This is a genomic window from Pseudomonas sp. DCB_AW (assembly GCF_026240895.1).
In the GTDB taxonomy this organism is placed as follows: domain Bacteria; phylum Pseudomonadota; class Gammaproteobacteria; order Pseudomonadales; family Pseudomonadaceae; genus Aquipseudomonas; species Aquipseudomonas kermanshahensis.
In genome coordinates, this window is the sequence record NZ_JAPFCE010000003.1 from 170,931 (window position 1) to 227,535 (window position 56,605).

The 56,605-nt window shown below is 59.7% G+C and carries 53 protein-coding genes and 1 pseudogene (2 of these 54 only partly in view); 23 read left to right on the forward strand and 31 right to left on the reverse strand.

The window, feature by feature from the left end; genetic code table 11:
• Window positions 1-251: the final stretch of a helix-turn-helix domain-containing protein gene (locus OO306_RS04025; RefSeq protein ID WP_265967805.1), read on the forward strand. It extends 499 nt beyond the left edge of the window; 251 of the gene's 750 nt are visible here — the last part of the coding sequence; its start codon lies beyond the left edge, outside the window; it ends in the stop codon at window positions 249-251.
• Between the two features lie 39 nt (window positions 252-290).
• Here OO306_RS04025 and OO306_RS04030 read toward each other — a convergent pair whose 3' ends face one another.
• From OO306_RS04030 to OO306_RS04055, 6 genes are read right to left on the reverse strand one after another with little or no spacing between them, the layout of a single operon-like run.
• Window positions 291-1,727 (reverse strand): NAD-dependent succinate-semialdehyde dehydrogenase, encoded by a 1,437-nt coding sequence (locus OO306_RS04030; RefSeq protein ID WP_265967806.1) that lies wholly within the window; start codon window positions 1,725-1,727, stop codon window positions 291-293.
• Window positions 1,728-1,760: 33 nt separating this feature from the next.
• On the reverse strand, window positions 1,761-3,410 hold the full coding sequence (locus tag OO306_RS04035) for a choline dehydrogenase (protein WP_265967807.1): 1,650 nt from the start codon (window positions 3,408-3,410) through the stop codon (window positions 1,761-1,763).
• A 33-nt stretch (window positions 3,411-3,443) separates the two neighbouring features.
• A complete protein-coding gene (locus OO306_RS04040; protein WP_265967808.1) occupies window positions 3,444-4,166 on the reverse strand; it encodes an amino acid ABC transporter ATP-binding protein in 723 nt (240 codons plus the stop codon).
• A complete protein-coding gene (locus tag OO306_RS04045; protein WP_265967809.1) occupies window positions 4,163-4,810 on the reverse strand; it encodes an amino acid ABC transporter permease in 648 nt (215 codons plus the stop codon). The genes OO306_RS04040 and OO306_RS04045 overlap by 4 nt, the downstream gene beginning before the upstream one ends.
• An 18-nt stretch (window positions 4,811-4,828) precedes the next feature.
• On the reverse strand, window positions 4,829-5,494 hold the full coding sequence (locus OO306_RS04050; protein WP_265967810.1) for an amino acid ABC transporter permease: 666 nt from the start codon (window positions 5,492-5,494) through the stop codon (window positions 4,829-4,831).
• A gap of 39 nt (window positions 5,495-5,533) precedes the next feature.
• Complete coding sequence (locus OO306_RS04055) at window positions 5,534-6,349, reverse strand: transporter substrate-binding domain-containing protein (RefSeq protein WP_265967811.1); 816 nt, start codon at window positions 6,347-6,349, stop codon at window positions 5,534-5,536.
• Between the two features lie 1,583 nt (window positions 6,350-7,932).
• Between OO306_RS04055 and OO306_RS04060 the strand changes: the two genes are divergently transcribed.
• The 5 genes and pseudogenes from OO306_RS04060 to OO306_RS04080 all read left to right on the forward strand — a co-directional run bounded on the left by OO306_RS04060 (window position 7,933) and on the right by OO306_RS04080 (window position 13,142).
• Window positions 7,933-8,988, forward strand: coding sequence for a proline racemase family protein (locus OO306_RS04060; protein ID WP_265967812.1), 1,056 nt, complete (start codon window positions 7,933-7,935; stop codon window positions 8,986-8,988).
• A gap of 109 nt (window positions 8,989-9,097) precedes the next feature.
• The gene (locus OO306_RS04065) at window positions 9,098-10,111 is read left to right on the forward strand and encodes an aldo/keto reductase (RefSeq protein WP_265967813.1); all 1,014 of its coding nucleotides are present in this window, start codon (window positions 9,098-9,100) and stop codon (window positions 10,109-10,111) included.
• Window positions 10,112-10,830: 719 nt separating this feature from the next.
• Complete coding sequence (locus OO306_RS04070; protein ID WP_261981966.1) at window positions 10,831-11,163, forward strand: transposase; 333 nt, start codon at window positions 10,831-10,833, stop codon at window positions 11,161-11,163.
• Complete coding sequence (gene tnpB / locus OO306_RS04075) at window positions 11,160-11,495, forward strand: IS66 family insertion sequence element accessory protein TnpB (RefSeq protein WP_148708306.1); 336 nt, start codon at window positions 11,160-11,162, stop codon at window positions 11,493-11,495. The genes OO306_RS04070 and tnpB overlap by 4 nt, the downstream gene beginning before the upstream one ends.
• 80 nt (window positions 11,496-11,575) lie before the next feature.
• A pseudogene (locus tag OO306_RS04080) lies at window positions 11,576-13,142 on the forward strand (IS66 family transposase).
• Window positions 13,143-13,289: 147 nt separating this feature from the next.
• On the opposite strand, the gene OO306_RS04085 reads toward OO306_RS04080, so the two are convergent.
• The 4 genes from OO306_RS04085 to OO306_RS04100 all read right to left on the reverse strand — a co-directional run bounded on the left by OO306_RS04085 (window position 13,290) and on the right by OO306_RS04100 (window position 17,993).
• A complete protein-coding gene (locus OO306_RS04085; RefSeq protein ID WP_265967814.1) occupies window positions 13,290-14,042 on the reverse strand; it encodes an IclR family transcriptional regulator in 753 nt (250 codons plus the stop codon).
• 155 nt (window positions 14,043-14,197) lie between these two features.
• Window positions 14,198-15,346: an MFS transporter gene (locus OO306_RS04090; protein WP_265967815.1), complete on the reverse strand. Its 1,149-nt coding sequence runs from the start codon at window positions 15,344-15,346 to the stop codon at window positions 14,198-14,200.
• A gap of 676 nt (window positions 15,347-16,022) precedes the next feature.
• Window positions 16,023-17,420 (reverse strand): site-specific integrase, encoded by a 1,398-nt coding sequence (locus OO306_RS04095; RefSeq protein WP_265967816.1) that lies wholly within the window; start codon window positions 17,418-17,420, stop codon window positions 16,023-16,025.
• A gap of 324 nt (window positions 17,421-17,744) precedes the next feature.
• Complete coding sequence (locus OO306_RS04100; RefSeq protein ID WP_265967859.1) at window positions 17,745-17,993, reverse strand: hypothetical protein; 249 nt, start codon at window positions 17,991-17,993, stop codon at window positions 17,745-17,747.
• 217 nt (window positions 17,994-18,210) lie between these two features.
• On the opposite strand from OO306_RS04100, the gene OO306_RS04105 reads away from it, so the two are divergent.
• Complete coding sequence (locus tag OO306_RS04105) at window positions 18,211-19,242, forward strand: hypothetical protein (RefSeq protein ID WP_265967817.1); 1,032 nt, start codon at window positions 18,211-18,213, stop codon at window positions 19,240-19,242.
• A gap of 158 nt (window positions 19,243-19,400) precedes the next feature.
• A complete protein-coding gene (trbK, locus tag OO306_RS04110; RefSeq protein WP_265967818.1) occupies window positions 19,401-19,619 on the forward strand; it encodes an entry exclusion lipoprotein TrbK in 219 nt (72 codons plus the stop codon).
• A 415-nt stretch (window positions 19,620-20,034) separates the two neighbouring features.
• Here trbK and OO306_RS04115 read toward each other — a convergent pair whose 3' ends face one another.
• From OO306_RS04115 to OO306_RS04125, 3 genes are read right to left on the reverse strand one after another with little or no spacing between them, the layout of a single operon-like run.
• Complete coding sequence (locus OO306_RS04115; protein WP_265967819.1) at window positions 20,035-20,418, reverse strand: hypothetical protein; 384 nt, start codon at window positions 20,416-20,418, stop codon at window positions 20,035-20,037.
• Window positions 20,419-20,464: 46 nt separating this feature from the next.
• Entirely contained in the window at window positions 20,465-20,734 is a 270-nt protein-coding gene (locus tag OO306_RS04120; protein ID WP_027596157.1) for a DUF3077 domain-containing protein, read from the reverse strand.
• Between the two features lie 14 nt (window positions 20,735-20,748).
• Window positions 20,749-20,991, reverse strand: a complete 243-nt coding sequence (locus tag OO306_RS04125; protein WP_027596158.1) for a hypothetical protein — start codon at window positions 20,989-20,991, stop codon at window positions 20,749-20,751.
• Window positions 20,992-21,466: 475 nt separating this feature from the next.
• Between OO306_RS04125 and OO306_RS04130 the strand changes: the two genes are divergently transcribed.
• The gene (locus OO306_RS04130; protein ID WP_265967820.1) at window positions 21,467-22,195 is read left to right on the forward strand and encodes an HNH endonuclease signature motif containing protein; all 729 of its coding nucleotides are present in this window, start codon (window positions 21,467-21,469) and stop codon (window positions 22,193-22,195) included.
• Between the two features lie 1,050 nt (window positions 22,196-23,245).
• Window positions 23,246-25,411 (forward strand): methyl-accepting chemotaxis protein, encoded by a 2,166-nt coding sequence (locus tag OO306_RS04135; RefSeq protein ID WP_265967821.1) that lies wholly within the window; start codon window positions 23,246-23,248, stop codon window positions 25,409-25,411.
• A 72-nt stretch (window positions 25,412-25,483) separates the two neighbouring features.
• Here OO306_RS04135 and OO306_RS04140 read toward each other — a convergent pair whose 3' ends face one another.
• Together OO306_RS04140 and OO306_RS04145 are read right to left on the reverse strand one after the other, a co-directional pair.
• Window positions 25,484-27,529, reverse strand: coding sequence for a TonB-dependent receptor (locus tag OO306_RS04140; protein WP_265967822.1), 2,046 nt, complete (start codon window positions 27,527-27,529; stop codon window positions 25,484-25,486).
• A 238-nt stretch (window positions 27,530-27,767) separates the two neighbouring features.
• Window positions 27,768-28,931: an AAA family ATPase gene (locus OO306_RS04145; RefSeq protein WP_186679892.1), complete on the reverse strand. Its 1,164-nt coding sequence runs from the start codon at window positions 28,929-28,931 to the stop codon at window positions 27,768-27,770.
• 231 nt (window positions 28,932-29,162) lie between these two features.
• On the opposite strand from OO306_RS04145, the gene OO306_RS04150 reads away from it, so the two are divergent.
• Window positions 29,163-29,672: an N-acetyltransferase gene (locus OO306_RS04150; protein WP_265967823.1), complete on the forward strand. Its 510-nt coding sequence runs from the start codon at window positions 29,163-29,165 to the stop codon at window positions 29,670-29,672.
• A 23-nt stretch (window positions 29,673-29,695) separates the two neighbouring features.
• Here OO306_RS04150 and OO306_RS04155 read toward each other — a convergent pair whose 3' ends face one another.
• The gene (locus OO306_RS04155; protein ID WP_027596163.1) at window positions 29,696-30,070 is read right to left on the reverse strand and encodes a cupin domain-containing protein; all 375 of its coding nucleotides are present in this window, start codon (window positions 30,068-30,070) and stop codon (window positions 29,696-29,698) included.
• 72 nt (window positions 30,071-30,142) lie between these two features.
• The gene (locus OO306_RS04160) at window positions 30,143-30,967 is read right to left on the reverse strand and encodes an AraC family transcriptional regulator (protein WP_265967824.1); all 825 of its coding nucleotides are present in this window, start codon (window positions 30,965-30,967) and stop codon (window positions 30,143-30,145) included.
• 145 nt (window positions 30,968-31,112) lie between these two features.
• Between OO306_RS04160 and OO306_RS04165 the strand changes: the two genes are divergently transcribed.
• From OO306_RS04165 to OO306_RS04180, 4 genes are all read left to right on the forward strand, one after another.
• Window positions 31,113-31,829, forward strand: a complete 717-nt coding sequence (locus OO306_RS04165) for a hypothetical protein (protein ID WP_265967825.1) — start codon at window positions 31,113-31,115, stop codon at window positions 31,827-31,829.
• Between the two features lie 302 nt (window positions 31,830-32,131).
• Entirely contained in the window at window positions 32,132-33,325 is a 1,194-nt protein-coding gene (locus OO306_RS04170; protein ID WP_265967826.1) for an ATP-binding protein, read from the forward strand.
• A gap of 67 nt (window positions 33,326-33,392) precedes the next feature.
• Window positions 33,393-34,175 (forward strand): hypothetical protein, encoded by a 783-nt coding sequence (locus tag OO306_RS04175; RefSeq protein ID WP_265967827.1) that lies wholly within the window; start codon window positions 33,393-33,395, stop codon window positions 34,173-34,175.
• A gap of 363 nt (window positions 34,176-34,538) precedes the next feature.
• Window positions 34,539-34,826 (forward strand): hypothetical protein, encoded by a 288-nt coding sequence (locus OO306_RS04180; RefSeq protein WP_265967828.1) that lies wholly within the window; start codon window positions 34,539-34,541, stop codon window positions 34,824-34,826.
• A gap of 136 nt (window positions 34,827-34,962) precedes the next feature.
• Here the strand turns inward: OO306_RS04180 and OO306_RS04185 are convergent, their stop codons facing one another.
• The 3 genes from OO306_RS04185 to OO306_RS04195 all read right to left on the reverse strand — a co-directional run bounded on the left by OO306_RS04185 (window position 34,963) and on the right by OO306_RS04195 (window position 36,765).
• Complete coding sequence (locus OO306_RS04185; RefSeq protein ID WP_265967829.1) at window positions 34,963-35,448, reverse strand: GNAT family N-acetyltransferase; 486 nt, start codon at window positions 35,446-35,448, stop codon at window positions 34,963-34,965.
• Window positions 35,445-35,705 (reverse strand): helix-hairpin-helix domain-containing protein, encoded by a 261-nt coding sequence (locus OO306_RS04190; RefSeq protein WP_265967830.1) that lies wholly within the window; start codon window positions 35,703-35,705, stop codon window positions 35,445-35,447. Before OO306_RS04190 ends, OO306_RS04185 begins: the two co-directional genes overlap by 4 nt.
• A gap of 64 nt (window positions 35,706-35,769) precedes the next feature.
• Window positions 35,770-36,765, reverse strand: coding sequence for a 5'-nucleotidase (locus OO306_RS04195; RefSeq protein WP_099428903.1), 996 nt, complete (start codon window positions 36,763-36,765; stop codon window positions 35,770-35,772).
• 363 nt (window positions 36,766-37,128) lie between these two features.
• On the opposite strand from OO306_RS04195, the gene OO306_RS04200 reads away from it, so the two are divergent.
• The 3 genes from OO306_RS04200 (at window position 37,129) to adhP (ending at window position 40,503) form a co-directional block, all read left to right on the forward strand.
• Entirely contained in the window at window positions 37,129-38,799 is a 1,671-nt protein-coding gene (locus OO306_RS04200; RefSeq protein ID WP_265967831.1) for a hypothetical protein, read from the forward strand.
• A gap of 35 nt (window positions 38,800-38,834) precedes the next feature.
• Window positions 38,835-39,164, forward strand: coding sequence for a hypothetical protein (locus OO306_RS04205; protein WP_265967832.1), 330 nt, complete (start codon window positions 38,835-38,837; stop codon window positions 39,162-39,164).
• A gap of 328 nt (window positions 39,165-39,492) precedes the next feature.
• A complete protein-coding gene (adhP, locus tag OO306_RS04210; protein WP_085273116.1) occupies window positions 39,493-40,503 on the forward strand; it encodes an alcohol dehydrogenase AdhP in 1,011 nt (336 codons plus the stop codon).
• 59 nt (window positions 40,504-40,562) lie between these two features.
• Here the strand turns inward: adhP and OO306_RS04215 are convergent, their stop codons facing one another.
• From OO306_RS04215 to OO306_RS04235, 5 genes are all read right to left on the reverse strand, one after another.
• On the reverse strand, window positions 40,563-42,077 hold the full coding sequence (locus OO306_RS04215) for a DHA2 family efflux MFS transporter permease subunit (RefSeq protein WP_265967833.1): 1,515 nt from the start codon (window positions 42,075-42,077) through the stop codon (window positions 40,563-40,565).
• A complete protein-coding gene (locus tag OO306_RS04220; protein ID WP_265967834.1) occupies window positions 42,067-43,224 on the reverse strand; it encodes an HlyD family secretion protein in 1,158 nt (385 codons plus the stop codon). Before OO306_RS04220 ends, OO306_RS04215 begins: the two co-directional genes overlap by 11 nt.
• Window positions 43,221-44,711, reverse strand: coding sequence for an efflux transporter outer membrane subunit (locus OO306_RS04225; protein WP_265967835.1), 1,491 nt, complete (start codon window positions 44,709-44,711; stop codon window positions 43,221-43,223). The genes OO306_RS04220 and OO306_RS04225 overlap by 4 nt, the downstream gene beginning before the upstream one ends.
• 112 nt (window positions 44,712-44,823) lie before the next feature.
• On the reverse strand, window positions 44,824-45,555 hold the full coding sequence (locus tag OO306_RS04230; protein ID WP_265967836.1) for a helix-turn-helix transcriptional regulator: 732 nt from the start codon (window positions 45,553-45,555) through the stop codon (window positions 44,824-44,826).
• 124 nt (window positions 45,556-45,679) lie between these two features.
• Window positions 45,680-46,609, reverse strand: coding sequence for a LysR family transcriptional regulator (locus tag OO306_RS04235; protein ID WP_265967837.1), 930 nt, complete (start codon window positions 46,607-46,609; stop codon window positions 45,680-45,682).
• 95 nt (window positions 46,610-46,704) lie between these two features.
• On the opposite strand from OO306_RS04235, the gene OO306_RS04240 reads away from it, so the two are divergent.
• Window positions 46,705-47,880 carry an MFS transporter gene (locus OO306_RS04240; RefSeq protein ID WP_265967838.1) on the forward strand — a complete coding sequence of 392 codons (1,176 nt, stop codon included), beginning with the start codon at window positions 46,705-46,707 and terminating at the stop codon, window positions 47,878-47,880.
• 174 nt (window positions 47,881-48,054) lie between these two features.
• Window positions 48,055-48,219, forward strand: coding sequence for a hypothetical protein (locus OO306_RS04245; protein ID WP_265967839.1), 165 nt, complete (start codon window positions 48,055-48,057; stop codon window positions 48,217-48,219).
• A 115-nt stretch (window positions 48,220-48,334) separates the two neighbouring features.
• On the opposite strand, the gene OO306_RS04250 is transcribed toward OO306_RS04245, so the two are convergent.
• The 6 genes from OO306_RS04250 to purU are packed head-to-tail and all read right to left on the reverse strand — an operon-like array spanning window position 48,335 to window position 55,156.
• The gene (locus OO306_RS04250; protein WP_265967840.1) at window positions 48,335-48,937 is read right to left on the reverse strand and encodes a sarcosine oxidase subunit gamma; all 603 of its coding nucleotides are present in this window, start codon (window positions 48,935-48,937) and stop codon (window positions 48,335-48,337) included.
• 3 nt (window positions 48,938-48,940) lie between these two features.
• The gene (locus OO306_RS04255; RefSeq protein ID WP_265967841.1) at window positions 48,941-51,844 is read right to left on the reverse strand and encodes a 2Fe-2S iron-sulfur cluster-binding protein; all 2,904 of its coding nucleotides are present in this window, start codon (window positions 51,842-51,844) and stop codon (window positions 48,941-48,943) included.
• Entirely contained in the window at window positions 51,841-52,146 is a 306-nt protein-coding gene (locus OO306_RS04260) for a sarcosine oxidase subunit delta (protein ID WP_265967842.1), read from the reverse strand. Before OO306_RS04260 ends, OO306_RS04255 begins: the two co-directional genes overlap by 4 nt.
• Before the next feature lie 12 nt (window positions 52,147-52,158).
• Complete coding sequence (locus tag OO306_RS04265; RefSeq protein WP_019099481.1) at window positions 52,159-53,400, reverse strand: FAD-dependent oxidoreductase; 1,242 nt, start codon at window positions 53,398-53,400, stop codon at window positions 52,159-52,161.
• Entirely contained in the window at window positions 53,382-54,293 is a 912-nt protein-coding gene (gene folD / locus OO306_RS04270) for a bifunctional methylenetetrahydrofolate dehydrogenase/methenyltetrahydrofolate cyclohydrolase FolD (protein WP_265967843.1), read from the reverse strand. Before folD ends, OO306_RS04265 begins: the two co-directional genes overlap by 19 nt.
• Complete coding sequence (purU, locus tag OO306_RS04275) at window positions 54,290-55,156, reverse strand: formyltetrahydrofolate deformylase (RefSeq protein ID WP_265967844.1); 867 nt, start codon at window positions 55,154-55,156, stop codon at window positions 54,290-54,292. Before purU ends, folD begins: the two co-directional genes overlap by 4 nt.
• Before the next feature lie 348 nt (window positions 55,157-55,504).
• On the opposite strand from purU, the gene OO306_RS04280 reads away from it, so the two are divergent.
• From OO306_RS04280 to OO306_RS04290, 3 genes are all read left to right on the forward strand, one after another.
• Window positions 55,505-55,906 carry a hypothetical protein gene (locus OO306_RS04280; RefSeq protein ID WP_027596185.1) on the forward strand — a complete coding sequence of 134 codons (402 nt, stop codon included), beginning with the start codon at window positions 55,505-55,507 and terminating at the stop codon, window positions 55,904-55,906.
• Between the two features lie 206 nt (window positions 55,907-56,112).
• Window positions 56,113-56,334 carry an MbtH family protein gene (locus OO306_RS04285; protein ID WP_003256222.1) on the forward strand — a complete coding sequence of 74 codons (222 nt, stop codon included), beginning with the start codon at window positions 56,113-56,115 and terminating at the stop codon, window positions 56,332-56,334.
• Window positions 56,331-56,605, forward strand: the beginning of a protein-coding gene (locus OO306_RS04290) for a thioesterase II family protein (protein ID WP_099428917.1). The gene runs 445 nt beyond the window's last position; 275 of the gene's 720 nt are visible here — the first part of the coding sequence; its start codon is at window positions 56,331-56,333; the stop codon falls past the right edge of the window. The genes OO306_RS04285 and OO306_RS04290 overlap by 4 nt, the downstream gene beginning before the upstream one ends.

A 56,605-nucleotide genomic window follows, 5' to 3' on the forward strand; every position in this document is an offset into this window, starting at 1 on the left:
AGTTCAGCTTTTCCATGGACTTGCTTGAACGATTGACGCGCGAATTGTTCGGCATCACGCCCAAGCAGATTCTGACTCAACTGCGCATGGAGAAGGCATGTACGCTACTGGAATCCACTGATATGAGTGTTGCCTCGATCGTTAGTGCCTGTGGCTACATCGATCACAGTGCGTTCTCTCGCCAATTCAAGGCCAGCACCCACTACACGCCGCAACAGTACCGTAACGCCACGGCAGGCGTGCGCCGCTGAGGCGCTGCCCTGCACGATCAATGCAGGGCAGCGTCATGATCAAACGAAGGTGTCAGTTACGACCTTGGTGCGCAGGTAGGCATCCAAACCTTCCTGGCCGCTCTCCAGGCCATAGCCGGACTCGTTGAAACCACCGAATGGCGTTTCGGCTTCGTGTACGGAAGTCTGGTTGACGCCAATCACACCAGCCTCCAGGTCGTCGCTTGCCTGCCTGGCAGTCTGTGCATCCTGGGTAAATACATAAGCAGCCAAGGCATAGGGCAGGCTGTTGGCGCGCTGGACGACTTCCTCGTACGAATTGAAGGGGGTGATCGCGACCAACGGGCCGAACGGCTCGTCATTCATGATCAGCGCCTCATCGCTGACGTCACGAAGCACCGTCGGTGCGTAGAAAAAACCTGGGCGCTCGAGACGCTGCCCACCGGTTAGCAGTTTGGCCCCGCGATTGAGCGCATCCGCCACCATTTCCGCCATGTTCCCCAGGCGTCGCTCGGTAATCAGCGGGCCCATGGTCACCCCGTCTTCCAGGCCGTTACCTACTACCAGTTGCTCCGTACGCTTCACGAAACCTTGAATGAACGCCTCATACAGACTGCGATGAACGTAGAAGCGAGTGGGCGAGGTGCAGACTTGGCCTGCGTTGCGGAATTTCGCCGCAACCAAACGATCCAGCGTGCGGTCCAGCTCGGCATCGGCGAACACCAGTACCGGTGCATGGCCACCCAGTTCCATGGTGCAGCGCTTGAGTGAATCGGAAGCCATTTTCTGAAGTTGTTTGCCCACTGGTGTGGAGCCTGTAAGCGACAACTTCTTCGGAATAGGAGAGGCGATCAGTTGCGACGAGATGCTCGCTGGGTCACCGAATACCAATCCGATCACACCTGCAGGTACGCCGGCGTCCTGCAGGCACCGGATGATGCCTACCGCTGTGCCTGGCGTTTCATTGCTTGGCTTGACGATGATCGAACAACCTGCGGCCAGTGCCCCAGCCACTTTCAATGCCACGTTTCCGCCTGGGAAGTTCCATGCCGCGAAGCCCAATGCTGGGCCAACGGGTTCGCGCAAAACGGTGTGACGAACGGTGCGATTGCGTGAGGGGATAATTCGGCCATAAGCGCGCTTACCTTCCTCCGCGTACCAACGAATAGCGTCGGCGCAGAACTGGAGCTCGCCCTTCGCTTCGCGTAATGATTTGCCATTTTCCTGAGTGAGCACGCTAGCAAGCGTTTGTATGCGCTGTTCTAGCAGGTCAGCGGCTCTGTTCAAGTAGTTTGCCCGCTCATGTGCGCTCAGTTCCTTCCAGGTTTCGAAACCTTGTTGGGCCGCCTGCAGCGCCTCCTCGAGATCGCTGGCACTGGCGCAGGGTACCTCGCCGATCACTTCACCAGTGGCTGGGTTTTGCAGTGGCAGCGTGTTGCCTTCACTGCCCTGGCGCCATTGGCCGTTGATCAGCAGTTGCAGGTTTTCTTCATACATTGGCAGGTTCCTTTTTTCGTAAGGTGTGAATCATCAGGCTCTGTAGAACGAGGCGGTGGAGGGCGCCAGTGGTTGCTTGCCTCGGATTCGATCCGCGATCTTTTCCGCCATCATCATGATCGAGGCGCTGAGGTTGGCAGTGACCGAGTGCGGCAGGATCGAGGCATCGACGATCCGCAGTCGGCGCATGTTGCGGACCAGGCCCTCGGTATCCACCACCGAGTTGGCGTCGGCCCCCATCCGGCAGGTGCCGGCTGGATGGAACGAGGTTCCGGTGTTGGCGCGCACGAACTGTTCAAGTTCCGCGTCGCTGCGCGCACCAGCACCAGGTGAAAGCTCTTCGCCCCTGATGCCATCCCAGGCCGGCTGCGAAATGAGTTCGCGGGCCAGGCGGATGCCATCGATCATGTCCTGGCGGTCCTGGCGGGTGCTCATGTGGTTGAACACGATGTGCGGTGCTGCGCCAGGGTCGGCAGAGCGCAACGAGACCTGGCCACGGCTTTGCGGGCGTGACAGGTCGAGCCAGAACTGGAAGCCCGGTATGGCGATGAGCCGGCCATTCTTCAGCTGGCGTGTCAGCGGCAGGAACTCGAACTGCACGTTCGGGTAGTCGACGTCCGGGCGAGTGCGCAGGAACGCGCCAGCTTCAAAGAAGTTGGTGGCGCCCAGGCCTGACTTGAACAACAGCCACTGGGCGCCGAGCTTGGCCTGGCCGACTGGCCCGAGCTGGGACACCAGCGAATCTTCAAGCTTGGCCGAATACTGCACGTTGATGCCGGGATGGTTCTCGAGGTTCTTGCCGACCTCGGGCAGGTGCAGGCGCGGCTCGATGCCGTGGCGGCGCAGCATGTCGCTGTCGCCGATGCCGGACAGCATCAGCAGCTTGGGCGAGTTGAAGGCGCCGGCGCACAAGATTACTTCGCGGCGGCACAGGATGTCGTGGGTAACACCGGCGTGCTCGACCTTGATACCAATGGTGCTGTCGCCGTCGAACAACAGCCGATGGACGAGGGCATGGGTCATGATCTCGAGGTTGGGGCGCTTTTCGGCAGGGTGCAGGTAGCCGCGTGCCGAAGACCAGCGCACGCCATCATGGACCAGCGCCTGGGCAATGTGCAGGCCTTCCTGGCGGTAGCCGTTGTGGTCTTCGGTGACGCTCAGGCCGGCTTGCTCGCCGCCCCGCAGGAAGGTGTCGTAGAGCTTGTGCTCGGCCTTGCAGCGGCTGATGCGCATGGGGCCATCGCCGCCGCGCCAGTCATTGGGGCCGTCGGCGAAGGTTTCCATGCGTTTGAAATAAGGCAGGCAGTGGGCGTAGCTCCAGTCCGTCAGGCCGTGCGCCGCCCAGGCATCGAAGTCGAGCGGGTTGCCGCGGTTGAAGATCATCGCATTGATGGATGAGCTGCCGCCCAGCACCTTGCCGCGCTTCTCGTCGATGACGCGATCGTTCAGGTGCGGTTCGGGGCCGGATTCGTACTGCCAGCCAAGTTTCTTGCTGGAATAGGCGAAGGGAAGGGCGGCCGGCATATCGATGATCAATGAACGATCGCGCCCACCCGCCTCGACCAGCAGCACCTTGGTTTCAGGGTCTTCGGAAAGGCGCGAAGCGATGATGCAGCCTGCCGAACCGGCGCCGATGACGATGTAATCGTATACCACATGAGCCTCACAGGTGATCTCAGCCAAACTGGGGCAGCCGTGTCGGCTGCGCCCGTATGCTCAGTTGATGGATTTCAAGAACGCTGCGGTTTCCGGTTTCGAGGGATTGCGGATCACCTGATCGGGAGTGCCGATCTCATGAATCAATCCCTGCCGGAAAAACGCGACGCGATCTGATACTTCCCTTGCAAATGCGATTTCGTGAGTCACCAGCACCATGGTCATGCCGTCTTCGGCGAGCATGCGCATGGTATCGAGCACCTCGCCGACCAGCTGCGGGTCCAAAGCCGAGGTTGCCTCGTCAAAAAGCATGTAGTCGGGTGACATGGCCAGCGCTCGCGCGATGGCCATACGTTGTTGCTGACCACCAGAGAGCTTGGAGGGAAAGACCTTGAGTTTTTCACCCAGGCCGACATGCTTGAGTTGGCGTACTGCCTCTTCTTCAGCAGCCTCACGAGACTTGCCTAGTACTTTGCGCGGAGCGAGCATCACGTTCTCAAGCACGGTCAGATGGGGAAAAGCGTTCCATTGCTGGAAAACGATGCCGATCTTCTGCCGCAGTAGGTTCAAATTGGTTTTCGGCGAGTGCACATCGATACCGTCGACCTCGATGTTGCCGCTCTGAATACCTTCTAGGCCGTTGATGCACATCAGCAGCGTTGATTTGCCAGAGCCCGAGCCACCGATGATCGAAAGCACTTCACCTTTCTGTACATCCATGGTGACGCCTTTGACGACCTCTAGTTCGCCGAAGGATTTTCGTACTTGTCGAATCTTGATCATTGGGTGTCCCACCTTTTTTCGACGCGGGCGCCGCACCAGGCGATGGCCCAACTCATGACGTAGTAGATAAGCCCGACGATGCACAGCACCAGGAGCGGTTCTTGAATGCGGTTGATGATGTGTTGTGAGGCTCGTAGCAACTCGGCAAGGCCAAGCCACATGACCAGAGCTGTGTCTTTCATCGCCGCCAGGGTCATGTTCAGCCAGGAAGGGAAGGCGACTCGCAGCGCTAGAGGCGCACTGACCAGGCGCATCTCCTGCCAGTAACTCATGCCCAGGGAGCGGCCAGCCCGGCGTAGATTCGGCGCTACGGCATCCAGGCCGCTACGAACGATGTCAGTGCAGTAGGCGGCACAGTAAAGGCCGAGGGTTACGCAGCCGATCGTCATGATCGGCCAGTTCAGGCCAAGGATGCTGTTGAGCGAATTGGCCAGAACGAACTGGATCAGCAACGGGACAGTACGGAACACGTCCAGCAGCCAGCCTAGTGGGATGGTGGCTCGCGGCCAGGCACTGCGTGCCCAGCCCAATATGGCACCGCCCAAGGTGCCGATGAGCACTGCCCAGAAGGTCAGTTGCAAGGTCATCCATGCGCCTTCCAGGAGGATCACCAGGTCTGCTGAAGTAAAACTGGTTTCGAACATAGGTGCGCCCTCGCGATGTCAGTAACGGAACAAACGCCAGCCCAATATGTGAGCTGCGGCGATCACCAGTTTGCACAGCACGTAGTAGAGCACCGCGGCGGCGATGAACAATTCAAAGGTGCGGAAGGTTTTGATGTTGAACTCTTGAGTCACGCCGGTGAGGTCGCTGTTGAGGCCGACGATGACCCCTAGAGACGTCATCAGAATTGCCCAGACCATCTGATTGGTGATTGGGTGGAATACGACGCGCAGAAGTTGAGGCACGACAATGTGTATGTATGCCTGTGTTGCCGACATACCCAGTGACCGCGCTGCGCGTATCTGCGTGTCAGGAACTGCGTTCAAACCACCACGGAAGCTTTCAGCCAGGTAGCCAGCGTTGTTGAAGGTGATACCCGCCAACAATGCGATCATCGACGGCACGTACAGACCGAACGAGCCAAGCCCGAAATACAACATGTAGATCTGGAACAGTGACGGTGTGTTACGTGCGATCGAAACCCAGGTGGTAGCGAAACCGCTTAACACTTTCCAGTCGGAGCGGCGCATGGCTGTGAGCAACAAGGCAATTAAAACGCCCAGTAGCATCGACACCGAAGCTATCTGCAGAGTGACCCACGCCCCTTCCAGCAGATGCGGCAATGCTCGGCGTATCGCGCTCCAGTGAAACGAGTAATTGAACATATTTACACCTGTTACAAATCAATGAATACGCGCCCAAACTCAATGCATGGCTGTCGAGTGCGAGGGGTCTAGCACATCGCCACCAATCCATTTGTCCCACAGCTGTTTGTAGCGGCCCGTACGGTTTTGCTGGTCGATGAACATGTTCAGATAGTTGATAAAACCATATTCTTCACGCTCGACCGCAAGGGAAACGTAATCGACATCCCAAGGAGCGGCAGCTGCGATTTTGAGGCCTTTGAACTTGCCAGATTTAACGGCGTCTTGGGCGACGGTGTTGACGACTACTGTTGCAGCACTGTGGCCTTGACTGACGGACAGAATGTTGTCGTTCATAGACTGATAGGATTTGAGCGAGCCGGCAGGGTCGTTCCATTTCTTTATATCGGCGCTGATGAAGTCATTGCCATAATTGCCTTGCGGAGTGCTGACAACATGACCCTTTAGGTCTTGGTAGGACTTGATGCCTGTGTCGTCGCGGGTCAGCACGACATAGTTGTAGGCAAAATATGGCTTGGTGAAGCCAATTGATTTAGCTCGCTCCAAGGTTGGGGAGGTAGAGGCAACCGCGACATCTGCTCGGCCGGAAATGATGGCGGGAATTCGATCAGGGAACGGCGTCTCCACAATTACTGCTTTCACGCCCATGGCAGTGGCCAGATCATTGCAATAATCAACGTCGAAGCCGGCTGGCTGGTTGTCAGCGTCACGAAAACCTGCCTGCCCGTTGTCCAGGGTTACGGCGCAGCGCAATTCCCCGTTGTCGACGATGTCGTCCAATTTATCTGCCAGCGCGGAAGTCGAAAGCATCGATGTGATAAGCGCCGAAGCGAAAAGGTGGCGAGTATTCTTCATTATTTAGTGGCCTAGCCTATGGCGGTTGAAGAGGTGCTACTGCGATGTTGCACCCTGTTACAGCAGGTAGCGTGCCAAGATGACGCAGGGGTGCTACCGGTAAGTACAACCTTTTAAGCGGGAGCTATATGATTTTCAGCGGACGCCAGCAGTCATGCGGCCTGTACGGGATTTTGGCATAGCGAACTCGAGAGTGATTTTTTTCGTGGAAGGGCAAAAAGCTCTAGTTGGGTGTTCCCTTAGAATGGCATTGTGCAATAATCTGTTTCTTGTTGGTTGAATTTATCTGTTTCCATTACTGGTTGGAACAACCTAGATTTTCGGTTTCGTGCATGGAATTGGTGCGTGCGGAGTTTTGGAACTTGTTCGTGCCTTGCAATTGTGCGTGATTGGATTTTTGTCAGGCTAGGTCGGCTGAGCTTTTTATTGGTTGTGCAATAGTCACGTTAATTTTTTATAATTACGCATAGGGGATTTTGCAATCTTGTACCCCTGCACAGACCCAAGCGGTGCCTTGGAGAAGGGAGGCTTCCGCTATGCCTTAGACGCTTCACGGTTTGGGAGTGAACTTTATTCAAATTCGCCATTGAAACGATAGCAGTGGCAGCATTAGAACTGCGCAAGCCTGACGCTTCAGCCCATTTCCCTTTAAAATCATAGGTCGCTCGGGATGCCTAAGGCGTCAACCTGAGGTGAAATTGCATCATCAACCAAAGCGCAATATCCACTTGACACATACAAAGACGTCCAGGGCGAGCAGTGTGGCAGTCAAAGTTTCGCCGGCGGTTGTGCGTCACCGTTTCAGCCAGAGCATGAGTCGTAGAGGAATTGCCTATACAGCGCGCCGATGAAGCGCTTGTTCCCTAGTCTAAAACGGAGTGAGTGCCAAGCGTAGGTTACATTGGTACCACGCAGGCATAGTAGGTATTGGCAGTGGCCTAGTGCAGCACTTTAACTGGGGCGACTGTATTAGTTAAACAGCGGGCTACCGGCAGCGATTGCTGAGGAGAAACCTAATCCTGTGTCCGGGATTGGTTGACGACTAGAATAATTTCGCGTCGATTCCGCGACTGCGTTCCACCTCATCAATACGTAACGTCCAAAGTTATAGGTGGCGTATATCTTCAGCTAGAATATTTCACAGCCGCAATCCCTTGGTTTTAGGTGTCTCGCCCGACGAGACCTATCGCGTGATAGCCTTTTCACGCGCCGAAAGGAAGCTTGAATCGTCAGTGGTTAGGTGAAGACACAGAAATGTCTCATAATGAAAATTTCCAAGGAATGTGCTGAAGATTTGTATCTATTTAAGACATTAATGGGTGTGTCGTGATCAGGTGCATAATCAGATCACAAATTATGTCTCATTGTGACACGTTAACCATCTTCGAATTAAAGATGGAACGCGCTAAACGTTGCCGGTCAACGGTTCTCTGAGCGTCAATACGCCTTTTTTACGCTGGCACAGATCCTGCCTGCATAATTGGCCTGCGTTGCTGTGAGCGTGAGGTTATCAGCGGACGTATTGAGTGCATGACTACGGATATCTTTAATTTTGATCAGTGCTGACGGCAGGGTAATCGAATATGGGGTTCAAGCGGACGGTGCAGGCGGTAGACACACATTCTGGCATTCCAATGCGTGTGGTGACCGGGGGAGTCCCCAATATTCCGGGTGAGTCGGTGTATGAGAAAATGAAGTGGCTCGAGCGCAATGATGATCCGTTGCGCAAACTGCTATTATCCGAACCTCGTGGTTATCCACCTCATTGCTGCAACATTATTGTCCCCCCGTGTCATCCTGACGCGGATGTCGGCTTCATCATCCTTGAGCAGATCGAATACCCCATGATGTCCGGGGGTAACACGATTTCGGTCGTTACGGTGTTGCTTGAAATGGGAATGCTTCCCATGCAGGAGCCAGTGACAGAATTGACGCTTGAAGCCCCAGCAGGCCTCATTCGCGTAAGGGCTGAATGCCAGAACGGCAAAGTCAAAAGTGTCACCTTCAAAAACGTGCCGGCTTTCGCCGTGCACCTAGACGCAGTGATCGAAGTACCTCACTTGGGAAAAGTGACGGTAGACGTCGCTTGGGGTGGCATGTTTTACGTCATCACCGATATCCGTCAATTCAAGCACATCCAGTTGATCCCTGAGCATGGCCGTGAGATTGCTCGCATTTCGTCGATGATACGGCAGGCTGCGGTGGAACAGCTTCCGGTTGCCCATCCTGACTATCCCGGTGTCGGTATAACGGTTGCGCAGATGTCTGGCCCTGCAGAGGGGCCGAACGCCGACTGGAAGAACGTAGTCACGATGGGGACAGGCCAATTTGACTGGAATGAGCCTGCGACATGGACCGGTGTGTTGGACCGCTGTCCGAGCGGCACTGGGACAAGTGCAAAAATGGCTGCTCTTCATGCTAAGGGGCAGCTTGAGATAAATCAGAAGTTTCGCCATGAAGGCATTCTGGGAATCGTATATACCGGTCGGCTGGTGGATACGGCAGAAATTGCCGGTTACCGCGCAGTTATTCCCGAAATCAGTGGGACGAGCTGGATTTCTGGGATTAACACATTGGTTCTCGACTACGATGATCCCTTCCCCGAAGGCTTCACACTTGGGGATATCTGGGCATCTTAACATATTTCGACATTACGGCCGCCCAGAGAGGTATGTAGTTACGTGCGCTTTGTATTGCCTAGGCGGTATGGGGTGGCTAATAATTTAACGTTTCCATGGGGCTCAACTCATGAACGCGACACATACAAAAACCTGGCCTAGATCAAAGCTGACTACAACAGCGCTTGGATTTGGTGCTGCGCAACTTGGCAACTTTAATCGTGAGATGTCTGACAGTGATGCGCACGCACTCATTCAGGAAGCGTGGGAGGCAGGCTTGAAGTTTTATGACACTGCCCCAAGTTACGGTCACGGCTTAAGTGAAGCCCGGCTTGGGCAGGGCCTGCGCTGGAAACCGCGCGGGGACTTTATCTTATCGACCAAAGTTGGGCGCTTGCTGACCCCGCGGGCTCGACAGCACATTGATTTCAATCCCTGGGTCAACGGGCTGCCTTTCGACTGGCACTTTGACTACAGCTACGATGGCACCATGCGCTCGATTGAAGACAGCCTGCAGCGGACAGGCCTTGAATATATCGACGTTGCGTTGATTCATGAAATAGACGTTGCGACGCATGGCGCTCATCAGCGTGAAATATTCGAGGGGTCGATGAACGGTGCGGCGAAAGCGCTTCTCCGCTTGAGAGACCAAGGGGTTGTTAAGTCGATAGGCGTTGGCGTCAATGAATGTGACGTTGCCGTCAACGCGATCCAACTGGCCGATTTCGACTGTATTCTGTTGGCAGGCCGCTATACGCTATTGGAGCAGCACGCGCTCGATGAGCTTTTTCCGTTGTGCGAAATGCGTGATGTTTCGGTTATCGTCGGTGGTGGGTATAACAGTGGGGTACTTGCGACGGGGGCAGTCCCTGGCGCGATGTATAACTACGCACCGGCAGATGATACGGTTTTAGGGCGCGTTAGGCATATTGAAAATATCTGTAAAGAATTTAACGTCTCGCTGAAGTCTGTCGCGTTACAGTTCATACTTAAGCACCCCGTAGTCAAAACTGTAATTCCCGGAACTCGAAGCATTAGCCAGTTGCATGAAAATGTGAACTTACTGAATTCACCTATCCCTGCAGAGCTCTGGAGTGCCCTGAAAGACGATAAATTAATAAGGGACGATTCACCTGTCCTTTGATGTGTACCTGATTGCCATGCACCGATCACTTGAAATACCCGAGATATCTCAGGCATTTTCATGCCGGCTCGCCAAATCGGTTGCGCGGCTTCCGAGCACCACTGATTATTGTCATTGAGGGGTTGTTAACAAGACTTGGAGTTGGCCCGAGCCGCACTGTCCCAGTTGAGAGAAACGCTGCGGCTTGGAGAGCAAGCTCGTGAGCTTTCGGGGATTGCTACTGCTACAGGTGGCAGCCCATCCAATGTTTCTCGCCCAATTGCCTAGCAGGGTCTTCTCGCCGGAGCTCACTAACCACGGCATTTGGTGGTTCTAACTGAACTTGATGGTGGGGGATTGCGGCTCACCTCGGTACATCGCGATTTGCTCAGCGTTTTCCCGAACCTGAATCATGGCGTAGCTGCGCGAACCACGCCAGGCCGATGGCCGTCTGTATCCACGCGGTACTCGCCACCATCAAGTTTCCGAGGTCCGTTTACCGCTTAGCACGCCCGGTGCCATCAGTAAAAAAGGCAGAAGCGCCATGATCCGACTACTGATCCCGTTTGCAAAATCCACTTGTACAGCCCTTTCACCAGAGACCTTGCGTCCTATGAGCCCAGTACAAGAGTGGCGTGTAAGGGCCCGGCGAACACACCTTCCCGATGCCACCGCCGAAGGCCATGGTGTCCACCTAAATTCAAGTGGACACCATTTCTGGCCCATCAGGCGGATTCTTCATGCACCTTCAGCGCCGTACCTACAGCAAATCCTTCAAAGCCCAGGTCATTCAGGAGTGCTCCGAGCCCGGCGCCTCCATCGCCAACATCGCCCTAGGCCACAGCCTCAACGCCAACCTCGTGCATAAATGGATACGCCTGCACACGCAGAAATCCACCGCGTTGCAGCCCGCGTTCATCCCGCTGCATACCCAGATGCTCCCGACCGGATCACAAGCTCAACCCACCGACATTTGCCTTGAAATCCAACACCCGCGCACGCCCATCAAAATGAGTTGGCCCGTCGACAGTGCCGCCGCCTGCGCAGCCTTTCTTCGAGAGCTGTTGCGGTGATTCGCATCGACACCATCTGGCTCGCTACAGAGCCCATGGACATGCGCGCCGGCACCGACACCGCCATGGCCCGCGTGATTTCGGTATTCGGTGCGGCGCAGCCGCACTGTGCTTATCTGTTCGCCAACCGCCGCGCCACTCGCATGAAAGTCCTGGTACATGACGGGCTGGGTATCTGGCTGGCAGCACGCCGATTACATCAAGGCAAGTTCACCTGGCCAGGCACCCGGCATGGCGCGCAGATCGAGCTAAGTGCTGAACAGCTTCACGTCTTGATACTGGGTTTGCCTTGGCAGAGAGTCGGGCCTGGAAATGCCATCTCCATCCTCTGACACAAACAGTGCTTATCTATCAGCGTAATTGTCCGATAAGCCTGTCGTCGTGTTTAAGCTGATCTGGCAAGATCAGCGCCATGACTTCTCTTCCTGACCTCGACCAACTCAATCCCGAACAACTGCGCGCCTTGGCTGCGCAGCTGCTGCAACGTGTTTCGACGCTCGATGAGCAGGTCGAGACGATGGGCAAGACAGTTCGGATCATGGACAAGAAGATCCATTTCGACAAAACGCTGATCGAGAAACTCAGCCACGAGATCGCCCAGCTCAAGCGCTTCAAGTTCACCAAGCGCAGCGAGCAGATGAGCCCGGAACAGGCCAGCTTGCTCGACGATCTGATCGATACCGATATTGCCGCCATCGAAGCTGAACTTGAGTCACTGCTGCCAACACCAGCACCGCCCCAGGAAAAGCAGAAACCCAAGCGCCGTGCATTGCCGCCTGAGTTTCCCCGCACGCTTATCCACCACGAACCGGACAACACCGAGTGCGCCTGCGGCTGTACGCTCAAGCGCATCGGCGAAGATGTGAGCGAAAAACTTGATTACACGCCGGGCGTGTTTACCGTCGAACGCCATATCCGTGGCAAATGGGTCTGCGATGATTGCGAAACGCTGATCCAGGCCCCGGTGCCGGCCCAGGTCATCGACAAGGGCATTCCGACCGCAGGCCTGTTGGCCCACGTCATGATCGCCAAGTTTGCCGACCACCTACCGCTGTACCGTCAGGAAGCGATGTTTGGCCGGGCCGGCTTGGCGATTCCGCGTTCGACCCTTGCGCAGTGGGTCGGTACTTGCGGTGTGCAGTTGCAGCCGTTGGTGGATGCGCTGCGCGAAGTCGTGCTTGAGCAGCAGGTCGTTCATGTCGATGAAACGCCAGTGCAGATGCTCATGCCAGGCACCAAGAAAACCCACCGCTCTTATGTCTGGGCTTATGCCACCAGTCCATTTTGCGAAACGTCGGCAGTGGTTTATGACTTCAGCCTCAGTCGCGCCGGCGAGCATGCGCGCAACTTCCTGCAAGACTGGAAGGGCAAGCTGGTCTGCGATGATTTTGGCGGCTACAAGGCCAGCTTCGCACTCGGTGTAACAGAGATCGGCTGCATGGCCCACGCACGGCGCAAATTCTTCGAGCTGCATGCGACCAACAAGAGCACCCTGGCTGAGCAAGCCTTGCGTTACATCCAGCCGCTGTACGAAATCGAAAGTGAAATTAAACACCTGGAGCCGGATTCACGTCGCCGAATACGGCAAGAAAGCGGTACCGGTGATGGATGCGCTGCATGCCTGGATGATTGCCCAGCGCGATATCGTGCACAACGGTTCGGCCATCGGCAAAGCCTTGGATTACAGCCTGAAACGCTGGACCGCGCTGTCGCGCTACCTCGATGACGGGGCTGTACCCATTGACAATAATTGGTGTGAGAACCAAATAAGGCCGTGGGCGCTGGGGCGCAAGAACTGGCTCTTCGCCGGGTCGTTGCGCAGTGGTAAACGTGCGGCTGCGATCATGAGTTTGATCCAGTCGGCGCGCAACAACGGGCATGACCCGTATGCCTATCTCAAAGATGTGCTGACGCGTCTGCCGACGCAACGGGCCAGTGAGATTGCGGAGCTGCTGCCGCATCGTTGGCGTCCGGCTTAGTCGTGCAAGACGGTTTGCCCGTACGCTTACAGTGGCGTGGACCTAGGTGAGTCCTTACTGGCTCGTTAGCCAATGCCATAAGGTACGGGGTTTCAAGTCCTCGACGCCTGGAGACCTCGTAGAGTCAACGTTTTCTGTCCGGTTGGGTTATCTACCCAGTATCGACTCTATCTCTACCTGGCATTTACGCAGCGCCGCAACAATCTGGTCTTTGGCACTTAGGAATCTAAGATAGGGGACTGCAACCGAGATGGCGTAATGATCAGCGAAGCCGGTATTCAAGTGTACGCCCACACCGCACACGCCTTCGGCGTGTTCCTGGTTGTCAATCGCGTAACCATGGCGTCTTATCAGGTCTATTTCGCTGAGCAGCGCAGAGGCGTCCAGAATGGTGTGAGCAGTGCGCGCCTCCAAGGGGGCCTCAAGGATCCTATCGCGCTGATCGGTTGGTAACGCGGCGAGGATAGCTTTACCGTGGGCAGTCGAATGAATAGGAAAGGCCGTGCCTACTTGAGACACGACCCTGAGTTCTCGATCAGACGCATATTGGTCAACCAGCACAGAATGAAAACCTCGGTTGACGCACATGTCGACAGTCTCGCCAGTAGCCCGTCCGAGAGCCTCAATGAATGGCCTGGATATCCCGATGATGTCGGTATGCGCCGAAGCGGCCAAACGCATCAGAGCCGGGCCAAGTCTTATGCCCTGAGCTCCGGAGGTCACCATCTGCTGCGCCTCTAGTGCAGCGACTATTCGATGGACAGTCGTGCGTGGCAGGAAGGCTGCTTTTGCAATTTGGGCAAGGCTCAAGCCGCTGCGCTGGTTCTCCAGCGCTTTAAGTACGGATGCGGCTCTGGCAATGACTTGCTTGCCACTTGAATTCTCATTACCGTCGCCCATTTTTCTCCTCGACGCATTGTCGTTGTTCTCGCACTCGATGCGGGTAGGGGCGGCCCACGTCGAAATTTTGTGTCGCCGCAGGATGTAACCTCGGGAGCGCAAATGCAACCATACTCGACATAGCGGCTCAGGCTTGCATGCACAGCACGATAAACTCAGCCAGCGGGCACCTTGTCGTTACGCCGCGGCCGGTGGTTGGACCAGCACCACGTCGCAACAGCTACCGCCAGGATGGCACTGCCTAGGAAAATCAGTGTGGTGTTACCGGGCACAAGTTCGATCGCCGAACACAAGAATTGACCTGAGAATATCGACATTGAAAGGTAAGCGAGGTTGCGGCCCCGTACTACCGCATGGCTTTGTTCGATCGTCATATGGTTGACCAGCGGAACGGAAAAACCAAAGCCGCCCCCCATTGCAATGCCGCCGATGATTATCACCTCAAGGTTAGGCGCGAGCGCGAATATAAAGTGGGCGATTGCATAAAAGCCGAAGGCCAGGCTGAGGGTGCCGTGGTCACGTAATCTCGGAACGACTCTGGGTATAAGTGCTGCTGCACCCACCGCGACCAAAGACACGAAAGCGAGAAAATATCCAGTCTGCGCCTCTGTCAGCGCGAAATCGCGCAGTCTGAGAGGAAGGGCAATGACGCCGGTAAAAAACGCCAGCATCGAAAATACCGCGGCCATGAAAACGTGCTTGAGCGCGCGCGAAATTGGTAAACGCGCCGAATCCTCGGTAGCGGCCTCGACCTGCACGCCGTTGGGAGACACGAACACCAGGAGCATCAAGAGCATGGCCCATGAAGTCAGGTAAAGCATAAACGGCCACCACCAGCCGACGGTTGCCAGAACCCCGCCTATGAACAGGAAGATCACTCCACCCAGTTCTATAGCCATGCCTTGATTGGCAATCATCTTCAGACGCGCCTTGCCTTGATAGAGCGCCGAGATCAGGCCGGTGCCGCCGGCCATGACCAATGCGGTAGCACCTCCGAGCAGCAATCGGTCGGTAAAGACCGGCACTGGACCGTGCAGAAAGACAGCGCCTACACCTAGGACGCCATAAAGGAAAAGGCCAATAGAGACCGCCTTATAGGGGCCGATCCGGTCAATCAGTCGACCTGCTAACGGACCGAACACAACTACCCCCAAGGAGGGGATGGTTACCAGCAAGCCGGCATGTTGGATGCCCAACCGTTCGGCTATCGAGGGCAGGGCGGGGACAATCACGCATCCCACCATGATTGTCAGGCAAGCGATAGCCAATAGCGAAAAGGCTCCAGCTTTTGAAGGGGTCTGCATAGTATTCAGCTCCAACATATCATTGTGACCACTGTTCGGAACACTGGCCCTTTCAACGGAACAATACTGGGTTGAGCGCTGTACCTAAGTCAAGGCCTATTGCGCATTGGCTGTGCTCGCGGGGGGGAGGGCAGCGCTTGTGTTCAAACTCCCAGGTCTGCCAGTCGTCGGCGACTATGAGCAATCAGCGCCTGCCACAATTTGTTGGCGATGGAAATCGCAGGTTGTGGATTGGTGCTGAATCCAGGGACATGGAGGGAATAGGGCAGCAAGCACCGATCGAAGCAGCGCCGTCACTACCCAATAGCCACGTCGACGCCCCGGACCTTTTAATGTTTACGCAGGATCGAAATGCCTGGTGCCTCAGATGGCGGATGGATCTGTTTACCAAGCACAACTACAGGGGGGATACCGCACGCGGTCCCCTTTTTGGGTCGTATGGCGGGATCGGCGTGTAAGGGATGAGCGAACGCTCAGAGGTAACTAGGCGCATTCGATCATCGTCACGGTAAAGCTATTAAGCTGCATGCGTTTTTGAATCGTGCTGCACTTGCTAGACACTGAAAATGAGTCAAAAAATCAAGGCTAATCTTATTTCAGGAATGACGTAGAACGCTTTGGTTCCAACGGTTCGGAAGTCGAATTCGTCTCGTTTCCCGCTCGCATTACTTTCAGATCAGTTTCCAGTCACATGAACGCTAAGGATTTCTCCAAGACGCTCTCCCAGTATGTTCCAAGCCTCAAGTTTTTCCTGAGCATAGTCGTAGTGCAGGTAATGCCGGCGTACCTTTGAGCCTCCCAGCAAGTGATTCTGGCAGCGATCTATGATTTCTAATGTGACGCCGAGTTCCTGCATCATGGTCGCACCAGTACGACGCAAATCATGCGGGGTCCATTCACCTTTGTTCCCTCCGCTTAGCACCAGTGAGTCGTCGTGATGGCGGCCGGATAAAGGCTTGCTCCGATTTTTGAAACAGCATTGCCGGTCCCCGATAAGCTTGCTAACGGTTTTGGTATCCACATGACTGCTTTCATCTTTGCCGGGAAAGCAGAACCGGGTGTGGCCAGTTTCCTCTCGTAGACGTTTAAACTGGTTCAGCGCGAATGCCGATAAAAATACATGGTGATCCTGCCGTTTACCTTTCTGGCCTTTGGTTGCATTTGCTGGGATGAACCAGGTCCCTTTCTCCAAATCAACATGTCGCCACTCGGATTTCAGCAGTTCGCCAATGCGACAGAGCGTGCTAAGGCAGATCCAGACTGCGCATTGGACGCGGGAGTTCACTGGTCGGATGCCGGAGTATTTCTGGCCAGCAGGCAGGGCATCATAATCTTGCTCGAGGCGCGTGAAAATCTGTTGCAGCTCTTGAATTTCGCTTGGGGATAGTAGGCGGTTGCGCTGTTCCTGATAGTCATGATCAAGGAGTTTGTTGACGTCAATAAGGTCGGCGGGGTTTCCGTCGACCATCAAGGTGCGCCACGGTTTGCGTTTCTCGGCCCATCGCATCATTTGACCAATGTCCTTGCTACGAATAACGACGGTGCGGTTCAGGCCGCGGGCTTTGACTGAGCGCAGGACGTTGAGCAGGTCTTTTTCAGTTACCGTGCGGAGTGGTTTGTCGCCAATAGCTGGAAGCACGTCTTTGCAGAAGCTTCGGCGTAGTTCTGCGTTGCCATCCTGGCGAGACACTCCGTCGCGCAGCCACTCTTCAAAAAGTTCGGAGACAGTCCTGTTTTCTGAGGCATGACGCTCGGCTTCAGCAATGGTTGCGGCAATTGCGGCTTGAGCCTCGATCTTAGCTGCCTTTCGGGCGGTGGCGGGCGCTATTCCTTTCCTGACGCTTGCTCTCACTTCGTCTCGTTCAGTGCGAATCTGCGCAAGCGATTTTTTTGGCCAACTGCCCAAGCGTTGATCACGTTTAGCTCCACCCATTTTGAACTCATAACGAAACAGCGCTGTAACGCCGCGCACACCAGCACGAACTTTGGCGGTCAGGCCTCCCTCTTCGCGTAGCGTTTTACCGTCATCGGCAGGGGTGAGTGCTTCGAGTTGCTTCGCTGTGATCTTCGCCAATGTCTACCCCTAGCCAAGGTCGAGTGCCTTGGAATTTTGCCCCACTTTTGCCCCACCGAATCGCATGGGTATGGGTGGAAGCTGATGGACGCCAATAGCGCGTATTCTAGTCTGCGGGCCCAGTGTTTACTAGCATTCAGGCGGTCCGCGAGGGGCCATAACATTCCATCGAAATACACTGAATAAGCGCATGGGGTGCAAGGGGTCGAGTGTTCGAATCACTCCGTCCCGACCAAAAATCCCTAAAAAATCCAGTCACTTCGCGGTGACTGGATTTTTTTATGGGCGGCTCTGCGCAAAATGGGCGCAAAACCATCCGGCGAATTAGCCAATATCCAGCTTCTGGTAGTTCTTGGTCATATCTTCAGTGGTATGCCCCGCGATCTTCTGGCCATCTTTCCCCGCCCGCTTGTTCAGGCCGGCCGCCACCAGCACATCAAAGTTGTTCGAGTCCTCGTAGCCCGGGCTTGTGAGGAAGTGGTTGCGGCTGATGCTGTGTCGGTCTGAGCATTCAGCGCACAAGCCAATGGTGAGCCAGAGCAGGCCGAGCTGCTTCTCGGTGGCTTCAATCATAGCTTTCTCCATGCATGCGCCGCCCTCGCCGGGGTGGCGTTATCGTCGATAGGAAAGGTTGTCTGAACTGCAAAACGCGCTGGCTGCCCAACGGAAGGCAATCCAGAGGTTGCTACGGTAGCAACAAGGGGTTGTGGCACAGTGGCGTGTTACGGATCGCTGAGGTTTCCAGCGCGGGATGCGGCGCTTTTCGATACTCATGAAGGAGAAACAGAACATGGCGACTCTTTCGAGATTGTCACTCATCTGCATCAGCACAATCTTCGTCAGCTCGTTTAGCCATGCTCAGGCTGGCTCGGCTGCGGCAATCGCTGCCCGTTCTCAAATCATGAGCGCGTTCGAGGCGTCGGTGGCGACCCATGCGGAGCCCAATTTTTCAATCTTGAAAACTCTGGACTTCAAGTCCCAAAGCTATCAGGAGACGGTTCAGCGTCTTGGTGTTCGGTTCACGTACCCACAAGGCTTTGAAATCGATGAGCAACGTGACCTGTTGTACGTTCTGCGGTACTCCAATGGCCGGCCTGCTCGCGCCGTGATTGAGAAGTACCGGTGGAGCTCTGGTGAATTGCTCTCGACCTACATCATTCGCGAGCCTCAGGCCTCGGTGTCCGAGGGCCTTGTGGTGACCCAGGAAGAGGAGGGTGATGTAGCCTTCCTGCGATCCGATAGCGCCCTCACGCGCTATCGTCTTGTAGATGATCAATCCGGTTTCGGCACCACGCAAAAGCTTGAGGCGGTTGCAAGCAACGTTGCCCAAAGTTTCTATCACAAAGGTGGCGAGTGGTATGTCGAAAAGTTCAAGACGCCGGAAGACGCGCTTGGGCAGAGCCGCGGCCAGTACTCGGTGCTCGACAGCAGCTTCAAACACGTTCGGGACGTGAGCTTTGCGCCGCAGTACTCCGGCTACCGAAACTCCGAGCAGCTCAATCTACCCAAGCACCAAGGCTTCGCGGTAACAGATGACGGCTATGCAATGACCATGGGCGGCTATTGGTCATCGCGCATGAAGGCAACGCCTTACCACTATTTTGGCGTGAACCTGTTTGACCGGCACGGCAAGATCGTCAAGTCGGAATACATTGCCCCTGAGGCCCTGGTTTCACAGCTATCAGCGATGGGGATTCAGGCTGACACCGTCGAGAACGAGGGCATTCAGGCCTTGAGCAACGGCAAATTGGTGACCCTGCAGGTTGTTCGCACGAAAGGCGAACGGAGCGGGAAACTGCTTTTCCTCACCCTGAGCCCTTAAACCCCATTTTTGGTCGTGATCTGCGGCAAGGAAATTTCGACTGAAGGCGCCGCCCTCGCCGGGGTGGCGCGATTCTGATTGGGCCAGAGATGAGTCACGTTTTGCGGGAGGGGTGGATCTTTGCTATAACGCCCGGCCATTTCACAGGAAGGACCCCCATGAAACTAGCCATTGCTCCGCTCTTCGTTGCCGCACTCGCTATTGGCTTGGCCGGCTGCAAAGAAGACACCGCCGACACTGCCGCCTACGAGCCCACTGCAGAACACTGCCAGCCCGATTACCTGAAAACGCTTCCGGACAACAGGGCTCGCGAAGACTTGGTCGAGAAGTGCATGACCGGTGGCTCGTACAAGAAGTCAGAGCCGAAGACCTGGTAACGTCCGATCTTCGTCAGTCAGCGCCGCCTCATCAGGCGGCGTTTTCGTTAGCGTGGATGGCGCTGGCGAGGAGCGCCGCAATTCGTGGTGGTAAGCTTCGCCGCTTACCAAACAAGGAGCGTGGTAATGGGGTTGCGGGAGAGGCATAAGGCGTTTCAGGAGTGGTTCACGCCTAAGCGTAGGAGGCGAGCGGGCGGAGCGTTGCTAGCTATCTGGGCTGTCGGTATCTGCGTATACCCTGGCAAGCACTGGATCTACGTAATGATGCCGGGAATCATAGGGTTCTTCAGCGCTTGGCCACCAGAGCTGCACGATAAGCGTTGAGGCGCTGGCGGGCCGCGCCGGAGGGGCAGGCGGCTTTGCACTTGATCAGCGACGCCTTGTAGCTGGCCTTTGCAAGCGGGGCGGTCGGGCATTACTCGCCAACCGCGTCCCGGTCATAGGCCGATTCGCGGCCATCGCGCGTGCGGTACATCCGATATTGGCATTGACCTTCATGCTTGCGCTTTCCGCGATGAGGCAGGTTGATACCCAAAAACGCGTGGAAATCGCAGTTCCACTCTTCTTCGTAATAACGGTCAAAGTTAGTGCGGCGCGGTGGCTTTGGCAGCGCTTCAGCCATCTCGGCGTACTCGATGCCGTCGACGGGGTGGTATCGGCCTGGATGGCGCTTCGTGCTCTCGTCGAGGGTGATACCGATGTGATTTCGTCTTTCGGCATTAATGGGGAAGTCTGCGATTGTGCTTGGATCGCTGGGGCCGCTTTGCGGCCCTTTCCGACCGGCCCGGCGCCCCGGCAAGGCCGCTCCTACAGAGGGAGCGTTGGGCCTGTAGAGGGGGTTGTGATCAAGAGGTGGCCATCATTCCAAGTTCAGCATCGTCGAGCAGGGCCTTGGCCAGGGCGCAGAGGTAGTGCGAGGCCCAGAGCAGTTGGGGTTTGTCTTCCATCAGGCCGTCGATTGAGAGGTCGCGGGCATAGCCCATCAGTTCCGAGGCTTGTTCGCGGGCGCTTTGGCAGGGGATGCCGGGTTCGATACGGAACAGTGGGTGGGTCTGGTTTTCACCTTGGTAGAAGGTGGTTTTACCGACAGTGAATTTGGTTTCTTCGGTGGCCATGGTTTGATCTCCCTTCAGTGCTGGCTCGTCGGACCCGTCGGCATTTGCAGCTGTGCCAATGCCACTTCAAGCATTCTGCGCAGGGCTTCGAGTTCGTGCACTGACGCCATGATCAACAAGGAGGAGGGCGACTTGGGTTGCATCATCATCGCCTGCTGGGCGACGGCTTCGGCACAGAGTGCGTAGTCTGCAGCCATCATTAGCGTGTCTTCCAGGGAGTGGAAGTTGTGGGGTGGATCGGGGACTATCTTCAGCATGCTTACGCTCCAACAATGGTTGAGCTGCAGCCCGCCTCGCTGTCAAACAAGAAGGTGGCAGCTGTACGCGGGTTGACAGACCGAGATTGTTGGCACTCGGCGCACACGAGGGTGCCCGCACGTACAGCCGCCATAAGCGTATGCACACGGACAACAATCGACGGCCTGTCAAAACCGGTCGCTGGATTGGCAGCGACAGGCCGAGACTATGACTCACGTTTTGCGTGCGCAACGAAAAACAGGCGTCGCGAGTATCTTTGGGAAATGCCCTACAAGAAAGGGCCTAAATCTGATTTTTCTGCCGTTAGGCGTAACAGCATGTATCCATCTTTCCGCCAATGTTCAATTGAACTTCGGTCACCTATCGCTTGACCCCGTGCTTTTCCCTATCGCGGCCTTTGAGCGTGCCCTTGATCTAGTACTGGGTTTTATTATACGGGTAGTGGCATTATGATATTTTTTGGAAGAGATAGTCTTGGCGAACCTCCTCACGTCTGATCATATCCAGTTAGCCTATGAAGTGGCGGTCCGCGTGCATGACCGCAGCCTTACCCAGAGGCAAGGGGTCGAATGCTTAACCAGGGAAGGGGTTGGTACGACTTACGCAAACGACTTGATTAATGTCTATAGGATCATGCGCCGTGGCAGATGCTACCATCGAGCGATTAATGTGCCGACGACGGTGCTCTATCTGCAGGGCATCTTCAGAGACGCCGGTGAAGAAGCGCTGGGGCAGGCATTGACCGCTGCGAGACTGCACATTCAGTACTATGAGCAACTCAGGGGTGTGACGCTGCACCGAATTCGAGAAGCCGTGGAGCATTCGGAGCTGTTGATTGACCACGCTCAGGGCGCAATCGCTCAGTACCGTAGGGTGCTCGACACTCAAGTCCAAGTGGCGTTGAACGATACAGCGGCGGCGCGCCAAGCCAGGTTGGCGAAGAAAAAAAAGGCGGCGCCCGTCAAGTTCACCACGACTTCTACTTATTTCCTCAGGGATCCAGATGTAGTGGCCGAGGCTCTTCACAGGGCAGACGGTTCATGCGAGGTTTGCCAAAAACCTGCGCCCTTCAAAAGGAAATCAGACGGGACCCCTTATCTTGAAGTACATCATATTGTCAGGCTATCGGATGGCGGCATGGATGATTTGGATAACGTCTCTGTAGTCTGTCCCAACTGCCATCGCCAGGCACATTTCGGCTGAGCGCCATGCTTCTCTCTAGATCTTCCAGATTTTAAGCGGGGCTAAGGTCGACGCCGCGAGTATTACCAAGGTCGCGAAGTAAGTGACGAATAGTCCGAGTGAGGTAATGGCTAGCTTAGAGGCCTTGGCTGTGAGGGTTGAGCCCGCGTGAGGCAGGATGGTGAGTGCACGAATATTCAGAATTAGTTTAAAATTCGCGCCTCTACCATCTCAAAGGACTGAATTTGTGGTAAGTCAAAATGCCATCACCTGCCCACACTGTCAGGGTCAAAACGTACAGCTTCTTTCTGTCATTCATGCCGCCGGAACCTCTCATTTCCAAGCCACTCATGAGGCGCACTCAGGGTTCGGGCCGCGTGTAACTGTTGAAACAACCGGGCGCCAGCAGACTAATCTGAGCGCTAGCGTCGCACCTCCAGGCGCTAAACGTCTGCGGGGCCCGATAGTGCTTACAGTGGTGGGCGGCATCATCCTTTACGATGGGCTCAAATTGTCCTGGGAAGTGGACTGGACCAGGTTCTTCATTGGTGTGACGTTCATCACCATCGGTGTGATCGGATTTGTGCGGCACTGGCGGCACAACGTTGTGCAATATGATCAGTACGAAGAGTGGCGTCGTACCTGGCTGTGCCATGCCTGCAACATGAGATTCCAGCCTTCCTAACGTACACCTCAATAGTCGTTAGAGCCCGCCTAGTGCGTAATGCTGTTCACTTAAGTTATTCATCGCCTGTAGTGGGGCCGCTTTGCGGCCCATCGCGGCACAAGGCCGCTCCCACCCGAACTGTGTAGCCTCAAAGGCTAGCGCCGCACCTGTGGGAGCTGGCTTGCCAGCGATGAGGCCGGCACAAGCACCACAAGACAGTTGCTCCCACAACGATCGCTTCATTCTCCCCGCGCCCCTTCAGGGTGCAAAGTGGCCTGAAATAACAGCCTTTATGCACCATCAGTAAGCGTCCAGTGCTAGCTACTACCCCTCAATACGCTTGGATTACAGTTGGCGTAGAAGTTGCTGGCATTTTGGCATCTGTGTCGCTTATGGTGAACTTAATGTCGCTTTCAAGTAGTTCCATGCAGTTGTCATCGAGCGAGCGGGGCTGGCTGCCCTGGTTCGGCAAAGCCGGCAAGTTCAGCATGGGGTGGGCGTGCCGCCTCAATCGTTCGAACTATGGAGAAATCGAGCAGACGTTCGAAGCCATTGCCCAAACGCGCGTGCAGTTGCTGCACAACTGGGCGCGCGAACAATGGGATCACCTGGCAGAGTTGGCGGAATACCTGGCAGCAGACTTCGCTCATGTGCAGCCCTCGGCATTACTCGACAAGCTGGCACAGGCCGAAGACTTTTCCGAACTGAGTGTGATCGACTGCACTGGCAACGTCAGGGTATCCACTTGGCCAAAGCGTGGCAGCACGCAGATCGAGCAGCTCGCGGCGTTGGCCCATGGTTTGAAAGCGCCGTTTCTTCACGGGCCCTACAGCGACCCGTTGACCTTGCAGATCGGCCCGTCCTCGTCGCGTTTTCACGATGAGGTGACGCTGATGTTCTACCAACCGATCAGGCACGCGGGCAAAGTCCTGGGCTGCCTGTGTGGCCGGGTCCCCAATGATGTGCTGGGCGACCTGATCCAACGCGAGGCCGGGCATATCTATGCCGAGTCGGGCGACAATTATCTGTTCATGGTGCAGTCACGCTTCGACCCGACTGTGCAGCCAGGCACCGCCTTGTCCCGTTCGCGCTTCGAAGACGGGACGTTTACCCATGGTGAAAACCTCAAGAGCGGCGTGCGTACGCCCTGGAGCACTGTGCAGGTGCAGCGCCATACCGAGTTGGAGCTGCGCTTCACAGACCCCGCCACGCGTGAGCTGCACCCCGGCGTGCGCGAAACCATCCGGCGTGGCGCCAACCTGTTCGTGACGTACCCGGGTTATTCGGACTACCGCCATGTGCCGGTGGTCGGCAAGGGCGTGACCTTCCAGTTACCAGGGTCGCCCGACCGCTGGGGCATGATGTGCGAGGCAGACTTGGAGGAGGTCTACCGCCGCCGTTCGCTGAGCTACCGGTTAATGAAACCCTACGTGGCGACCATGGTTGGGCTGTTCGGCTGTAATTACCTGGTGCAGCATTACGCCGGATTGCCACAGGGGGTGAACGACGCCATCCAGGCCCTCAGCATGCTCGGCGCTACGCTGCTGTTCGGCGTGCTCGGGCCCAGGCGCCTGGCGGCCAGGTTGAACGGCATGAGCGGTGTGCTGCGTACCATCGCTGAGGGTGAGGGCAACCTGCGCCAGCGCCTGGACACGGGCGCCCTGGCCAATGACGAGAGTGGCGACATGGCGCGCTGGATCAACAGTTTCATCGACCGCCTGGATGCCGTGGTGGGGCAGGTGGTCAAGGCCAGCCGCACAGTTGGCAGCACCAACCAGATGATGCTCGGGCGCAGCCAGGAAGCGAGCGTGAGCTCTGTCGAGGTGGCCGATGCGGTGCACCAGATGATGATCATCATGGAGGAGCAACTCGGTGAGCTGCAGCAGGCGTCGGTCAGCGCCGAACAGATGAAGCAGGCCATGGACGAGGTGGTCAGCCGCGCCCGCGAGCAGTACCTGGCTGTGCAGGCTGGCACCCAATCGATTCGCGATGTGGTGGCCCGCTCGGCCTCCAGTGTGCAGCTGCTCGACAGCCGCATGGCGCAGATTGGCAATATCACCGGGCTGATCAGCGACATCACCAACCAGACCAACCTACTGGCGTTGAATGCCGCCATTGAGGCGGCACGGGCGGGCGAGCATGGCCGTGGGTTCGCGGTGGTGGCCGATGAAGTGCGCAGCCTGGCGGCCCGCACCGCACGAGCGGCCGACGATATCCGGCACATGGTCGAAGGCCTGCAGAGCGAAACGCAGCAAGCGGTGAGCTTTATGGAGGAGGGCGTGCAGAACGTCGATGATAGTTTGCGCCTGGCAGAGGATGCGTCGTCGGAGAACGTGCAACTTCATCAGGCGGTGGAGGGCATGTTCGCCATCATCCAGCAGCTCAACCGCCGCAGCATCGAGTACGGCAAGACCATCGAGCAGGTTAATCACTCCTCCAGCGAGATGCGCCAAACCGCAGTGGTGCTGCAAAACAGCGCGCAGAAGGTAAAGGTGGATGCCGGCAAGCTGCAGAAGCTGGTGGGGCAGTTCGAGGTCAGCGGTGATGGCGAACGGGTCGCTGCTGCTTGAGCGCCGACGGCGCCTCACACAAGTCACCCAGAATTCGCGTAAAAGTGCGAATTCTGGGTTGTCCGCTGCCAATTAGAAGTAGGTAGTTACCCCGGCAAAGTACGCCCGACCGGGTACGTAAAAGCTGGTCGAGTCATCACGTGGATCTTCATCCAGCAGGTTCTGCACGCCGACGTTCAGGGTCAGCCAGCGGGTGGCTGACCAGTTGGCGGTCAGATCGTACGTGGTGTACGACTTGACGAAGTCGGTGCCCAGGCCGCGTTGCTTGCCCACGTGCTGAGCTGACAATTCTGTGCCGATCCGTTCGGTGATCTGCCAGTCGATAGCGCTGAACAACGACAGTTTCGGCGAGCTGATCAGGTCTTCACCGGTCGACAGGTTGCGGCTTTCGAGCATGTAGGTAGCGTTGGTGCGCCAGCTGGCATTTTCCCACAACGGCACTTTGGTGCTGCCTTCCCAGCCGCGGGTGCGGGCTTCCTCAGCATTTTCAAGCATGGTCCACCAACGGCCCTGGAAATACCCCAGCGGCGCGTACTCGATTTTGTCTTCGAAGTCGGTGTGGAAGTAAGTGAGGCTGGCCTCCCAACCGTCGCGGTCGAAGGAGACACCAATCTCCTTGTTGGTGCTGATTTCTGGGCGCAGGTTCGGGTTGCCGGCCATCCAGCAACTGCCGGTGACGTAACCCAGCGGGCGTAGCGATGTACAACCGCGACCGCCCGAGTTGGTCGCCGCGCCAGCACTGCCTTCTTTCAGGCTGGGGGCACGGAAACCTCGAGACACGCCACCGCGCACCGTCCAGTCAGGGTGAGGGTGATAGACCAGGTAAGCACGTGGGCTGTTATGGTTGCCGTATTCGTCGCTGTGGTCGAAGCGGTTCCCCAACGTCAGCGATAGGTTATCGAGCAGAAACAGCTCGTCCTCGACGAACAGCGCAGAGTAGTCGCCCTCAAGGTCCGCGCCACCCACCGCTGCCCCTTGGTAATCAACGGGTACGGTGCCCAGCGTGTCGGTATTGGTCAGTTGCTCACGCTTCCACTGGCCGCCAACGGTGAGGCGCTGGTTTACCAACAGGTCAAACGGGATGTTAAGGCTACCCTCGACGATTTTTTCTTCCGAGTTAGCCTTGCCCTCGCTGAGGTCGTTGTTGAACTTGTTCAGGTAAGCGTCGATACGCGAGGTGCCAAAGCCCCAGTCGCCGTGGTGGGAGACCACGAAGCTATCACGGGTGAGGCGTCCGGCGCCGAAGGCCTCACCTACCGTGTCACCCCAGTCGCCGTAGGTTTTCTTCGACGACCACGAACGCTCGACGCCTTGGATCGCTTCGAAGGACAACTCATGGTTGTCGTTGATCTGCCAATTAAGCAACGCGTTGACGCTGTGGTCTTTGGCGCCGCCGGCGCCGTCGTTGTAAACGAAGTCACCCAGTGCATCGAGGCGCGGCGCGGCTTCGTCGGCAGCGCGCCGAGTCAGGTTGGCGCCCAGGCGCAGCCCCAGGGAGTCGGTGACAGGGCCAGAAAGGTTAACGCTGGTCTGGTTGGTCTGACCGCGGTCGGAGTCTTCGGGGATCGTGGTGTTGACGTTGAGCGAGCCGCTCCACTCACGGGACACTTTGCGGGTGATGATATTGATCACCCCGCCCATGGCGTCTGACCCATACAGCGACGACATCGGCCCGCGCACGATCTCGATTCGCTCAATCATGTTCGGCGAGATCCAGTTGATGTCCTGGCGACCCAGATCACGGCGGTAATTCGTGTCGGCTGAACTGCCGACGCGTTTACCGTCCACCAGGATCAAGGTGTATTTGTCGTCGAGGCCGCGCAGCTTGATTTTCGACTGCTCGCCCACCGGGCCGTAGCCCCCGGTGACGCCGGGTATGCGGCGTAGCAGGGTGTTCAGGTCGTAGACCGGCTGTCGCTCGATCTCTTCCCGGGTAATGACGCTGACACTGGCCGGCGCGTCGCGCACATCAGTGCCGCCGCCCGTGGCGGTGACGAACGAAGCTTCCAGTTCGGTGGCGGGGAGCGGTTCAAGCTCATGGGCTTCCTCGGCCTGGACGGCTGTCGCGGTGAGCAGCGCGACGGTGAGCAGGGCACGGGAAAAAGGTGGGCATGGCATCGTGAAACAGTCCTTGTCGAGCGGTTGGATTCCAGGGGCAGAATGCAATCGGGGCAGGACACTAACGCAAATGAGAATTGTTTAAAAGAAAATGTTAAAAATAATTTACTGAAAATTTACAAAAAATTGACTCAGCGAAGGGGCATTCCAGGCTTGCAGCCACGGCTACCTGACGGCAGGCCGTTACCGGCCCGCACACCAAGAATCTGACAGTCCCGAAAGAGCGTTCAGGTCGCGATCAATCCACCCAGCGCCACAGCGGTTCATCTAACAGCCCAACACCGCGCAGCTGCGTTTGCCCCTGGATTTTCTCCAGCTCCAGCACATTGCAGCCGTCACAGGCCGACAGCGCCTCGATCAACGGGGCGCTGTGGGATACGACCCAAACTTGGCTACGACGCGAAGCGCGAATGATCAACCGCGCTAGCGCAGGAAGCAGGTCAGCATGCAAGCTGGTTTCCGGCTCGTTCAGCACCATCAAAGACGGCGGCCGTGGCGTCAACAGTGCTGCCATCAACAGCAGATAACGCAGGGTCCCATCCGACAATTCAGCACCCCCCAGCGGGCGCAAAAGCCCGTGCTGATGGAGCTGTACGCTGAACAGCCCACCAGGCGGCGCATCGATCGCCAGGCGACTCCCGGGAAACGCGTCATCCAGTGCCGCTACGAGGTCTTCAACCTCACCAATCTCGATGATGGTCTGCAATGCCGAGGCAAGGTTGCGCCCATCGTGATGCAGAACCGGCGAGCGAGTCCCGAGCTGTGGTTGACGGCAAGGCGCGTCACGGTCGATACGGAAGTGATCGTAGAACCGCCAGCTGTTGATGAACGCCCGCAGCTCCCCGATCTCGGGTGCCTGACGTGGCCGGCCAACGATGTTGAAAAAGCTCTCACAGCTGTCGGCATGTTGATCGAGTACCGTCCAACTGTTTCCCTCCCGGGCACGAACCATCGCGTTTTTACGTTCAACCAGCAAGGACGATGGCCGGTACGCGCCGGCGGCCCAGATGGCTTCGGTTTTGATCTCGGGGTCGAGCATGAATGCGCTGGGATAGGGCAGGGGAATCGGCAGGCCGAGTGAGATGGCAAAGCCGAAATCCTCGGTGGCGAAGCCGAGCCGCAGGCGTTTGGCGTCGCTCGGGTGCTGGCCTTGGATGGGTACTTCACCGCGCTTCATGCGTGCGCTCATCTCAGGCCCCGCCCACCAGGTCGAATCCAGCCCGCCTTCGCGAGCCAGCGCTTCGATCACGCCGCCCTGGGCGGTTTCGGCGAGCAGGCGCAGGGCTTTGTACAGGTTGGATTTGCCGCTGCCGTTGGCACCGGTCACCAAGTTGAGTTGGCCTAATGGCAACACAAGGTGGTTGATCGAGCGGTAGTTGCCGATGGCGAGGGTGGTGAGCATGTGGGGCGTCCCAGCTTGAACTGAGTGGCCGATTGTGGCGGAACTGGAGCGGCCTTACTACCGCGGGCCTTTGCTTGGATCGATCGGGCCGCTACAGGGGGCGGCGTTGGGCCTGTCATTCTGCCGTTACGCGTAACGGTATGGATCGCGCAAAAGCGTACGCACTTCGACAAGCTCGCCGGTCCTCATGTACAAGTCACTCATTGCATATGGAAATCAACCGGAGGGAGCATGGTGTCGATACACCCACTAGCGGCGAATGAATGGCGAGTCTACCGGGACCTGCGTTTACAGGCACTGATCGACTCACCCGATGCCTTCGCAAGCCAATACGAAGATGAGGCTGCCAGAGACGATTCAGCGTGGGCAGCACGTGTCTCTACAGCTGCTGCGTCCGCCAGCGCCCACGTCTTGATTGCCTTTCAGCACACTGAACCCTGTGGCTTGGTGTGGTGTAAATCCTTGGACGCTGACCCCCCTGTCGTTGAGCTTTTCCAGATGTGGGTGAGTCCTTCATCTCGCGGAACAGGCGCCGGCAGAGCATTACTCGATGCCGCCATCGCCTGGGCTGTAACACGCAATGCAGAGCGTGTCTGCTTGGGCGTGACCCGCGCAGACAGCCCGGCAATGCACCTGTACCAATCAAGTGGCTTCTGCCCAGTCGGTGAGCCAGAACCTTTGCGGCCGGGCTCGGCTTTGACATCCCAACCCATGGAGCTGCGCTTGAAGCGCCCTAAATAATGCCGCCCTGAAGCAGCGCCGACTCAGATCCACACGTCGTTCAAGGCTGTGCGCTCACCCCCTTCATGGCCGGTATTCAGCACGCCGCGTGGCTCGATCATCATCAGTTTCGCCTCCCCCTGGGCCGCTGTCCTGTGCTCCACCCCACGTGGCACCACATACAGTTCGCCCGGGTTCACATAGACGCAGCCCTCGGGCAGGTCGATGCGCAACGTGCCTTCAAGCACAAGAAACGCTTCGTCGGTCTCAGGGTGCGAGTGCCAGATGAATTCACCCTCGATTCGCACGACCTTGAACTGGTAGTCGTTCATTTCGGCGACCACCCTCGGGCTCCACTGTCGATCGATCAGCGAAGCCTTTTGGGCCAGGTTTACAGGTTGCAAGTTGGTGTCGGACATGACGGATCCTCTGTAGTTGAGGTAGTCAGCCTATCGAACCCAAAGCGCGCGGCGCTTGTACGATCCTGCAAGTCAGCGCGTAGGCCGCAGCCGTTCCAGCCAGCGCAACGGCGACACGCCATAGCTGCGGGTGAAGTGCCGGGTCATGTGGCTTTGATCGTGAAAGCCTGCAGCCAGGGCTGCATCGACCAGCGTAAAGCCATCCAGCATCAGCCGCCGAACAGTGTCCAGGCGCCGCAGCGTGACAAAGCGGTAGGGGCTGGTGCCGTAAAGGGCGCGGAAGTCCCGTGACAAGCTCCACTGCTCGCGCCCGCTGGCCTGTTCGAGCATTTCCAGGGTGATGCCCAGGTGCAGGTGCTCCATGATGAATGCCCGGGCGCGCTCGGCCGAGCGGTAGTCCAGGCGTTTGCGACCGCGTGGCTTGCCGCCGACTGCACGCAAGGCCATGGCCAGGTCATAGACGGCGTCCTGCTCTTCCAGTGTTTCCAGGGGGTGGTCCAGTGCCTGCACGAAGGCTTCACTGGCGCAGTACAGGCGCGGGTCGCTGGACAGCCCGCCAGCAATGAAGGGTAACGGCTCACCGCTGAGCACGTTTTGGATCAGCGCCGGGTCGATGTAGGCCATGCGGTAGCGAAAGCCCGCATCCGTGCCGGCCATGCCGTCATGCACTTCGTCAGGGTGCAGGATCAGCGTATTACCGGGTACGCCGTGGCACAGTGCCCCCTTGTAGTGAAAGCTCTGCACGCCGGCGAGGGTGCGGCCGATCGAATAGGTGTCGTGACGATGCGGATCGTAGCCATGGCTACCGAACCATGCTTCGATCCGCTCTACGCTGCCGGGTTGAGCGCTGCGTATGACCCAGTCGGAGGTGGCTGCGTGGGCTGTTTTACGTTCCATCGAGGGGCTTTCCTGCCGGGTTCCCTGCATGAGTGTCACTTGATAACGATTGCCTTCTGATTAAAGCTGCGCTCAGGTCAGAGGCCTGAACCCCTAAGCCAGATCGGGGGTCCTAGCGTACAGAAAACGCGAACCAAGGAGGGGTATGTCCAACGTGAAATGCACCCAATCGCTTATGGTATTGCTGGCAGCGGCCACACTCGCCGCCTGCGTCCCCTGGAAGCGCGAGCGCCCCGCCTACGCAGACCTTTGCCAATCCGAATTTCAATTCAAAGTGCCAGGCCCGCAGGGGGAGACCACCCTCTACCTGGAGACCTACCTCTACGACCACGCCGCCCACTGGAGCGACCGGCCAATCGAGCAAGTCCTGCACGTCGAGTACCCCGGCGAGAAGTACGCGCGGCGTGAATTCTATGTGCAACTGATCGCCTACAACAAAAACCGCCAGCGTCCGTCGTCCAGCTCCACCCGCGGCGAGCCGCCGATCCCGATCCTCTACGACAGCCGCCAGGCCTCTATCACCTTCGAAGATGGCTCACGCCTGCAGGCGCGGCCCGAGGTGTACCTAGGCATCGACAAAACCTACGACTATCCGCTCGTTTACCCAACCGCCGCGCGCCCATCGCCCTACGACATCAACAGCGACGAAGTACACCGCAACATCCCCAAGATCACCAACAACAAACGCTACGGCTCCGCCTATGTGATTTTCCAAACGGACAAGTTCGATGCCCATTCCAAGTGGACCATCCACCTGGGCGCGCTGGAGGTTCAAGGCCAGAAACTGCCGATTCCACCGATCAAACTCTGCTACCAACCTGTGAAGAAATGGATCGGTATCGAGCCTTTGATGCGGCCATGAGGTAATGCGTTTATCGGCATTCCACCGCCGTGGTGCTGCGCCCCTTTATTTGAACTGCCCAGTCCTGGGCTGGAAAAGGCCGAATCCAAACTCGAGAAAGGTGTTGGCGAAAATGATCCGAGAAGCGGCGGTTGGATTGCAACCCTCCACCTAGCAATCCAGGCTCGGATCAGGGCGCCGATCTTGAGCCGGGGCAGCTGCACCGCATAGCTAGGATGCTGTCCTTGGAAAGCTATTGCCGAATCAAGCGAAGTTAGCTAAGTTATCGAATTAAGATAACTTCAGTAATCTCGGTATAAATCATGGACCCAGTCGCAAATCCATACTCTCCTGGAGCAGGTGCGCCGCCTTCTGAGCTAGCCGGCCGGGATGCATTGCGAACGCAGGTGAGCGTTGCTATCGCGCGTATTCGTCGTGGACGGGCAGCGAAGAGCATCCTCATGGTGGGTTTGCGTGGTGTAGGAAAGACTGTATTGCTAGAGAAGATGCGTAGTGAAGCGGAGGCTGCTGGGGCTCACGCCATACGTATGGAAGCGCCGGAAAATCGCTCGCTACCCGCGCTGTTGGCGCCTCAGCTGCGTTTGGCGTTGTTGCGTTTAAGCCGAGTTGAAGCGGCTCGGGACTTGGCACAACGTGGGCTTCGCGCGTTAGCCGGCTTTGCAAAGTCTTTGAAGGTTACGCACGCCGACATTGAAGTGGGGCTGGATTTTGAGCCGGAACCCGGTCTGGCTGATAACGGAGATCTTGAAGGCGACTTGGCGACATTGCTTGAGGAGGCCGGCAAGGCTGCTCAACGCGCTGATACTGCCCTGGTGATGTTCATTGATGAGCTTCAATACGTACCCGAGGAGCAGCTGGCCGCGCTGATTTCTGCCTTGCATCGATGCGCGCAATTGCAGTTGCCTGTCACGCTGGTGGGGGCGGGGCTTCCTCAGTTACGTGGACGGTGTGGAAACGCCAAATCCTATGCGGAGCGGCTTTTTGATTTTCCTGAGATCGGCCCGCTTGCTGCGGATGCTGCAGGGCGCGCGGTGGTCAAGCCAGCAGAAAATGAAGGGGTCGCCTTTGAGGCGGACGCTGTTGAGAGTGTACTGGCACACACTCTGGGTTACCCGTACTTTCTTCAGGAATGGGGTAAGCACTCGTGGGATGTGGCCACGAAGAGCCCCATTACCAAGGCCGATGTTGAAGCTGCATCCGCACAGGCCATCGCCACATTGGATGAGAGTTTTTTCCGGGTTCGATTCGATCGCCTCACACCGGCCGAAAAAAAGTATCTGCGAGGCATGGCAGACATGGGGCCAGGCCCGCATCGCTCTGGTGATATCGCGGCCAGGCTGGAACGCAAAGTTTCAACGCTTGCACCGTTGCGTAGCGCGTTGATTGAAAAAGGGATGATATATAGTCCGAGTCATGGTGATACGGCGTTTACGGTGCCGCTGTTTGACGAGTTTATGTGCCGTATCATGCCGGGTGAAGACTGGCTGATCACATAAAGTAGTATGAATGGATTCGCGGTTGGTAAATTGTAGTTGGGATAAACAGTGAAGGGAGTTTCACAAAGTGACGGTGCTGGATGGTGTGTTTGCGGGTGTTTTTGTTGCGGTTGTGGCGTGGTGTGTGTGGTTTTTTATTCGCTTTATAGATGATCTTGAAGATCATTTTAGACGGCTTGGGTTTTGTAAAGACCTGAAAGGTGCCCTTAAAGCGGGTCAGCCAACATGGGCCGAAATTTGCGACATCGCAGAACTCCGTAACGTTGGAAAACAGGTAGCGTTCCAGGAAGTAAAGAAAGTACTTCGCGATGTGATTGTTGGTCGTGAGGAAGGAAATGACGTGAAGCCTCATCGTAAACTACTAGAGGGATATCTAGCTGAATATCGGGTAGAGGAGCCATTTGAAGGGCTTCCTAGCAATACCCGGATATCTCTTGAGAGGCTGCGTCAGGACTTGGGGGGCGAAGCTTCTGCACTCCATTCCTTAACGAGCCACTTCAGAGAGTTGTTGCAGATACACGACGCTATCAACCGGAGGCAACGTTTTTACACATTCGGTGGGTTCTTGGTGGGTGTCGCTGGTTTTTTGTTTGGCGTGGTCATCTGGTTTTTCCCAACTATAGGTCAGACGGCTGAGCCTGCAGCTTTCAAAATTTCGTCGGTTGCTGGCCTACGGGGTGGTGTAGTTTGCATAAATGGTTTTGTTTATTCACAGGGCTCTGACGAAGAGAGTTCACCTTGGTACGGAGTTTATAAACCGATTGAAAGTGAAGCCATAGGGTTGGCGAGTGCCGGTGGAGGCGAGGGTTCACGATCAGGAATTCCTTTACCTTGCAGTACAAAGCCGTAGAACCTGGCCTTGTTTTCGTGGATCATCGTTGTTGACTAAATGCAGCATCTGGGAATGTGGCCTCACTCCCGCGGACTGGCGGGCGAATTCGTTGATTAGGTGCTGGACGCTCATCTCTAGGGACGACAGCCCCAGCGATCTTGATGTGATGTTCTGGGTGGGGGCAATAGTTGTTCGCTGTCGCGGATGTGCCTGACTTGGCTCAAGGACAGGGTCGACCCGTCTCCGGCTTCAGTCATCGAATTGCACCGGGAGGCCATGAATCAGCGACCCAGCCCACTTGCTAGAATGACAAGAGTCGTTGAAGTGGGCAGTTACTGCCTATTCCGGCAAAACCGAACACAACCGAACAGGAGTCGGGTGATGAGGCGTGTGATTCTGGCTTTACTACTGGCAGCATCTGGCGCAGCCCAGGCGGGCATTCCGTTACTGAATGCGACATGCCCGGGTAATATCGAGGTCCATGCCGACAAGGGCGGTCCGATTTATATCAATGGCAAGGAAGGAAAGCTGAAGACGTTCAACGAGAACTACTTCGAAGCTAAAGGCAGTGGGGTGACCATTTCGTTGTCCATCAACCCTGACGGCTCGGCGGATGTCTCGTACACCGGCAAGAACAGAGCCAATGGTGTTTGCCAGGTCAAGGGATAACGGTGGCTGTATGGCCAAGGGGCCCCTGCGATGGGCTGCACAGCAGCCCCAATCACAGCCGCACCAAGACTAACTGAAAGGCAGGGTTAATGACTCGCTTGCGATCGGCAAATACCAGCGCAAGGTCTAGGTGATTTCACACAAAACGCGATCCGCCTGAAGGGTCAAACGCTGGAAGCGTTTTCTGCATGACAACCGTCCGCTCCTCCCCATAAAACGCATCCCGCACTGTGCAAAAGCCCAACCCTGCATAAAACCCTTCCGCCGTTATGGAGGAGGGCACACGCAACACCTTCAGCCCACGCGCAATCGCTTCCTCTTCGATCACTGCCATCATCTGTTTCCCGACCCCAAGCCCTTGATGCTGGGGTTCGACAAACACACTTCTTACCACATCCCCATCAAGACTGGCCGTGGCAATCACCTCATCCTCAATCAATCCCACAAACACCAACCGCCGAGTCAGCATCTCAAGAATGGCCGCCGCACTGAAAGACGCCTCGATGCGCGAGATAGTCTCGGCATCATAGTCAGCCGCGTTCGACCCGCGTAAGGCCGCTATCACGACTCGGCTTAGGCCCTCGGCATCGTCTGCATTCGCCAAGCGAATAGGGCAACTCACTCTCGCGCCCCCGATGCATTCAACTGGGTTTCCTTCGCCAACTGAATAGCCGCATTGATCGCAGCCCGTGCCTGGGGGCTGTTTTTCCAGCATGTGGAGCCAACGGCCGCTGATGCCTGGGCCAAAATGTCATCGACATTCGCTTCGCTAAGCATCGCCAGCGAATCAATCCCCATCTGCTCAAGGCGAGCGACAACGGTTGGCCCTACGCCCTTGAGGGCCAGCAATGCTGTGTGTTCCGTCAGTGGAAATGGCATCCGTAAACTCCTGTTATCGGCAAATACTGCCGCTGGAGTTTACCAACTCGCTGGCCTGCTGGGGCTAATCAAGTTTCTCCAGTGCGTTGCTTTGTGGTGTTTCCACCGGCTGTTTCGAAAATCGCTTCGGCCCACTTCTGTTTGCCACCCCAAACGGCACATGCACCATCGGCAGGTCGCCGGCCGGTGATTGCAGGTGGCTGCGTTGATCATCGAAGAACACGTGGGGTTTGAGAATCGACAACACCCGGGGCTTTTCCATCCCGCCAAGGAAGAAGCACTCATCCGGCGACACGCCCCAATCCTTCAACGTGGTCACCACCCGCTCGTGCGACGGCGCGTTGCGCGCGGTCACGATGGCGATGCGCAAGATGCGTTTGTAGTTCGGGTCTTGTGCCAGCTTCTGGTCTTCGAGCGTGCGAATGTGGGAGAGCTTGCGGTACAGGTCTGCCAGTGGCCCGGGCTGGTGGGGGATGGCCTTGCGGGCCCGCTCGTGGGCCTGGAAGTCGTCCAGGTTGTCGTTCTGCTTGTACACGCTTTCCGCTTCGTCATCGGCGATCACGCCGTCAAAGTCGAAGGCCACGCGCAGCTCGGTGTCGATCTCATCGTCGTAGATGCGCGTCGGCAGCACCAGGCCAGCGGGGTAGCTGGCGTCGATGGCACGCTGCACGTCGTCTTCGTTGGCGCTGAGAAACAACGAGGCGTTGAAGGCCGGGATGTACTCGTGGGGCGAGCGGCCGGACATAAAGGCGGCGCGGGTGATGTCCAGTTGGTAATGGCTGATGGAGCGGAACACGCGCAAGCCCGTTTCGGGCGAGTTGCGCGAGAGCAACACCACTTCCACGGGGAGTTGGTCGGGGAAGGCCTGGTTGATGCTGAGGAAGCGGCGAATGAACGGGAACGCAACGCCCCTCGGGAAGGGCTCATCCAGGTTTTGCTCCTGGTGCTGGCGGTAAGCCTCGACGCCGTCGGCCTTGTAGATGTCGTCAGACACGGTGAGGTCGAAAAGTGCACTGGAGGCCACGCCAATGACCAGCTTGTGTTCGATGGGGTAGGGCATTGAACGTGCTCCTTGAGGGGTGCAGGTGACGAGTATACGGGTATGCAGGCGGGTGATGGTTAATTGGGGCCGCTCCGCGCCCCTTCGCGGGCAAGCCCACAGGGAAGGCGCATGCTGGCAAACGCGGCACAGATCATTAGCGTTGCCATCGTTAGGCTACTATGTATAATCCCGCCGAAACCCGCATTCCAGAGCGGTTAACCATGGAAAGGCAAGTTTCTTGATGCGTTTCTAGCCGATGCCCTCCAGCGGCACTGCCCGCCATTTTGCGCATTGCATTTACTCCGTTGCATCCAGGCCATTGCTGGGCGTTGGCGAAGCCATGCCCCGCAACAGGCTGCACGCATTTCAACAAGGATATTCATGAAAAAGCGTTTCGTTCTCTGTGCCCTGGCCTCCGCCTTGGCAGGTTGCAACTCCGAATACAACTTCGACGAAGTCACCAGCTACACCGGCACTGTCGGGTCGCCGCATGCGCTGTACCTCGAGCGCAAGTCGGGCGAGCGGCTGAACGGCACCGTGGTGCACAAAGTGGGTGACCGGGTGCTGCAGGCGTTCAAGGTCGAAGACGGCAAAGTGGTCGGCGAATGGAAGGAGTTCGACCAGGACGGCAAGCTGCTGGTAGAAGGCCAGTTGCAGGACGGTGCGTTTGTCGGGCCCAAGAAGACCTGGTGCAAGGGCGAGTTCGCCGAGCACCTGGACAACGTCATCACCCTCGAAGGCGGGCGCCGCAGCGAGCAGCACTACGACTGCGCCACAGGCCTGCAGGTCAGTGACAGCACAGAGATCCCGACCGTTGATTTCCGCAAGCGCGCGATCCGTGTCGGCACCCAGCGCGAGTGGAAGGTGATCGATGGCCAGCAGAAGCTCACCCTGCTGGAGACCTTCGCCAGCGATGGCTCCGGCAAGCTCGATGGCCTGGTGGAGCACTATGACTACCAGGGCACACTGAAGGACCGCGCTACCTACAAGGCTGGCGAGCTCGATGGCGTGCGTGAGACCTGGACGTCGTTCACGGATGGCACGTCGGTGCCGGCCACAAAGGTCGAGTACAGCGCAGGCAAAAAAAACGGCCTGTACGAGGTGTACTTCATTCGCGGCTGGCCTGCCGGCACGGTGTCCGAAAAGGGCAGCTACAAGGACGACAAGCAGGCTGGCGTGTGGGTCAACTATCAGCCTGGCTCGGCCCAGGTACGTGATGTCGACAGCCCGCCAGACACCTCGCCCATGGCCATGCGCCTGTGGGACGCCGCCCAGGGCCAAGCGCGTACGTCGGACTGGGCAAAAGAGATCAAAGACCTCGACGCCTTCGCCTACCTGCTGAAAAGCGCCGGCATCAATGTCAATCAACGCCTGCATTACGAGAACAAGCCGCTGATCACCGTGGTCGCCGATAACGCCTACGACTACCTGATCTCGGTTGGCGCCGACCCGATGGGGCGGGATATCAACGGCAACACGCGCCTGATGAACTGCCTGGCGGGCAGCGACTACAGCTCGTGCAGCTTCGCGCACATGATCACCCTGGCGGGCAAGGAAGACCTGAAGGCGCACAACGTCTACGGCGACACCGCGCTGTCGGTGTTCTGCCAGAAAGCCGGCAGCCTGCAACGCCGCCATGGCGCCGGCCAGCAGCCTGAAGCGCTGTTCCAGGCACTGCTCAAGGGCAGCGACGTCAACGCCAAGGCCTACGGCGGCGAGACGGCCTTGCATGCCTGCATGGCCCAGCGTAACCACAGCTACGCCGAAGCGCTGGTCGCGGCGGGCGCTGACCTTAATGCAGCCGATGTCGATGGCACCACGCCGGTGGCCGCGGCCTTCTTCAACAGCTACAACCTGGCGGCAGCCGGGCAGCGGGTGGGCTGGTCCGAGAACGTGATCCGCTTCGCTGCCAGCTACCAGGGCAAGTCCGACTTCACCTTCGACACGCCGCTGGCGGCGTTCGGCAAATCGATTCGCCAGCTGGTGCTGGAAAACGGCGACACGGCCTCGGCGATGTTGATCGACTCCCTGGTGGGCACCGCCAAGGGTTGATTGTTTCTTTCAGGATCTACAGACAAGGATTACCTATGCGTCACTTCAAATACGTGCTGGCAGCACTGCCGTTCTGTGTACTGGCTGGCTGCGGCAACGACGCGCTGGATGGCACCTATGAGGCCACGACCAGCGTGATGGGCTACAGCGCAGGCAAGCAGACGGTCGAGTTCTCCAGCGACTACATCATTGCGGCAGGCAACAAGATCAAGGTCGACGAGTGGGAGCGCAAGGACGACGTGGTAGTGGCCCGTGATGCCAGCGGTGTCGCGCTGATCAACGTCCGCGTGCTGGACGGCGGCAAGCGTCTTGAGTCGATTGGTGGCAACAACATGGCCAAGCAAGTGTTCGTGCGCGTCGACTGACCCTACCGGGCCGCTCTGCGGCCCATCGTCGCTGTTTACAGGCAAACGTTAAGCTTTACCGGCCTTCATTGGGGCTGCTGCGCAGCCCATCGCAGGCAAGCCAGCTCCCACAGGGAAGGCGTAATTCTCGAGAGCCCCGCTCATCCTGTGGGAGCTGGCTTGCCAGCGATGGGCCGCGCAGCGGACCCATTGGGCTTAACTGACTGGCATTAGGGTAAACCCGCTCCCCCGTTCAAAACCTGACCTGAAGCAACGCCTCTTCCTCCATCCGCCACTATGCTGATCCGAGCATTCTCTCAAGCTCACTCAGACAGACACGGAGGTGTTTATGAAAGCTGCTGTCGTTGCCAAAGGGCGTCGCGTGGACGTGGTGGAGAAAACACTGCGGCCGCTGGCGCACGGTGAAGCGTTGCTGAAGATGCAGTGCTGTGGCGTTTGCCATACCGACCTGCATGTCAAGAATGGCGATTTCGGCGACAAGACGGGTGTGATTCTGGGCCACGAAGGGATTGGCGTGGTCGTGGAAGTGGGGCCGGGTGTCACGTCGCTCAAGCCGGGTGACCGGGCCAGTGTGGCGTGGTTCTTCCAGGGCTGCGGGCACTGCGAATATTGCAACAGCGGCAACGAAACGCTGTGCCGTGAGGTGAAAAACTCTGGCTACACGGTCGACGGTGGCATGGCCGAGGCGTGCATCGTGGTGGCCGACTATGCGGTTAAAGTGCCGGATGGCCTGGATTCAGCGGCCGCCAGCAGCATCACCTGCGCCGGCGTGACCACCTACAAGGCGGTGAAATCATCGAATATCCGCCCTGGGCAATGGCTGGCCATCTACGGCCTTGGCGGCCTGGGCAACCTTGCCCTGCAGTACGCCAAAAACGTCTTCAACGCCCGTGTCATTGCCATCGACGTCAACGATGATCAGCTGGCCTTCGCCCGTGAAATGGGCGCCGACCTGGTGGTCAACCCGCGCGACGAAGACGCCGCGAAAGTCATCCAGGCCAAGACCGGGGGCGCCCATGCTGCCGTGGTCACGGCAGTGGCCAAGAGCGCGTTCAACTCTGCAGTGGATGCACTGCGCGCGGGCGGTCGCCTCGTCGCTGTGGGGCTGCCGCCAGAAGCCATGAGCCTGGATATTCCACGCCTGGTACTCGACGGTATCGAGGTTGTCGGTTCGCTGGTCGGCACCCGCCAAGACCTGCACGAAGCCTTCGAGTTTGCCGCCCAAGGCAAGGTGGTGCCGAAGGTGACCCTGCGCCCGATCGAAGACATCAATGACATCTTCGAAGAGATGCAAGCGGGCAAGATCAAAGGCCGCATGGTGATCCACTTCGCCGATTGAAGGCTGCTGCCTGCCCAGGTGAAGCCGGCCCGCGTGTGCGGGCCGTTTTCAGGGTGGGTTCAAGCCGATCGCTGGGTCCGCAACAGTAACGCCGCCACCGCGCAGCCTATCAGCGCCAGGCACGCCAGGTAGAACGCATCGCTGTAAGCCATCAGGTAGGCCTCGCGCCGAATGGTCGCCGCCACCCCCTCCAGCGCCTGCTGCTGGGCCGGCAGCCAGCTCTGCACAGTTTGGCTTATACGCTCCTGAACGCTGGGCGCGAACACCGTCAGATGCTCGTGAATGCGCTCGCTGTGGTAACGCTCGCGCGTGGCCACGATCTGCGTCAGCGCGGCAGTGCCGATGGCGCCCCCGAGGTTGCGCAGCATGGAAAACACCGCCGAAGCGGAGCCCGCTTCTCGCTTTTCCAACCCCGCCACCGCCAGTACCGACAGCGCCACCATGATGAACGGCTGGCCAATGCCGCGTACCACCGTGGATGGGATGATGACGTTGTCGGCGCTGTCGACTGTCAGGCTTGCACCCAGCCAGCAGCCGGCGGCCATGATCAGAAAACCGCTGGCCACCATGAACTTGGCGCTGGTCCAGGCCATCAGCCGTGGCATCAATGGCGCCAGCAGCAGTTGCACCACGCCATAGGCGATCAGCGCCACCCCCACGTCGCGGGCGCTGTAACCCTGCAGTTGGGAGAGGTAGTTGGGCACCAGGAACACCAGGCCAAAGGTAGCCCCGCCAAAGATGAACATGGCAACGCTGGCCACCCCGAAGTTGTACCGCCCCAGCAAGCGCAAGTTGATGAACGCGCGTTGGCCGTACAGCTGCGTGTAGACGAACACCGCCAGCGCCAGGCCGGCGATGATTGACATGCCGACGATGAATGTCGAACCGAACCAGTCCAGCCGGCCGCCTTCTTCCAGCACGATCTGCAGCCCGCCCAGGCCAACGACCATGGCCGTGATGCCCAGCCAGTCGCCACGGCGCAACAGGGTCAGTTGCAGGGGTTTGGCCTCGATCGACCAGGCGATGGCGAGCAGCAAGGCGATACCGGGGAACAGCTGCAGGTAGAAGATCCAGCGCCACGAATAGACATCGGTCAACCAGCCGCCAATGGAAGGTCCGGCCGCCTGGGCCACGCTGTTGGCCAGGCTGAATAGGGCCATGCCCATGGCCATCTTGCTGGCGGGCAGTTCGGTGATGATCAGCTGGAAGGAGAGGGGAATCAGCACGGCGCCGGCAGCGCCCTGAATCACCCTGAGGGTGATCATCGCCTCAAGGTTGGGGGCCCACGAGCAGGCGATCGACGCCAGCAGGAAGATGAACGAACCCGTCCACATCACCCGGCGCATGGAAAACACTTCGACCAGCCAGGCCGTCAGCGGAATCATGACGATTTCCGCCACCAGGTAGGCGGTGGAGATCCACGAGCCTTCCTCGAAGCTCGCGCCCAGCGAGCCGCGGATCTCGGGCAGCGCCGCGCTGGTGACGTGCACGTTCATGCCAGCCATGAAGCAGCCGAGCAGGCCGCCGAACACGGCCACCCAGGCGCGTAACGGTACGCGTTGCTCACTGCTCATCGGCAGGCTCCACGGGGCGTGTGTCGACCGTGGTCACCACCGACATGCCGGGCAGTATCTGCAGGCCGTCTGCCGGCCGGTCGAGGACGATGCGCACCGGAAAGCGCTGGACGATCTTGGTGAAGTTGCCAGTGGCGTTGTCCGATGGCAGCAGTGCGAAGACGTTACCGGACGCCGGCGAGAAGCTGGCCACGTGGCCTTGCACAGGCTGGCTGGAAAAGCTGTCGACACGGACCTGCACCGGTTGCCCTGGGCGCATGTGTGCCAGCTGGGTTTCCTTGTAGTTGGCAACCACGTAGGTCTGCTGCAACGGCACCACCGCCAGCAGCGGCTGTCCAGGCACCACGTACTGCCCGGCGCGCACACGGCGCTGGCCGACCACGCCGTCGATGGGCGCGCGCAGGACGGTGTCCTGTGCGTCCTGGTCGGCCAGCGCCTGCCGGGCCTGGGCACGGCTCAGGCCTGCTGCCCGTTGCTTGATCTCGGCATCGGCCGCCAGCGCCTGTGCCTTGGCCATCGCCAGCTGCGAGCGCTGCTCACGCAAATGTGCCTGCGCGCCTTGCAGCGCGGCGCCGGCTTGCACGGCGTTGGCGTGGGCGGCTTCCAGGCGCTGCACGGTGGCTGCGTCATCGCGCACCAAGCCACGGTAGCGCTGCATGTCCAGCTCGCTGCGCTGGCGCTCGGCGCTGGCACTGTGCACAGCCGCTTCAGCCTGGACGATGGCCTGCTGCTGCTGGTTGATGCGTTCGGCGGCCACTTGCTGGCGTGCCTGTGCGGCGGCCAACGCGGCGTGCGCTTCGGCCACGCCGGCAGTGGCCTGGTCGAGGCGGGCGCGGTAGTCGCGGTGCTGCAGGCGTACCAGCACATCGCCGGCTTTGACGGCCTGGTCGTCCTCTACTTCCACTTTGGCCACATAACCGGCCACGCGCGCGCTCAAGGCCACCCAGTCGGCACGCACGTAAGCGTCATCGGTGGTTTCCAGGTAGCGCCCCGTGGTCAACCAGTACCCGCTGAATGCCAGCGCTGCCAGCACCGTCAGGCCACCACCGGCGTACAGCGCCAGGCGGCGACGGGTAGGCCTGGGGGCGGTGGCAACTGCCTGGGCCTGGTCATCGGGCAGCGGGTTCTTGCTAACGGCAACATTCATGATTGGCTTCCAGTCTCGGGGGTGGAGCGGTGCACCTGGCTTGGGGCCGGTGCTGGTGACGACTGCCAGCGCCCGCCGAGGGCGCGGAACAGGTTGATCTGGGCACGCGCCAGGCGGCCTTGGGCCTCGACGTGGCTGGCCCTGACCTGGATCAGGTCGCGCTCGCTGTCGAGCAACGCCAATGCATCAACGGTGCCTGCCTGATAGTTGCGTTGCGCAAGGGCAAAGCCACGCTCGCCTTGCGCCAGGGCCGCACCCAGGGCCAAGGCCCGTTGGCGCTCACCCTCAAGGCGCGCCAGTGCCTGGCGCACATCCTTGAGTGCCGCCAGCGCTACCCCGCGGTAATGGGCTACCTGCGCGTTTTGCAACGCCTGGGCCTTGTTCACCCGTGCGCGGTTGGCTTTGATATTGGGGAATTCCCAGCTGATCAACGGCCCGATGGCAAACATCACCGCGCGGCTGTCACCCAGGTTGGCAAGGTGGTGGTCCGACGAGGTCAACGAGGCACCGAAGCTGACTTTCGGATACAGGTCGGCCTTGACGATATCGACTTCCAGGGCGGCAGCCTGCAGTTCGCGCTCTGCCTTGCGCACGTCGGGCCGGCGTTCGAGCAGGCGCCAGGCGTCGCCAGCGGGCAACGGCGCGGCGAGGGTCGGGATGCGCTGGCAGGTGTCGGTGTCGTCCGTGAGCGTTGTCGGGTCCTGGCCACTGAGCATGCTCAGTTCGTACAGCGCCATCTGCCGGCGTGCCTCCAGCATCGGCAGCTGCGCCCGTACCTGCTCCCGCAACCCCAGCAGGCGCACGCTATCGAGCTCCGTAGCGACCCCGGCCTGCCGCTGGCGGTCGCTGAGCTGCACACTGCGCTCCAAGGTGCTCAGGGACTGCCTGGCCGCGGCGATGCGGGCACTGTACACGCACTGGTCGATGTAGGCCCGGGTGGTCTGGCTGACCACGTGCAGCTGCACCAGGTCCAGGGCATCGCGGCTGGCCTCGGCCTGCACCCGCGCCCGCTCGATGGCGGCGCGCACCTGGCCCCAGACATCGACCTGGTAAGCCAGCTCGATGGCCGGGTTGAAAGCCCATTGCGACGGCGCATGGCTGTCGGTCGCCTCGGCCAGGGTCTGGTCATCGGCGCTCTTGCCATAGCTCGCGCCCATGCCAATGGAGGTGGACGGCCAGCGCCGGGCATCGAACTCGCCAATGCCGGCGAGCATGGCCTGCACGTTGGCTTCGGCCTGGGCCAAGTCCTGGTTGTGCGCCAAGGCTTGCAGCACCCAGGCATTGAGCTGCGGGTCGTGGTACAGCGCCCACCAGCGCGCGGGCAGCGCCTGGTCGCTGACGCCGGCAGGCAGGTGCAGTGCAGGGGTTGCCTGGAATGCAGTGGGGGGCACGGCGTTTGTGGGGTGCCCGGTGCAAGCCGTCAGCACGCCGAGCAAGCCGAAGGCGGCGGCGCGCCCGGCAGGGCAGGAAAGGGATCGTATTGGCATCACGCAAAGTCGTATGAGGGGTCGTGAAGCCAGCTTATCGAGGGGCAGGGCGGCCCCGCTGCCGCAAGCGGGACAACCGTGCGCGCAACTGGGACAACCTCAGCCTTGGCGGTCAGTGCGTGGGCGCGGTGCCGGTGCCGAGCACGCTGATTTGCCAGGCGCTGGGGTTGTAGCCAAGGATGCGCTTGAACATCGCGGCGAATGCGCTGGCGCTTTGGTAGCCGTGCTCCAGCGCCACGTTCAGGATTGGCTTGCCATCGGCCAGGCACTGCTGGCTGAGGATCATGCGGGTGCGGGCCCGCCACTCGCCATACGACATCCCCACCTCACGCTGAAACAACCGCGCCAGGGTGCGGGCACTCATGTTCAACTGCGCGCCACACTGCTCCAGCGTCAGGTCCTGGGCCGGGTCTTCGAGAAACCCCTCGCACCAGGCGCGCAGCCGCGCATGCTGCGGTACCGGCACATAGGCGTCGATGCGCTCGGCCGTCTCCAGTTCACGCTGGATCAGTGCCCGAGCGTGCTCGCCCAGCGGCTCGTCGCGTTGCAACATCCGTGACCCCGCCAGGATCAACTCGCGCAGCAGGCCGGAGACCGCGATCACATGGCAGCGAGTCACGTGCGACCCCAGCAGCAAGGTGCGCATCGCCACTTCGCCTTGCATGCGCACTTCGTGGCTCATGCCGGCAGGTATCCACAGCGCCTGCCCGCGCGGTATCACCCAGTTGCCGCCATCGCTGCACACGCGCATCACGCCGTTGGCGGCATACATCAGTTGATCTTCGGCATGGCAGTGGCTGGCAACCACTTCGCCGTGTCGGTAGTCCATTCCCAAAGCTTGCATGCCAATCTCCTCGGGCCGTGTGTGGCGAGCAGGGGTAACGATTGGATCCGATGCTATCGCAAGGCGTTCAGGCGGGGTTGCTAAGTGTTCGCGTGCAACGCAGAAATATGCGCATGAATTGCGCTCAGGGTGTGAATCGTGGCGGTTCGTGGCGGGTTGGCCAGCCCTGGTGATGCTGGACCAGGAAGTCCACGAACACCCGCACCCGTGCCGGCATCGCCGGGCCACCGACGAATACGGCGTGTATCGGCTCGCGGTCGCCGGGGTTGTAGGCTTCCAGCACGGGCACCAGTTGCCCGTTGTTGAGGTCATCGGCCACTGTGAAGGTGCCGATGCGCGCGATGCCGGCCCCCAGCCTGGCGAATTGGGCCAGTGCCTCGCCGCTGCTGCACTCCAGGTTACCGGTGACTTTCAGGGCAAAGGCCTGCCCGTCCCGGCGAAACGGCCAGTCGGCTACAGCGCGGCGGAAGTTGAAGCGCAAACAGTTGTGGCGGGCCAGGTCTTCAGGTTCCACCGGGGTACCGCAGCGTTGCAGGTAGTCGGGCGAGGCGACGATCACTTGACCGGTGTCGCCAATGTAGCGGGCGCTCAGCGAGCTGTCCGGCAGGTGGCCGAAACGCAGCGCCACATCGGCCTGGCCGCCGGCGATGTCGACCACTTCGTCGCTTAAGGTAAGGTCGACCAGCACTTGCGGGTACAAGGCGCTGAACTGCGCCAGCAAAGGCACCACCGTCAGCCGCGCATGGCCCAGTGCGGCACTGACCCGCAGCCGGCCCCGCGGTACACCTTGGTCGGTGATGGCATCCTCGACCTCATCCAGGTCGGCCAGGATGCGCCGTGCGCCGCGCAGGTAGGCGTCGCCCTCTGGAGTCAGCGTGATGGCGCGCGTGGTGCGCAACAGCAGGCGAGTGCCCAGGCGCTGCTCGGTACGGGCGATGATCCGGCTGACAGCCGACGGCGTCAGCCCCAGCGCACGTGCCGCCGCAGACAAGCTGCCTTCTTGCGCCACCTTGGCAAAAATCTCCATCTCTCCAGACCTTCCGGTGAAGTCCATTTGTGCCTCGTGCGCAAAGGTGGTTGGCAAAAATGCAGTCTAGTGTCCGCATGAAACGGATCGTAGCATTTCAGGCACAGATAAGGAGCCGTTTCATGCGCATCAATCCACCCCTCGTCGCACTCGCCATCGGTGCCTTTGGCATCGGCGTCACCGAGTTCGCCCCCATGGGCATGTTGCCCAGTATTGCCACCGACCTTGGCGTGTCGATCCCCGCAGCCGGGCTGCTGGTCAGTGCCTACGCCCTCGGCGTGCTGATCGGTGCCCCGCTGATGACTTTGGCCACCGGCAGGGTGCCACGGCGTTACCTGCTGATCGGGCTGATGGCCATTTTCACCCTGGGTAACCTGATGTCGGCCCTGGCGACTGACTACGCCAGCCTGATGGTTGCCCGCGTGGTGACCTCGCTCAACCATGGCGCGTTCTTTGGCATTGGCTCGATCGTCGCGGCCAGCGTGGTGCCGCCTGAAAAACGGGCAGGGGCCGTGGCGGCCATGTTCATGGGGCTGACGCTGGCGACCATCGGCGGTGTGCCGCTGGCCACCTGGTTTGGCGAATTGCTGGGGTGGCGTACGGCCTTCTGGGGCATTGCGGGCCTGGGGCTGATTGCGATGACGACGCTGTGGTACGCACTGCCTAATGTGCCGCTGCCGAAAAGCGATGGGGTGATGGCCGAGATCCGCGTGCTGGGCCGTGGCCCGGTACTGGCGGCGCTGGCACTGACCGTGGTGGGTTCCAGTGCGATGTTTACCGTCTTTACCTACATTGCGCCAATCCTGCACAGTGAAGCCCAGGCCTCCACACCGTTCATCACCGCCATGCTGGTGTTGTTCGGTATTGGCCTGACGCTGGGCAACGTGTGGGGTGGCAAGGCGGCGGACCGTTCGGTTGACCGCACGCTTATCGTCTCGTTGGCGGTGCTGATTGCCGTGTTGCTGGTGTTCCCGCTGTTGATGCCCTGGGCACTGCCTACCGCACTGGCGGTGCTGGTGTGGGGCGCTGCCAGTTTTGCCCTGGTACCGCCGCTGCAGATGCGCGTGATGGAGGCCGCCAAGGAGGCGCCCAACCTGGCGTCTGCGGTGAATATCGGGGCGTTCAACCTGGGCAATGCGATCGGTGCCGCGCTGGGTGGCGCGGTGATCAATGCAGGGCTGGGCTACCCGGCGATTTCCCTGGCGGGTGCGTTGATGGCGGGGTTGGGCCTGGTGATGGTGTTGCTGTTTGCCTGGCGCTCGCGTGCCGTCCAGTCCTCACCGCTGGCCACGCTGTAAGGGTGTAGGAGCAGCCTTGTGCTGCGAAGAGGCCGGTGGCAACACCGTGAATCTTCGCTGCGGGTACGGGCCTCTTCGCAGCACAAGGCTGCTCCTACCTCAATCGCGCCTGGCTTTGGTATTACGCAAGGTGTGCGGGCAAGGCGTTGCCGCTGGTGTGGGGCGCTGCCAGTGATGGAGGCCGCCAAGGAGGCGCCCAATCTAGGCAATGCGATCGGTGCCGCACTGGGTGGCGCGGCCCTGGCGGGTGCGTTGATGGCGTGGTTGGGCCTGGTGATGGTGTTGCTGTTTGCCTGGCGCTCGCGGGCCGTCCAGGCCTCACCGCTGGCCACGCTTTAAGGGTGTAGGAGCAGCCTTGTGCTGCGAAGAGGCCGGTGGCAACACCGTGGATCTTCGCTGCGGGTACGGGCCTCTTCGCAGCACAAGGCTGCTCCTACCTCAATCGCGCCTGCCGCTAGTACGCAGCGTCCAGTGCAATCTCCACCCCTTCAAATTCCGCCATCGCATCCCGCATCGCTTCGCAAAAATACGCCCACGAAGCCCGGTCAAACAGCAGCTGCAAGGCCGGCACCGCTTCACGCCCGACATTCACCACGATCACATTGATCCGCGCCGCCGATGTCTGCGCCACGGCCCCGACCGGGAACGCCTGGGCACGCAGGTCAACCCCGCATAGCTTGGCCATCACCGCGCTGCAATGCTGCCCCGACAGCTGCAGCCAGGCGTGGCTGTCCTGGCGCGGCAGCAGGTAGTTGCGCTGGGCGTCCTGCACCCAGTCGGCCTCTTCGGCGGCAATCCGCGCCCCTTGGTCGGCGAAACTGCCCAGCAGCAGGTATTCGGTGGCCGACAGCCGCGCCACCCAGCTACCGTCGTCCTGGCGCAGCGCCTGGTTGGGCTGTGGCGGCAAACGATAGCCGCGTGCTTGCAGGTAGGGCGCGCTGTCGGCGCCACGAAAACCCACCCGCGCCAGGTCGGTCAGGTCGGTCAGCGCGCAGGTCAGCAGTTGCTCGGCCTGTGGCTGGGGAGAGAAGTACTGTTCTGTCTTCAGGCTAGTCATGGCTCACAGCTCCTGGCGCAGGTTGTCGGGATCATGGAAGGGCAGTTGCACCACCTTGGCATTGACCATCACACCGCCCTCCACGCGGATTGGGATGTGCATGCCGGGGGTGGCCTGGTGGGCGCCGGCGTAAGCCAGGCCGATGATCTGCCCCAGGGTTTGCGAGTACTCGCACGAGGTGACGTTGCCGCTGATGTCCGGGCCGTCCAGCACCAGGTGGCCTTCCAGTGGCTGCGGGCTACCCTTGGGCAGCGTGAACCCGACCAGCTTGCGCTTGAGCGGCTGCGCTTCGAGGATCTCGATCGAGCGCTTGCCGACGAAGAACGGTTTCTTGCGGCCGATCGCCCACTGCATGTCGATTTCAGCGGGGTGGGTCATGCCATCGGTGTCCTGGCTGATGATCACATGGCCTTTTTCCAGCCGCAGCAGGCGCTGGGTCTCGACACCGAACGGGCGAATGCCCAGCCCGGCGCCTGCTTGCATCAAGGCGTCCCACAGGCGTTCGGCATGGCGTGCCGGCACATGGATTTCATAGCCCAGCTCGCCGACGAAACCGACCCGCAGGATGCGCGCCGAAATGCCCGCCACCTTGCCCAGGCGTACGCCCAGGTAAGGGAAGGCCGCGGCCGACAGTTCCACGCCTTCGCACACCTTGGCCAGCACCTGGCGCGACAAGGGGCCGGCCAGGTTGACGGCGGCCAGGGCGGCGGTGACGTTGGTGATGTCGACGTCCAGGCGCCACTGCGCGTTCCACTTGAGCATCTGCTGGTAAATGCGGTCGACGCCACTGGTGGTGGCGCTGACATAGAAGTGCTGCTCGGCCAGGCGTGCGCAGACGCCGTCATCAATCACCACGCCGTGCTCGTTGGTCATCAGTGCATAGCGGGTGCGGCCGATCGCCAGTTTGGCGAAGCCGAAGGTGTACAGGCGCTCGAGCAGCTCGGCCGCGTCCGGGCCGCGCACGTCGAGGCCGCCGAGGGTGGAGACGTCGATCAGCCCGACCTTCTCGCGCACATGCCGCGCTTCTTCTTGCATGCAGCGTTCGCGGTCCTCGGGCTTGCCGTAGTAGGCCGGGCGCTGCCAGATACCGGCAGGCATCATTTTCGCGCCTGCTTGCAGGTGACGGCGGTGCATCGGTGTCTGCCGGTACGGGTCGAAAGCGCGGCCCGCCACGTGGGCCAGTTTCTCGGCCTGGAACGGTGGCCGTGCTGTGGTCACGCCGGTTTCGCTGATGCTGCGGCCGGTCGCCAGCGCTACGAGCCGAGCCGTCGGCAAGGCCGAGTGACGCCCCTGCGATGGGCCCATGCCGACCGTGGAAAAGCGCTTGACCAGTTGCACGTCGCGATAGCCGCTGCGGGTAGCGTTGACGATATCGCGCACCTGCAAGTCTTCGTCGAAGTCGACGAAGTCCTTGCCCTTGGGGTGCGGGAAGATCGGCCACGGATGATTGACCTTGGCCTCTGCGACGAAGCTTGCCTGCGCAGGGGCCTCCAGGCCAAGCGCCGCCAGGGCCTCGCTAGCTGCGCGGGTGGCGTCCGTGAGCACATTGCTTAGCACATGCCGGCCGTTCACCGAGCCTGCGATATCCAGCCCCGCCGGTAGGTTGCTGATGGCGAACTCGTCGCGGTTGACGTCATAGGCCAGCTTGCCGCCAGCCTGGCACAGCAGTTGGTACACCGGCATGTAGCCGGCCGACATGCACAGCAGGTCGCAAGCCAGGCACAGGCCATGGTCGCCGACCTTGCCCTGGCCGGTGATCGGGCGGATATCGACGCCAGTCAAATGGCGCATGCCCTTGTCGTGCAGGGCTTCATAGACGGTGCTGCCCAGATGAATGGGGATATCACGCCGTTTCAATTCTGCAGCCAGCGCGGCATCGGCGGGCGCGGCGCGCATGTCCACCAGGGCGGCAATGGCCACACCTTGCTCCTGCAGGTCGAGCGCGGCCAGGTAGCCGTCGTCGTGGCCCGTGAGGATCACCGCCCGTTGCCCCGGCTTGACCGCGTACAGCTTCATCAGCCGTTGCGCGGCGCTGGTCAGCATCACCCCGGGCAAGTCGTTGTTGCGAAACACCACCGGCTGGTCGAATGAGCCCGCCGCCACCAGGCAGCGCGTGGCGCGTACCTTATACAGGCGCTTGTGCTGAATCACCGGCAGGTAGTTGTCGGTGAACCAGCCGTTGCAGGTGGCCTCGAGCAGCACGTGGATATTCGGGTGGCCCTCGACAGCCGCCAGCAGCTCCTGGCGCAGGCTGGCCGCGCGGGTGCCGGCGATGTCGAAGCGGGCGTAGGTCAGCGAGCCTCCCAGCACCGGTTGCTGCTCGATCAGCAGCACCTTGGCCCCGGCGTTGGCCGCGTCCAGCGCCGCGCGCAAGCCGGCAGGGCCACCGCCGATCACCGCCACATCGACGAACAGATAGGCCTTGTCGTAGTACTGCGGCTTGAAGCCGAGGTCCAGCACGCCGAGGCCGGCCTTCTTGCGAATCAGCGGCTCCCAGACCTTCCACATGCCCTTGGGCTTGTAGAACGAGCGGTAATAGAAGCCTACCGGCATGAACCGCGAAAACGTGCCCAGGTAGGCGTCACGGTCGTGTTCCAGGCTGCCGTTGAAGTTCTGCCCCTCGACCACCTGCCCATCACGCGCCGCCTCCATGTCGGCCAGCACGTTGGGTTCGTCGGGCAGTTGCACCAAGGTGTTGGCATCCTGCCCGGCCAGGCTCAGCGGGCCTCGCGGGCGGTGGTACTTGAACGAACGCGACAGCAACCAGCGGCCGTTGCCGAGCAGGGCACTGGCGATGCTGTCGCCGGCAAAGCCCTGGCAGGCCTGGCCATCGAAGTTGAAACGCAGGGGCCGCTCGCGGTCGATCAGCAGGCCCATGGGCGCGGGGAGGCGAGTGTGGCTGTTCATCCGGCGATCTCCGGGGTGGCGGCGGGGGTGAAGTCGACGCGGCGGTCGAACAGTTCTTTTGGATCGAAGGTGCGCAGCACCTGGTCGCTGACGGTGTGGCGCTCGGCCAGGAACCAGTAGCTGGAGGCGTTGTGCAGCCACCACTCGATGACTACACCGGCGTGGTTGTCGCTGTTGAATACGTAGTCGGCCCATTCGGCATCGCTGCAGGCGGCCGGGTCGGGCATGTGCTTGAACTCGCCGCCGTAGGTGAATTCGCTGATGTTGCGCGGGCCGTTCAAGGGGCAGGTCAGGATCTTCATCGTGCGTTCCTTTTAGTGGCTGGCGGCGGTCGCGCCCATTTCGTTGACTTGCTGGAAGCGGCTGAAGCGCTCCAGGGCGAAGGGCGCGATCATCTCTGGCACCTTGCCGCCACTGGCGACCAGCTCGGCCATGGTCTTGCCGCAAATCGGCGTGGCCTTGAAACCCCAGGTACCCCAGCCGGCGTCCAGGTAGTAGTTGTCGACCGGCGACAGGCCCATGATCGGGCTGTAGTCCGGCGTCATGTCGGTCATCCCGGCCCATTGGCGCATCAGCTTGGCGTTGGCCATGAACGGGAACATCTCGATGGCGTGGGCCAGCAGGCTTTCCTTCAAATCGAGGGTGGAGCGGGTGTTGTACAGCGGGTAGGGGTCGGAGCCGCCGCCGAAGACGATCTCGCCACGGCTGGTCTGCTGCACGTAGCAGTGCAGCGCCGACGAGCTGACCAGCGGATCGAGAAATGGCTTGAACGGCTGGGTGACCATGGCCTGCAGCGGGTAGGTATGGATCGGCGCACGGATGCCGGCCTTGGCCATCAACAGCGAACTGGCCCCGGCCACGGCCTGCACCACGCAGCCGCACTGCACCGTGCCACGGTTGGTCTTCACCGCTTCGATGCGGCCATTGCGGATCAGCAGGTCCTGCACCTCGGTCAGTTGATGAATCTCGACCCCGCGCTTGGCGGCCTGCTTGGCGTAGCCCCAGGCCACCGCGTCGTGGCGTGCGGTGGCGCCGTCGATGTGCCACAGCCCGGCCAGCACCGGCAGGTGGCCGGGGTCGAGGTTCAGGCTCGGCACCAGTTCGCGGATCTGCTGGCGGTCGATCATCTCGGTGCGCCCGCCAAAGTGCTTGTTGACCTCGGCACGCTGGCGGAAGGCGCGCACGGTGGCGTCGGTGTGCGCCAGGGTCAGCTGGCCGCGCTCGGAGTACATGATGTTGAAGTCGAACTCGTTGGACAGGTTCTGGAACATCCGCACCGATTCTGCGTAAAAGCGCACGCCTTCACTGGTGAGGTAGTTGGAGCGAATCACCGCCGTGTTGCGTGCGGTATTACCGCCACCCAGGTAGGCCTTTTCCAGCACAGCGACGTTGGTGATGCCGTGGTACTTGGCCAGGTAGTAGGCGATGGCCAGGCCGTGGCCGCCGCCGCCGATGATCACTACGTCGTAGCGCGGTTTGAGTTCGCAGGGTGGCGGCAGGTCGACCTCCACCGGGTAGTCGGCGCTCAGGCCGTATTTCAGCAGGGCGAAAGGCATGCGGTGCGCTCCTGGTGGGCGGCCTGTTGTTGCAGGTCGAGGGCGAGCAGGGTGTTTTTCATCAGGTAGGCGATGGTCATTGGGCCGACGCCACCGGGCACTGGGGTGATGCCGGCGACCTGGGGCAGGGCGGCGGCAAAATCGACGTCGCCGACCAGGCGGCTGCGGCCGTCTTCATCGATGCGATTGATGCCGACGTCGATCACCACTGCGCCGGGCTTGAGCCAGTCGGCGCCGATCAGGCGCGGCTTGCCCACCGCAGCAACGAGGATGTCGGCTTGGCGGCACAACGCCGGCAGGTCGTGGCTGCGCGAGTGCACCACGGTCACCGTGCAGTCGGCTTGCAGCAGCAGGGCGGCCATGGGTTTGCCGACAATGTTCGAACGCCCCACCACCACCGCATGCTTGCCGCGCAACTCACCGCAAGCATCGCGCAACAGGCGCATGCAGCCACTGGGGGTGCAGGGGGTGAGCACGTCGCGGCCCTGGGCCAGGCCGCCGACGTTCTCGCTGTGGAAGCCGTCCACGTCCTTGAGCGGGCTGATGGCTTGCAGCACGCGGTGCGCGTCGATGTGTGCCGGCAAGGGCAGTTGCACGAGGATGCCGTTGACCGCGTTGTCACGGTTGAGCCGGTCGATCAGGGTGAGCAGGTGGGCTTGAGACGTGTCTACCGGCAGGCGATGCTCCAGGGAGCGGATGCCCACTTCCTCGGCACGCAGCACCTTGTTGCGCACATACACCTGGCTGGCGGCGTCGGCGCCTACCAGCACCACGGCCAGGCCTGGTTGCACACCGCCCTGGCGCAGAGTGTGCACCTGCTCACGGACCTCGGTCAGCACCCGCGCCGCCGTGGCCTTACCGTCGATCAGCTTGACGCTGGGGAGGGCGTTCATTTGAAGATCACCGTGCGGTCGTGGTTGAGGAACACCCGGTGTTCCAGGTGGTACTTCACCGCACGCGACAGGGCGATGGTCTCGGTGTCACGGCCGATGGCTACCAGGTTGTCAGGGGCGTAGGCGTGGTCCACGCGCTGCACTTCCTGCTCGATGATCGGCCCTTCGTCGAGGTCGCTGGTGACGTAGTGCGCAGTGGCGCCGATCAGCTTGACCCCGCGTTGGTAAGCCTGGTGGTAAGGCTTGGCGCCTTTGAAACCGGGCAGGAACGAATGGTGAATATTGATCGCCCGGCCCGACAGTTGCCGGCACAGGTCGTCGGAGAGGATTTGCATGTAGCGCGCCAGCACCACCAGCTCGGTGCCGGTGTCCTCGACAATGCGCATCAGCGCGGCCTCCTGCTCGGCCTTGGTTTCTTTGGTTACCGGCAGGTAGACGAAACGGATGCCCTGGCGTTCGGCCATGGGGCGCAGGTCCAGGTGGTTGGAAACCACGGCAGTGATGTGCATGTCCAGCTCGCCCTTGGCGTGGCGGTAGAGCAGGTCGGACAGGCAGTGGTCGAACTTGCTGACCATCAGCAACACACGCATCGGCCGGGCGCTGCTGTGCAGGCTCCATTGCATGTCGAAGCGCTGGGCGACGTCGGCAAAGCCCGCTTCCAGTTGCGGCGTGTCACCGCTGACACCGGTGTTGTAGCGGAACACGGCGCGCATGAAGAAGCGGCCATTGTCCTCGTCGTCGAACTGCGCCATCTCGCTGATGTAGCAACCGTGCTCGGCCAGGTAGGTGGTCACCGCGGCGACGATGCCGGACACGGCCGGGCAACTGACGCGCAGGATGAAATGATCGGGAGCGGGATGCATGTCGGGGCCTCGTGGTGGAGTGGGGCAGGTCGGGCACAAGGGCAAAGGGGTTCGCGGGATGGCGAAGAGTGTTTCTTCGTAGGAATATAAATTTCCTTTGGGCGATTTATAGGCGAAGTGATGGGTTCAGGTCTAGCGCTTTGTGAAATTTTTTTGCCTGGCAGGAAATAAATTGGATTTTGAGGCACTGGGGCTGCTGTGCAGCCCATCGCCGGCAAGCCGGCTCCCACAAGAACCGCGCATTCTCGTGGGAGCAACTGTCTTGCCGGCGATGGGGCGCGCAGCGGCCCTTTTGGCCCTAACAGGTTCGAATTGGGGCTTGATGGCGAAGAAGGCTATGCTTGCCCCATGAGCACACCACCCAACCTTCGCCAACCGTGCCCCCCTGGCGCCTGTAACTGCGGCCGCGAGCACCTGGCCGAGCAGCCGTCAGCGGCGCAGCGCATCCTCCTGCTCACGCGGCAGGAGGAGAAGCGCCTGCTCGAGCGGTTGGAGAACCTCAAGGACCTGGAAGACCTGCAGCGCCTGCAACAGCGGATGTATGAAAACCTTGGCATCCGTGTGCACATTGCCCCGGGGTTCAATGAGGTGCGGACCATGCGCGGGATCGTCATCGAGCTGGATGAACAACCGGGGCTTTGCCGCAAGACCCGGCAGTTGATACCGGCGGCGATTCGGCGGGGGTTGGAGCGTAATCCGCAGGTGGCTTATCGGTTGCTGGATGACCATGACTTGCTGCGGGGGGCGTGAGGGGATGGGTTACAGGGCATGTCTTTATTGCTTTGGCGCCTGGGAGATCGAGCGCCGCCCGCGCGGCGCTCGATCTCCCAGGCGCTGCAAAAACAACGCCATGCCCCTTTCAATCACCCCCTAATTTTCCCGCACCGCCTTACGTCTACTTGAGAACCGTCCTACGCCAAGCGCGTACCGGCACCTATCACTCAAGGAGACAGGCAATGACTTCCGTATTCGACCGCGACGATATCCAGTTCCAGGTAGTGGTCAACCACGAAGAGCAGTACTCGATCTGGCCCGACTACAAGGCAATCCCCAATGGCTGGCGAGCAGTAGGCAAGAGTGGCCTGAAAAAAGACTGCCTGGCCTACATCGACGAGGTCTGGACCGACATGCGCCCGCTGAGCCTGCGCCAGAAGATGGCCGAAGCCGCAGCGCAGTGACCTCACTGAACCTGCTGTGCCTGCCGTACTCCGGGGCCAGCGCCATGGTTTACAGCCGCTGGCGGCGTAAGCTGCCGGCCTGGCTGCAGGTGCGGCCGGTGGAACTGCCTGGGCGCGGTGCGCGCATGGGCGAACCGCTGCAGACCGACATGCAGGCGCTCGCCCGGCAATTGGCGGCCGAGCAACGCCTGGCCGCCAGCGCGCCGTATGCCTTGCTCGGTCATAGCCTGGGCGCGCTGCTGGCCTTCGAGCTGGCCCATGAGCTACAGGC

Excerpts from the sequence above, each read along its gene's own strand:
- OO306_RS04055 (WP_265967811.1), bottom strand. The coding sequence starts at position 6,349 with ATGAAGAATACTCGCCACCTTTTCGCTTCGGCGCTTATCACATCGATG.
- OO306_RS04150 (WP_265967823.1), top strand. The coding sequence starts at position 29,163 with ATGGTGTCGATACACCCACTAGCGGCGAATGAATGGCGAGTCTACCGG.
- OO306_RS04100 (WP_265967859.1), bottom strand. The coding sequence starts at position 17,993 with ATGATTGAAGCCACCGAGAAGCAGCTCGGCCTGCTCTGGCTCACCATT.
- OO306_RS04230 (WP_265967836.1), bottom strand. The coding sequence starts at position 45,555 with ATGCAAGCTTTGGGAATGGACTACCGACACGGCGAAGTGGTTGCCAGC.
- OO306_RS04155 (WP_027596163.1), bottom strand. The coding sequence starts at position 30,070 with ATGTCCGACACCAACTTGCAACCTGTAAACCTGGCCCAAAAGGCTTCG.
- folD (WP_265967843.1), bottom strand. The coding sequence starts at position 54,293 with ATGAACGCCCTCCCCAGCGTCAAGCTGATCGACGGTAAGGCCACGGCG.
- OO306_RS04285 (WP_003256222.1), top strand. The coding sequence starts at position 56,113 with ATGACTTCCGTATTCGACCGCGACGATATCCAGTTCCAGGTAGTGGTC.
- OO306_RS04045 (WP_265967809.1), bottom strand. The coding sequence starts at position 4,810 with ATGTTCGAAACCAGTTTTACTTCAGCAGACCTGGTGATCCTCCTGGAA.
- OO306_RS04190 (WP_265967830.1), bottom strand. The coding sequence starts at position 35,705 with ATGCCATTTCCACTGACGGAACACACAGCATTGCTGGCCCTCAAGGGC.
- OO306_RS04220 (WP_265967834.1), bottom strand. The coding sequence starts at position 43,224 with ATGAATGTTGCCGTTAGCAAGAACCCGCTGCCCGATGACCAGGCCCAG.
- OO306_RS04145 (WP_186679892.1), bottom strand. The coding sequence starts at position 28,931 with ATGCTCACCACCCTCGCCATCGGCAACTACCGCTCGATCAACCACCTT.
- OO306_RS04235 (WP_265967837.1), bottom strand. The coding sequence starts at position 46,609 with ATGGACTTCACCGGAAGGTCTGGAGAGATGGAGATTTTTGCCAAGGTG.
- OO306_RS04070 (WP_261981966.1), top strand. The coding sequence starts at position 10,831 with ATGCACCTTCAGCGCCGTACCTACAGCAAATCCTTCAAAGCCCAGGTC.
- OO306_RS04250 (WP_265967840.1), bottom strand. The coding sequence starts at position 48,937 with ATGACTAGCCTGAAGACAGAACAGTACTTCTCTCCCCAGCCACAGGCC.
- OO306_RS04260 (WP_265967842.1), bottom strand. The coding sequence starts at position 52,146 with ATGAAGATCCTGACCTGCCCCTTGAACGGCCCGCGCAACATCAGCGAA.
- OO306_RS04050 (WP_265967810.1), bottom strand. The coding sequence starts at position 5,494 with ATGTTCAATTACTCGTTTCACTGGAGCGCGATACGCCGAGCATTGCCG.
- OO306_RS04255 (WP_265967841.1), bottom strand. The coding sequence starts at position 51,844 with ATGAACAGCCACACTCGCCTCCCCGCGCCCATGGGCCTGCTGATCGAC.
- OO306_RS04245 (WP_265967839.1), top strand. The coding sequence starts at position 48,055 with ATGGAGGCCGCCAAGGAGGCGCCCAATCTAGGCAATGCGATCGGTGCC.
- trbK (WP_265967818.1), top strand. The coding sequence starts at position 19,401 with ATGAAACTAGCCATTGCTCCGCTCTTCGTTGCCGCACTCGCTATTGGC.
- OO306_RS04205 (WP_265967832.1), top strand. The coding sequence starts at position 38,835 with ATGCGTCACTTCAAATACGTGCTGGCAGCACTGCCGTTCTGTGTACTG.
- OO306_RS04240 (WP_265967838.1), top strand. The coding sequence starts at position 46,705 with ATGCGCATCAATCCACCCCTCGTCGCACTCGCCATCGGTGCCTTTGGC.
- OO306_RS04060 (WP_265967812.1), top strand. The coding sequence starts at position 7,933 with ATGGGGTTCAAGCGGACGGTGCAGGCGGTAGACACACATTCTGGCATT.
- OO306_RS04120 (WP_027596157.1), bottom strand. The coding sequence starts at position 20,734 with ATGGCCACCGAAGAAACCAAATTCACTGTCGGTAAAACCACCTTCTAC.
- OO306_RS04195 (WP_099428903.1), bottom strand. The coding sequence starts at position 36,765 with ATGCCCTACCCCATCGAACACAAGCTGGTCATTGGCGTGGCCTCCAGT.
- OO306_RS04265 (WP_019099481.1), bottom strand. The coding sequence starts at position 53,400 with ATGCCTTTCGCCCTGCTGAAATACGGCCTGAGCGCCGACTACCCGGTG.
- OO306_RS04280 (WP_027596185.1), top strand. The coding sequence starts at position 55,505 with ATGAGCACACCACCCAACCTTCGCCAACCGTGCCCCCCTGGCGCCTGT.
- OO306_RS04180 (WP_265967828.1), top strand. The coding sequence starts at position 34,539 with ATGAGGCGTGTGATTCTGGCTTTACTACTGGCAGCATCTGGCGCAGCC.
- purU (WP_265967844.1), bottom strand. The coding sequence starts at position 55,156 with ATGCATCCCGCTCCCGATCATTTCATCCTGCGCGTCAGTTGCCCGGCC.
- OO306_RS04125 (WP_027596158.1), bottom strand. The coding sequence starts at position 20,991 with ATGCTGAAGATAGTCCCCGATCCACCCCACAACTTCCACTCCCTGGAA.
- OO306_RS04065 (WP_265967813.1), top strand. The coding sequence starts at position 9,098 with ATGAACGCGACACATACAAAAACCTGGCCTAGATCAAAGCTGACTACA.
- OO306_RS04030 (WP_265967806.1), bottom strand. The coding sequence starts at position 1,727 with ATGTATGAAGAAAACCTGCAACTGCTGATCAACGGCCAATGGCGCCAG.
- OO306_RS04225 (WP_265967835.1), bottom strand. The coding sequence starts at position 44,711 with ATGCCAATACGATCCCTTTCCTGCCCTGCCGGGCGCGCCGCCGCCTTC.
- OO306_RS04170 (WP_265967826.1), top strand. The coding sequence starts at position 32,132 with ATGGACCCAGTCGCAAATCCATACTCTCCTGGAGCAGGTGCGCCGCCT.
- adhP (WP_085273116.1), top strand. The coding sequence starts at position 39,493 with ATGAAAGCTGCTGTCGTTGCCAAAGGGCGTCGCGTGGACGTGGTGGAG.
- OO306_RS04090 (WP_265967815.1), bottom strand. The coding sequence starts at position 15,346 with ATGCAGACCCCTTCAAAAGCTGGAGCCTTTTCGCTATTGGCTATCGCT.
- OO306_RS04165 (WP_265967825.1), top strand. The coding sequence starts at position 31,113 with ATGTCCAACGTGAAATGCACCCAATCGCTTATGGTATTGCTGGCAGCG.
- OO306_RS04140 (WP_265967822.1), bottom strand. The coding sequence starts at position 27,529 with ATGCCATGCCCACCTTTTTCCCGTGCCCTGCTCACCGTCGCGCTGCTC.
- OO306_RS04040 (WP_265967808.1), bottom strand. The coding sequence starts at position 4,166 with ATGATCAAGATTCGACAAGTACGAAAATCCTTCGGCGAACTAGAGGTC.
- OO306_RS04215 (WP_265967833.1), bottom strand. The coding sequence starts at position 42,077 with ATGAGCAGTGAGCAACGCGTACCGTTACGCGCCTGGGTGGCCGTGTTC.
- OO306_RS04200 (WP_265967831.1), top strand. The coding sequence starts at position 37,129 with ATGAAAAAGCGTTTCGTTCTCTGTGCCCTGGCCTCCGCCTTGGCAGGT.
- OO306_RS04160 (WP_265967824.1), bottom strand. The coding sequence starts at position 30,967 with ATGGAACGTAAAACAGCCCACGCAGCCACCTCCGACTGGGTCATACGC.
- OO306_RS04085 (WP_265967814.1), bottom strand. The coding sequence starts at position 14,042 with ATGGGCGACGGTAATGAGAATTCAAGTGGCAAGCAAGTCATTGCCAGA.
- OO306_RS04105 (WP_265967817.1), top strand. The coding sequence starts at position 18,211 with ATGGCGACTCTTTCGAGATTGTCACTCATCTGCATCAGCACAATCTTC.
- OO306_RS04135 (WP_265967821.1), top strand. The coding sequence starts at position 23,246 with ATGTCGCTTTCAAGTAGTTCCATGCAGTTGTCATCGAGCGAGCGGGGC.